The organism is Streptomyces sp. NPDC002602, assembly GCF_042889445.1.
GTDB lineage: Bacteria > Actinomycetota > Actinomycetes > Streptomycetales > Streptomycetaceae > Streptomyces.
Genome location: NZ_JBIAQX010000003.1, coordinates 204,012 through 261,682, shown reverse-complemented (window position 1 = coordinate 261,682; position 57,671 = coordinate 204,012). Strand labels below are relative to the sequence as shown.

General features: G+C 72.6%; 49 protein-coding genes, 2 tRNA genes and 1 pseudogene (2 of these 52 cut by a window edge). 36 read left to right on the top strand and 16 right to left on the bottom strand.

Features of this window, described 5'->3' with window-relative positions; all coding sequences use genetic code 11:
• The 4 genes from ACFYW3_RS10480 to ACFYW3_RS10465 form a co-directional block, all read right to left on the bottom strand.
• Positions 1–38, bottom strand: the start of a protein-coding gene (locus ACFYW3_RS10480) for a hypothetical protein (RefSeq protein WP_199826568.1). 265 nt of this gene lie to the left of the window's left edge; the window shows 38 of its 303 coding nt (coding positions 1–38); its start codon is at positions 36–38; its stop codon lies off the left edge, out of view.
• Positions 39–177: 139 nt separating this feature from the next.
• Positions 178–405: a DUF3107 domain-containing protein gene (locus ACFYW3_RS10475; protein ID WP_053680445.1), complete on the bottom strand. Its 228-nt coding sequence runs from the start codon at positions 403–405 to the stop codon at positions 178–180.
• A 139-nt stretch (positions 406–544) separates the two neighbouring features.
• Positions 545–1,183, bottom strand: a complete 639-nt coding sequence (locus ACFYW3_RS10470) for a TetR/AcrR family transcriptional regulator (protein ID WP_053680443.1) — start codon at positions 1,181–1,183, stop codon at positions 545–547.
• A 146-nt stretch (positions 1,184–1,329) separates the two neighbouring features.
• Positions 1,330–1,545 carry a hypothetical protein gene (locus ACFYW3_RS10465; RefSeq protein ID WP_351762200.1) on the bottom strand — a complete coding sequence of 72 codons (216 nt, stop codon included), beginning with the start codon at positions 1,543–1,545 and terminating at the stop codon, positions 1,330–1,332.
• A 118-nt stretch (positions 1,546–1,663) separates the two neighbouring features.
• Between ACFYW3_RS10465 and ACFYW3_RS10460 the strand changes: the two genes are divergently transcribed.
• From ACFYW3_RS10460 to moeZ, 12 genes are all read left to right on the top strand, one after another.
• A complete protein-coding gene (locus tag ACFYW3_RS10460; protein WP_351762198.1) occupies positions 1,664–2,653 on the top strand; it encodes an alpha/beta hydrolase in 990 nt (329 codons plus the stop codon).
• A 5-nt stretch (positions 2,654–2,658) separates the two neighbouring features.
• A complete protein-coding gene (locus ACFYW3_RS10455) occupies positions 2,659–4,116 on the top strand; it encodes a DUF3152 domain-containing protein (protein WP_389386063.1) in 1,458 nt (485 codons plus the stop codon).
• Between the two features lie 46 nt (positions 4,117–4,162).
• On the top strand, positions 4,163–4,258 hold the full coding sequence (locus ACFYW3_RS10450; protein ID WP_323178900.1) for an Ms4533A family Cys-rich leader peptide: 96 nt from the start codon (positions 4,163–4,165) through the stop codon (positions 4,256–4,258).
• 215 nt (positions 4,259–4,473) lie between these two features.
• Positions 4,474–6,213: an ABC transporter substrate-binding protein gene (locus ACFYW3_RS10445; protein ID WP_389386062.1), complete on the top strand. Its 1,740-nt coding sequence runs from the start codon at positions 4,474–4,476 to the stop codon at positions 6,211–6,213.
• Positions 6,210–7,226: an ABC transporter permease gene (locus tag ACFYW3_RS10440; RefSeq protein ID WP_389386061.1), complete on the top strand. Its 1,017-nt coding sequence runs from the start codon at positions 6,210–6,212 to the stop codon at positions 7,224–7,226. Before ACFYW3_RS10445 ends, ACFYW3_RS10440 begins: the two co-directional genes overlap by 4 nt.
• On the top strand, positions 7,223–8,215 hold the full coding sequence (locus ACFYW3_RS10435) for an ABC transporter permease (protein ID WP_351749018.1): 993 nt from the start codon (positions 7,223–7,225) through the stop codon (positions 8,213–8,215). The genes ACFYW3_RS10440 and ACFYW3_RS10435 overlap by 4 nt, the downstream gene beginning before the upstream one ends.
• Entirely contained in the window at positions 8,212–9,867 is a 1,656-nt protein-coding gene (locus ACFYW3_RS10430) for a dipeptide ABC transporter ATP-binding protein (RefSeq protein ID WP_389386060.1), read from the top strand. The genes ACFYW3_RS10435 and ACFYW3_RS10430 overlap by 4 nt, the downstream gene beginning before the upstream one ends.
• Before the next feature lie 243 nt (positions 9,868–10,110).
• On the top strand, positions 10,111–11,760 hold the full coding sequence (locus tag ACFYW3_RS10425) for a DUF3492 domain-containing protein (protein ID WP_389386059.1): 1,650 nt from the start codon (positions 10,111–10,113) through the stop codon (positions 11,758–11,760).
• The gene (locus tag ACFYW3_RS10420) at positions 11,757–12,647 is read left to right on the top strand and encodes a hypothetical protein (protein WP_389386058.1); all 891 of its coding nucleotides are present in this window, start codon (positions 11,757–11,759) and stop codon (positions 12,645–12,647) included. Before ACFYW3_RS10425 ends, ACFYW3_RS10420 begins: the two co-directional genes overlap by 4 nt.
• A gap of 101 nt (positions 12,648–12,748) precedes the next feature.
• Positions 12,749–13,744, top strand: coding sequence for an NAD-dependent epimerase/dehydratase family protein (locus ACFYW3_RS10415; protein ID WP_053680430.1), 996 nt, complete (start codon positions 12,749–12,751; stop codon positions 13,742–13,744).
• On the top strand, positions 13,732–14,481 hold the full coding sequence (locus ACFYW3_RS10410) for a spherulation-specific family 4 protein (RefSeq protein ID WP_351749028.1): 750 nt from the start codon (positions 13,732–13,734) through the stop codon (positions 14,479–14,481). Before ACFYW3_RS10415 ends, ACFYW3_RS10410 begins: the two co-directional genes overlap by 13 nt.
• A 78-nt stretch (positions 14,482–14,559) precedes the next feature.
• Positions 14,560–15,738: an adenylyltransferase/sulfurtransferase MoeZ gene (gene moeZ, locus ACFYW3_RS10405; RefSeq protein WP_389386057.1), complete on the top strand. Its 1,179-nt coding sequence runs from the start codon at positions 14,560–14,562 to the stop codon at positions 15,736–15,738.
• A 97-nt stretch (positions 15,739–15,835) separates the two neighbouring features.
• Here moeZ and ACFYW3_RS10400 read toward each other — a convergent pair whose 3' ends face one another.
• The 4 genes and pseudogenes from ACFYW3_RS10400 to ACFYW3_RS10385 form a co-directional block, all read right to left on the bottom strand.
• Positions 15,836–17,434 carry an alpha/beta hydrolase gene (locus ACFYW3_RS10400; RefSeq protein ID WP_351749032.1) on the bottom strand — a complete coding sequence of 533 codons (1,599 nt, stop codon included), beginning with the start codon at positions 17,432–17,434 and terminating at the stop codon, positions 15,836–15,838.
• 151 nt (positions 17,435–17,585) lie between these two features.
• The gene (locus tag ACFYW3_RS10395; RefSeq protein WP_389386277.1) at positions 17,586–17,774 is read right to left on the bottom strand and encodes a hypothetical protein; all 189 of its coding nucleotides are present in this window, start codon (positions 17,772–17,774) and stop codon (positions 17,586–17,588) included.
• A 34-nt stretch (positions 17,775–17,808) separates the two neighbouring features.
• Positions 17,809–17,910 (bottom strand): annotated as a pseudogene (locus ACFYW3_RS10390) (NAD(P)-binding protein); the annotation flags it as partial.
• A 187-nt stretch (positions 17,911–18,097) separates the two neighbouring features.
• Positions 18,098–21,052, bottom strand: a complete 2,955-nt coding sequence (locus tag ACFYW3_RS10385; RefSeq protein WP_389386056.1) for a lysylphosphatidylglycerol synthase domain-containing protein — start codon at positions 21,050–21,052, stop codon at positions 18,098–18,100.
• A 119-nt stretch (positions 21,053–21,171) separates the two neighbouring features.
• On the opposite strand from ACFYW3_RS10385, the gene ACFYW3_RS10380 reads away from it, so the two are divergent.
• From ACFYW3_RS10380 to nudC, 5 genes are all read left to right on the top strand, one after another.
• Positions 21,172–21,519 (top strand): MGMT family protein, encoded by a 348-nt coding sequence (locus ACFYW3_RS10380; RefSeq protein WP_351749038.1) that lies wholly within the window; start codon positions 21,172–21,174, stop codon positions 21,517–21,519.
• Positions 21,520–21,810: 291 nt separating this feature from the next.
• Complete coding sequence (locus ACFYW3_RS10375; protein ID WP_389386255.1) at positions 21,811–25,320, top strand: ATP-dependent helicase; 3,510 nt, start codon at positions 21,811–21,813, stop codon at positions 25,318–25,320.
• Positions 25,321–25,387: 67 nt separating this feature from the next.
• On the top strand, positions 25,388–29,140 hold the full coding sequence (locus ACFYW3_RS10370) for a UvrD-helicase domain-containing protein (protein ID WP_389386055.1): 3,753 nt from the start codon (positions 25,388–25,390) through the stop codon (positions 29,138–29,140).
• 10 nt (positions 29,141–29,150) lie between these two features.
• On the top strand, positions 29,151–30,554 hold the full coding sequence (locus ACFYW3_RS10365; protein WP_389386054.1) for a dipeptidase: 1,404 nt from the start codon (positions 29,151–29,153) through the stop codon (positions 30,552–30,554).
• 63 nt (positions 30,555–30,617) lie between these two features.
• Positions 30,618–31,553 carry an NAD(+) diphosphatase gene (gene nudC, locus ACFYW3_RS10360; protein ID WP_389386053.1) on the top strand — a complete coding sequence of 312 codons (936 nt, stop codon included), beginning with the start codon at positions 30,618–30,620 and terminating at the stop codon, positions 31,551–31,553.
• Positions 31,554–31,724: 171 nt separating this feature from the next.
• On the opposite strand, the gene ACFYW3_RS10355 is transcribed toward nudC, so the two are convergent.
• Positions 31,725–31,985, bottom strand: a complete 261-nt coding sequence (locus tag ACFYW3_RS10355) for a mycoredoxin (RefSeq protein ID WP_351749049.1) — start codon at positions 31,983–31,985, stop codon at positions 31,725–31,727.
• 98 nt (positions 31,986–32,083) lie between these two features.
• Between ACFYW3_RS10355 and ACFYW3_RS10350 the strand changes: the two genes are divergently transcribed.
• From ACFYW3_RS10350 to ACFYW3_RS10330, 5 genes are all read left to right on the top strand, one after another.
• Positions 32,084–34,330 (top strand): ATP-dependent DNA helicase UvrD2, encoded by a 2,247-nt coding sequence (locus ACFYW3_RS10350; protein ID WP_389386254.1) that lies wholly within the window; start codon positions 32,084–32,086, stop codon positions 34,328–34,330.
• A 167-nt stretch (positions 34,331–34,497) separates the two neighbouring features.
• Positions 34,498–34,836 carry a hypothetical protein gene (locus ACFYW3_RS10345; protein ID WP_351749054.1) on the top strand — a complete coding sequence of 113 codons (339 nt, stop codon included), beginning with the start codon at positions 34,498–34,500 and terminating at the stop codon, positions 34,834–34,836.
• Positions 34,837–35,020: 184 nt separating this feature from the next.
• A complete protein-coding gene (locus ACFYW3_RS10340; RefSeq protein WP_053676354.1) occupies positions 35,021–35,392 on the top strand; it encodes a WhiB family transcriptional regulator in 372 nt (123 codons plus the stop codon).
• The gene (locus tag ACFYW3_RS10335; protein ID WP_053676353.1) at positions 35,389–35,721 is read left to right on the top strand and encodes a hypothetical protein; all 333 of its coding nucleotides are present in this window, start codon (positions 35,389–35,391) and stop codon (positions 35,719–35,721) included. Before ACFYW3_RS10340 ends, ACFYW3_RS10335 begins: the two co-directional genes overlap by 4 nt.
• A gap of 99 nt (positions 35,722–35,820) precedes the next feature.
• The gene (locus ACFYW3_RS10330; RefSeq protein ID WP_389386052.1) at positions 35,821–36,027 is read left to right on the top strand and encodes a hypothetical protein; all 207 of its coding nucleotides are present in this window, start codon (positions 35,821–35,823) and stop codon (positions 36,025–36,027) included.
• A gap of 308 nt (positions 36,028–36,335) precedes the next feature.
• On the opposite strand, the gene ACFYW3_RS10325 is transcribed toward ACFYW3_RS10330, so the two are convergent.
• Both ACFYW3_RS10325 and ACFYW3_RS10320 read right to left on the bottom strand, forming a co-directional pair.
• Entirely contained in the window at positions 36,336–37,721 is a 1,386-nt protein-coding gene (locus ACFYW3_RS10325; protein WP_389386051.1) for an ABC1 kinase family protein, read from the bottom strand.
• 102 nt (positions 37,722–37,823) lie between these two features.
• On the bottom strand, positions 37,824–38,984 hold the full coding sequence (locus ACFYW3_RS10320) for a ThiF family adenylyltransferase (RefSeq protein ID WP_389386050.1): 1,161 nt from the start codon (positions 38,982–38,984) through the stop codon (positions 37,824–37,826).
• A 209-nt stretch (positions 38,985–39,193) separates the two neighbouring features.
• On the opposite strand from ACFYW3_RS10320, the gene ACFYW3_RS10315 reads away from it, so the two are divergent.
• From ACFYW3_RS10315 to ACFYW3_RS10300, 4 genes are all read left to right on the top strand, one after another.
• Complete coding sequence (locus ACFYW3_RS10315) at positions 39,194–39,826, top strand: M48 family metallopeptidase (protein ID WP_351749065.1); 633 nt, start codon at positions 39,194–39,196, stop codon at positions 39,824–39,826.
• A gap of 134 nt (positions 39,827–39,960) precedes the next feature.
• Entirely contained in the window at positions 39,961–41,628 is a 1,668-nt protein-coding gene (locus ACFYW3_RS10310) for a TerD family protein (RefSeq protein WP_351749068.1), read from the top strand.
• Positions 41,629–41,648: 20 nt separating this feature from the next.
• Positions 41,649–42,329, top strand: a complete 681-nt coding sequence (locus ACFYW3_RS10305; protein WP_351749321.1) for an AIM24 family protein — start codon at positions 41,649–41,651, stop codon at positions 42,327–42,329.
• 17 nt (positions 42,330–42,346) lie between these two features.
• A complete protein-coding gene (locus ACFYW3_RS10300) occupies positions 42,347–43,102 on the top strand; it encodes an AIM24 family protein (protein WP_351749070.1) in 756 nt (251 codons plus the stop codon).
• A 193-nt stretch (positions 43,103–43,295) separates the two neighbouring features.
• On the opposite strand, the gene ACFYW3_RS10295 is transcribed toward ACFYW3_RS10300, so the two are convergent.
• Positions 43,296–43,832, bottom strand: coding sequence for an NUDIX hydrolase (locus ACFYW3_RS10295; RefSeq protein ID WP_389386049.1), 537 nt, complete (start codon positions 43,830–43,832; stop codon positions 43,296–43,298).
• Positions 43,829–45,265 carry a zinc-dependent metalloprotease gene (locus tag ACFYW3_RS10290; RefSeq protein ID WP_389386048.1) on the bottom strand — a complete coding sequence of 479 codons (1,437 nt, stop codon included), beginning with the start codon at positions 45,263–45,265 and terminating at the stop codon, positions 43,829–43,831. The genes ACFYW3_RS10295 and ACFYW3_RS10290 overlap by 4 nt, the downstream gene beginning before the upstream one ends.
• A gap of 192 nt (positions 45,266–45,457) precedes the next feature.
• Here ACFYW3_RS10290 and ACFYW3_RS10285 point away from each other — a divergent pair, with 192 nt between their 5' ends.
• From ACFYW3_RS10285 to ACFYW3_RS10270, 4 genes are all read left to right on the top strand, one after another.
• Positions 45,458–46,639: an SDR family oxidoreductase gene (locus ACFYW3_RS10285; RefSeq protein WP_351749077.1), complete on the top strand. Its 1,182-nt coding sequence runs from the start codon at positions 45,458–45,460 to the stop codon at positions 46,637–46,639.
• A 173-nt stretch (positions 46,640–46,812) separates the two neighbouring features.
• Positions 46,813–47,274 (top strand): molybdenum cofactor biosynthesis protein MoaE, encoded by a 462-nt coding sequence (locus ACFYW3_RS10280; protein WP_053676397.1) that lies wholly within the window; start codon positions 46,813–46,815, stop codon positions 47,272–47,274.
• A 201-nt stretch (positions 47,275–47,475) separates the two neighbouring features.
• On the top strand, positions 47,476–47,673 hold the full coding sequence (locus ACFYW3_RS10275; protein WP_351749080.1) for a hypothetical protein: 198 nt from the start codon (positions 47,476–47,478) through the stop codon (positions 47,671–47,673).
• A gap of 104 nt (positions 47,674–47,777) precedes the next feature.
• The gene (locus ACFYW3_RS10270; RefSeq protein ID WP_389386047.1) at positions 47,778–48,866 is read left to right on the top strand and encodes a PDZ domain-containing protein; all 1,089 of its coding nucleotides are present in this window, start codon (positions 47,778–47,780) and stop codon (positions 48,864–48,866) included.
• 46 nt (positions 48,867–48,912) lie between these two features.
• Here the strand turns inward: ACFYW3_RS10270 and ACFYW3_RS10265 are convergent, their stop codons facing one another.
• Positions 48,913–49,485 carry a PPA1309 family protein gene (locus ACFYW3_RS10265; RefSeq protein WP_199826455.1) on the bottom strand — a complete coding sequence of 191 codons (573 nt, stop codon included), beginning with the start codon at positions 49,483–49,485 and terminating at the stop codon, positions 48,913–48,915.
• 132 nt (positions 49,486–49,617) lie between these two features.
• On the opposite strand from ACFYW3_RS10265, the gene ACFYW3_RS10260 reads away from it, so the two are divergent.
• The 3 genes from ACFYW3_RS10260 (at position 49,618) to ACFYW3_RS10250 (ending at position 54,707) form a co-directional block, all read left to right on the top strand.
• Positions 49,618–52,497 (top strand): UPF0182 family protein, encoded by a 2,880-nt coding sequence (locus ACFYW3_RS10260; RefSeq protein ID WP_389386253.1) that lies wholly within the window; start codon positions 49,618–49,620, stop codon positions 52,495–52,497.
• Between the two features lie 52 nt (positions 52,498–52,549).
• A tRNA-Met gene (locus tag ACFYW3_RS10255) sits at positions 52,550–52,623 on the top strand.
• Positions 52,624–52,850: 227 nt separating this feature from the next.
• Positions 52,851–54,707: a sel1 repeat family protein gene (locus ACFYW3_RS10250; protein WP_389386046.1), complete on the top strand. Its 1,857-nt coding sequence runs from the start codon at positions 52,851–52,853 to the stop codon at positions 54,705–54,707.
• A 30-nt stretch (positions 54,708–54,737) separates the two neighbouring features.
• On the opposite strand, the gene ACFYW3_RS10245 is transcribed toward ACFYW3_RS10250, so the two are convergent.
• Positions 54,738–55,814 carry an FAD-dependent monooxygenase gene (locus ACFYW3_RS10245; protein ID WP_389386045.1) on the bottom strand — a complete coding sequence of 359 codons (1,077 nt, stop codon included), beginning with the start codon at positions 55,812–55,814 and terminating at the stop codon, positions 54,738–54,740.
• Positions 55,815–55,921: 107 nt separating this feature from the next.
• Here ACFYW3_RS10245 and ACFYW3_RS10240 point away from each other — a divergent pair, with 107 nt between their 5' ends.
• Together ACFYW3_RS10240 and ACFYW3_RS10235 are read left to right on the top strand one after the other, a co-directional pair.
• Positions 55,922–56,518, top strand: coding sequence for a TetR/AcrR family transcriptional regulator (locus ACFYW3_RS10240; protein ID WP_389386044.1), 597 nt, complete (start codon positions 55,922–55,924; stop codon positions 56,516–56,518).
• 47 nt (positions 56,519–56,565) lie between these two features.
• A tRNA-Met gene (locus tag ACFYW3_RS10235) sits at positions 56,566–56,639 on the top strand.
• Positions 56,640–56,774: 135 nt separating this feature from the next.
• Here ACFYW3_RS10235 and ACFYW3_RS10230 read toward each other — a convergent pair.
• Complete coding sequence (locus ACFYW3_RS10230; protein WP_351749094.1) at positions 56,775–57,191, bottom strand: Fur family transcriptional regulator; 417 nt, start codon at positions 57,189–57,191, stop codon at positions 56,775–56,777.
• A 142-nt stretch (positions 57,192–57,333) separates the two neighbouring features.
• Between ACFYW3_RS10230 and ACFYW3_RS10225 the strand changes: the two genes are divergently transcribed.
• Positions 57,334–57,671: the 5' end (the start) of a catalase gene (locus tag ACFYW3_RS10225; RefSeq protein ID WP_351749096.1), read on the top strand. Its footprint extends 1,132 nt past the window's final position; the window shows 338 of its 1,470 coding nt (coding positions 1–338); it begins with the start codon at positions 57,334–57,336; its stop codon lies off the right edge, out of view.

The window sequence follows — 57,671 nt, the reverse complement described above, 5'->3', positions numbered from 1 at the left end:
CCCAACAGAGCGGAGCCGAGCGCTTCCATCAGCAGCATGAGGTCCCTTTCCGTACGTCAGGGCGTATTCGGGTTGCAGTACAGCGCTCCTACCCGAAGCGGAACAAAGAGAAACGACCCGGCGAAATCAACCGCCGGGTCGTTTTCCTCCTTTGAGGGAGGTTCAGCTCTCCGTGCCTCAGAGCGCTCCGAAGCCCACCTTGCGCGCACTCGGCTCACCCAGGTCCACGTACGCCAGGCGGTCGGACGGCACCAGGACCTTGCGGCCCTTGATGTCGGTGAGGCTCAGCAGCGGCGCAGTGCCGGACAGGGCGGCGGCCACGACGCCCTCCAGCTCCTCCGCGCTCAGGTCGCTCTCCAGCACGATCTCCCGGGGTGCGTGCTGCACGCCGATCTTGACCTCCACGGCTTTGTCCCTCCGACGATCCGGTTCGCGCGATCAGCCGCGCCGTACCCGGTCCACATTAGCCCGGAGAGGGGACGCGATCGGCCCGTGGCGGACACGCTCGCAGCGAACAGCGGCGCACCGCCGCGGCGGTGCCGGGTCAGCCCTCCGTACCGTGCAGCGGGAAGCCCGCGATGCCGCGCCAGGCGAGCGAGGTCAGCAGGCCGACCGCGGTGTCACGGGCGACCGGGCTCTCGCTCGACAGCCAGTACCGGGCCACGACCTGCGAGACGCCGCCGAGGCCCACGGCCAGCAGCATGGACTCGTCCTTGGACAGGCCGGTGTCCTCCGCGATGACCTCCGAGATGGCCTCCGCGCACTGGAGCGACACACGGTCGACGCGCTCGCGCACGGCGGGCTCGTTCGTCAGGTCCGACTCGAAGACCAGGCGGAAGGCGCCGCCCTCGTCCTGGACGTACGCGAAGTACGCGTCCATCGTCGCGGCCACGCGCAGCTTGTTGTCCGTGGTCGAGGCGAGCGCCGTGCGGACCGCCGACAGCAGGGACTCGCAGTGCTGGTCCAGCAGCGCCAGGTAGAGGTCGAGCTTGCCGGGAAAGTGCTGGTAGAGCACCGGCTTGCTGACCCCGGCGCGCTCCGCGATGTCGTCCATCGCCGCGGCGTGGTAACCCTGCGCGACGAAGACCTCCTGGGCCGCGCCCAGGAGCTGGTTGCGCCGGGCTCGGCGCGGCAGTCGCGTGCCCCGGGGACGCGCTGCCTCCGTCTGCTCGATGGCTGTCACGCCGCCTCCCACTTTCTCTAAGAACACAGTGCGCTCTGCGCCGCGCCGCCATCGTACTTTTCGGTAACCGGATCTGGTGGGTTCAAGCCGAGTTTTCTCGCGGTACGGACCGCCCTGACCCGCTGGTCAGCGCCTTTCCGCGGCGGTCAGCGGTAGTCGTCCTCGTCGAGGGGGACCACGCGGGCCTGCTCGGCGGCGTCCCCGTCGGTCGCCTCGTCGAGGTCGGCCCCCGTGAGCGGGTCGTCTTCGAGGGGCTGGAGTTCGATGTGCTGCTCCGCGGCATCCGCCTCGGGCGTCTCCGGGTCGAGGTCCTCCCGGAGCCGCTCCCGGAAGGTGTCCGGTTCGGCTGGGTCGACAGTCATCGCGCTCCCCTCGCCTTCGCTCGTACTACGAGCCTAGGAGGATCGCGACCGCGACGCCAGGTGGTCCTGTGACCGCCGACACAAGAGGTCGAGCGTGATCGTCTCGTAACATTGCCCCATGTCTTCGACCGAGCTGCCGGGTGTGCGGTCCACCGCCGAGGCGTCCTCCCAGGTGGGGGGCGTCCGGGTGGCCGAGGGAGAGCGTCTGCGCACGGAGCGGCTCCCCGGCCTGGAGCTGAACGTGCGATTCCGGCCCTCCTCGAAGGAGGGCTTGCCGCCCGCGCTGTTCGTGCACGGGCTCGGCGGATCCTCGCAGAACTGGTCGGCGCTGATGGAGCGTCTGGCCGACGAGGTGGACGGCGAGGCCGTCGACCTGCCCGGCTTCGGCTGGTCCCCGCCCCCCGCGAACCGGGACTACTCGATCACCGGTTTCGCCCGCGCGGTCATCCGGCACCTCGACGCGGCCGGCCGCGGCCCGGTGCACCTGTTCGGCAACTCGCTCGGCGGGGCCGTCTCCACCCGGGTCGCGGCCGCCCGCCCCGACCTGGTGCGCAGTCTGACGCTCGTCTCGCCCGCGCTCCCCGAACTGCGCGTGCAGCGCTCGGCGGTGCCGACCGCGCTGCTGGCCATGCCGGGCATGGCGCCCCTGTTGCTGCGCCTCACCAAGGGGTTGAGCGCGGAACAGCGCACCCGGGGGGTGACGGGCCTCTGTTACGGCGACCCCACACGGGTGACACCGGAGGGTTTCGAGGCGGCCGTCGAGGAGATGGCGCGCCGCATGGCGCTCCCGTACTTCTGGGAGGCGATGACCCGTTCGTCGCGCGGGATCGTCGACGCCTACACCCTCGGTGGGCAGCACGGGTTGTGGCGTCAGGCCCAACGGGTGCTCGCGCCTACCCTGTTGGTCTACGGTGGCCGGGACCAGTTGGTCTCGTACCGAATGGCGCGCAAGGCCGCCGCCGCTTTCCGGGGCTCGCGGCTGGTGTGTCTGCCGGAGGCCGGTCACGTGGCGATGATGGAGTACCCCGAGGTGGTCGCGGCCGCTTTCCGGGAGTTGTTGCAAGACGCACAAGAACCGACACACACCGAAGAAGATGGTAGAGGCTGAGGCGCGTGGGACGACATAGTCGCAAGGACTCCGTCCCGGAGCGGCTCGCGCCGCCCGCGGAGCCCACGCCCTTCGAGGCGTTTGATCCGCCCGGCGTCTTCGGGGACTCGGGATCTCGGATCGCCGAGACCCCGGCGCTCCTCGACGAGCCGGGGGTCTTCGGGGAGTACGAGGCGCCCGCGCCCCGCCGGGCGGCGCCGCCGTACGTCCCGCCACCCGGCACCGGCCCGGCCGGCGGCCGGGTACCCGAACCCACGGTCGCGCACCGGGGATTCGCGTCCCCCGCCCCGCAGGCGCCGCCGGCGCGGCCCGCCGGGCATCCCGAGCAGCGCGAGCCCGGTGGCGCGTGGGGCGCGAGCGCCCTCACCGACACCGGCTCCTTGTTCGTGGACCGACCCGGCGTCCCGCGGGCCCGGGCGGCCGCTCCGCCGGCCCGCAACACCGACACCCCGGCCTTCGGCACCCCCGCCGCCGGTTTCCCGAAGGTCACCCTCGCGCCGGCCGCCGCGACGCCGGCCGCCGATCCCGGCGAGGCCCGCGTCGCCACCGGCGCACAGGGGCTGATCCCCGGGCCCCGGACGCCCGAGCCCGCCCCCGAAACGGGCGGCGACACCCCCGAGAAGCCGGTCGCCGGTCGCGCCAGGAAGATCCGTGCCTACACCGGGGTGGCCGCGGCGGCCGTCACGGCCGTGCTGGCCGTCGTGGTGGCCACGCAGGTGATCACCGAGGGTGAAGCGGGCAACGGGACGATGCAGGCGGGCCCCGAGGACAGCCAGGGCCGCGCCGTTCCCGGGCAGTCGCCGGCCTCCCGTTCGGACGACCGCCTCAAGCCCGACGCCCCGGCGCCGGCTCCGGTGGAGCTGACGTACGACCAGAAGATGGCGTTGCAACTGCCGATCGACGCGAAGCTGGCCGGCCCGGGCGTCTTCGACACCGTGCCGGGCGTGGCCAAGGCGCCCGGCAAGGGCAAGCTCGTGCGCTACCGGGTGGACGTGGAGCAGAAGCTGGGGCTGGACGCCCAGCTCTTCGCGGAGGCGGTGCACCGCACGCTCAACGATCCGCGGAGCTGGGGCCACAACGGTGCGATGACGTTCGAGCGGGTGCCGGGTGGCGAGGCCGACTTCGTGATCACCCTGGCCAGTCCGGGCACCACCGGCGTGTGGTGTGCGAAGTCGGGTCTGGACACCACGGTCGACAACGTGTCCTGCGACTCCGCCTCCACCGAGCGCGTGATGATCAACGCCTTCCGCTGGGCGCAGGGCTCGCCCACCTACGGCGCCGGCCAGATGTTCGCGTACCGGCAGATGCTCATCAACCACGAGGTCGGGCACCGGCTCGGTCACGGGCACGTGAACTGCCGCACGCCGGGCGAGCTGGCGCCGATCATGCAGCAGCAGACCAAGTCGCTCAACATCGACAACATCCAGTGCAAGCCCAACCCGTGGGTGTTTCCCGGGAGTTGAGATCCGGCGTTGACAAGCTGTCCGATGGTCGGTAATTGTTCTCCGCATGTCGCACCGCCACACCACCGCCGCGAGCGCCGCCATAGAGCTGGCGCTCCTCGGTGTGGCCGCGCACAGCGTGGCCGACATCTTCTGTCGCTGACGCCTGCCTGAGCGCGCGACGCCCTTCACCGTTCTTCGCCGCGCCCGGGTGCATCCGCCCGCAGGCGCGGCCCCTCTTTCGGCATGACCCCGGACCGGCGCGATCACTCGCGCCGGGACCTCCCGCTCTCGGGACGTCCCCGGTGTGATCTCGGCGGCTGCCCCTCGCGTGGCATTCCTCCCCGTTTCGCATCACGCCGAGAGGTCCCTTCTCCCATGCTCCGTCAGTCCCACACATCGCGCCGCGTGGCCGCGGTCGCCGTCAGCCTCGTACTGGCCGGGGGCGCCGCCGCCTGCGGGCCCAAGGACGCGGCGGACCAGGCCGGATCCGGCGACAAGGCCGGCGCCTCCGGGAGCGCCCCCGCCAAGGGCGGCACCCTCTCCGTCCTCAACGCCGACCCCCAGAGCGACTTCGATCCGGCGCGGCTCTACACCTCCGGCGGCGGAAACGTTCCTTCGCTGGTGTTCCGGACCCTCACCACCCGCAACCGCGAGGACGGCGCGGCCGGCGCCAAGGTCGTGCCCGACCTGGCCACCGACCTCGGCAAGCCGAACGCGGACGCCACCGAGTGGACGTACACCCTCAAGGACGGGCTGAAGTACGAGGACGGCACCCCGATCACCACCGCCGACATCAAGTACGGCATCGAGCGGTCCTTCGCCGCCGAGCTGTCGGGCGGCGCCCCCTACCTGAGAGACTGGCTCGTCGGCGGCGAGGCGTACCAGGGCCCCTACAAGGACGGCGGCAAGGGCCTCGACTCCATCGTCGTGCCCGACGCGAAGACGATCACCTTCAAGCTGCGCAAGCCCGAGGGGGAGTTCCCCTTCCTCGCCACCCAGACCCAGTTCGCGCCGGTGCCCAAGGCCAAGGACACCGGGGCCGCGTACGAGCAGCACCCGATCTCCTCCGGCCCGTACAAGGTCGTCAAGAACGACAACGACGGCGAACACCTCGTCCTGGACCGCAACCCGCACTGGGACGAGAAGACCGACGAGGAGCGCAAGGCCTACCCGGACAAGATCGACGTCCGCTCAGGCCTCGACGCCGCCGTCATCAACCAGCGCCTGACCACCAGCTCCGGCGCCGACGCCACCGCCGTCACCACCGACACCAACCTCGGGCCCGCCGAACTCGCCCAGATCGGCGACAACAAGGAACTCGCCGCCCGCGTCGGCACCGGCCACTTCGGCTACATCAACTACCTGGCCTTCAACCCCAAGGTGGCCCCCTTCGACAACCCGAAGGTCCGCCAGGCCATCTCGTACGCGATCAACCGCACCAGCGTGATCAACGCGGCGGGCGGCTCCGCGCTCGCCGAGCCGGCGACCACCTTCCTCCCCGAGCAGAAGGCCTTCGGCTTCACCAAGTACGACCACTTCCCCGCGGGCAAGACCGGCGACCCGACCAAGGCCAGGGAACTGCTGAAGGAGGCCGGCTTCCCCGACGGCGTCGACGTCACGCTGACCCACTCCACTCAGCAGAACCGGCAGACCAGCCCCGAGGTCGCCACCGCCGTGCAGCAGGCGCTCGCCGCCGCCGGGATCAGGGTCAAGCTGGAGGGCCTGGAGAACAACGCCTTCAACGAGAAGCGCTGGGACGCCGAGAACACCCCCGGCTTCTTCATCTCCCGCTGGGGCGCCGACTGGCCCTCCGGCGCCCCCTTCCTCGCGCCGATCTTCGACGGCCGGCAGATCGTCACCAACGGCTCCAACTACAACCACGCCCAGCTGAACGACCCCGCAGTGAACACCGAGATCGACGAGATCGCCAAACTCACCGACCTGGAGGCCGCCGGCAAGCGCTGGGGCGCCCTCGACCGGAAGATCGGCGAGCAGGCCCTGGACGTGCCGCTCTTCCACCCCGTCTACAAGCGGCTCGTCGGCAAGAACGTCAAGAACGTCGTCATCAGCGACTGGACCGGCGTCCTCGACATCTCGCAGGTATCGGTCAAGTGACGCTCCTCGCCGACCGATCGGCGCCCGCGCCCGGGGCACTCGCCCCGGGCGCGGGCGCCGCGCGGCAGGTCTGGCGGCGACTGCGCACACGGCCCTCGGCCGTCGCGTCCGCCGCCGTCCTCGCCGCCCTCGTCCTGCTCGCCCTCGCCGCACCCCTGCTCGCACAGCTCGCCGGCCAGGACCCCAACGCCTACCACGACGACCTCGTCGACTCGGCGCGCGGCGGAGTCCCCCTCGGTTCCCTCGGCGGGATCTCCGCCGACCACTGGCTCGGAGTCGAACCGGGCACCGGCCGGGACCTGTTCACCCGGCTCCTGCACGGAGCCCGGATCTCGCTGCTCGTCGCCCTCGGGGCCACCGCCGTCCAGGTCACCGTCGGCATCGCGGCCGGACTGACCGCCGCCCTCGGCAACCGCGTCGTCGCCACCCTGATCGGCCGGACCACCGACGTCATGATCGCCCTGCCCATGCTGGTGCTCGGCGTCGCGCTGACCGCCGTCGTCCCGCCGGACTTCCCCCGGCCCCTGCTGCTGATCCTCGTCATCGGACTGCTCGGCTGGGGCGGCACCGCCCGGATGGTGCGCGCCCAGACCCTGGCCCTGCGCGAGCTGGACTTCGTCGCCGCCGCCCGCCTGTCCGGCAACGGCACCCTGCGGATCGCCCGCCGCGAACTGCTGCCCTCCCTGGCCGCGCCCGTGATCACCCTCGCCGCGATCAACGTGCCGACCAACATGGTGGTCGAGGCCTCGCTGTCCTTCCTCGGCGTCGGCGTGAAGCCGCCCACCCCGTCCTGGGGACAGATGCTCTCCAGTGCCCAGACCTGGTTCCGCGCCGACCCGACATACGTCCTGCTGCCCGCCGGGATGCTGTTCGTCACCGTGCTCGCCTTCACCGTCCTCGGTGACGCCGTCCGCACGGCCCTCGACCCCCGCGAGGCCTCACGGCTGCGGATCGGCACCCGCGCCGGGGCCCGCACCGGCACCCGCGCCGGCCGAAAGGAGCGGAAGGCATGACCCGCTTCGTCCTCCAACGGACCGGCGGCGCACTCCTCGTGCTGCTCACCCTGTCCATCGCCGTCTACCTCCTCTTCTACGTCGCACCCGGCGACCCCGCCCGCCTCGCCTGCGGGGAACGCTGCGACCCGACGCAGATCGCCCAGGTCCGCGCTCAGCTCGGGCTGAACGACTCCGTCGTCGTGCAGTACGTGCACTTCCTCCAGGGCCTCGTGGCCGGCCGGGACTACTCCGGCGGCGCCGGACTGACCCCGCACTGCGACGCGCCCTGCCTCGGCTTCTCGTACCAGAACGACCGGCAGGTCACCGAACTGCTGCTGGACCGGCTCCCCGCCACCGCGTCGCTGGCGCTCGGCGCGCTGGTGATCTGGCTCGTCATCGGCGTCGGCACCGGCCTGCTGTCCGCCCTGCGGCGCGGCGGGATCACCGAGCGGGTGCTCACCGTCCTCACGCTCGCCGGCACCGGGACGCCCGTCTTCATCCTCGGGCTGCTGGTGCTCATGGTGGTCTGCGCGTACCTGCGCTGGCTGCCGTTCCCGACCTACGTGCCCTTCGGCGAGGACCCCGAGCAGTGGGCCTGGAACCTGCTGCTGCCCTGGGTCACCCTCGGCTTCTTCGAGAGCGCCAAGTACGCCAGGGTGACACGCAGCGCCACCCTGGAGACGCTCGCCGAGGACCACATCCGCACCTTCCGCGCCTACGGCGTGGGCGAACGGAAGATCGTCACCCGGCACGCCCTGCGCGGCGCGGTCGCGCCGGTGATCGCGCTGAGCGCCGTGGACTTCGGGACGATGATCGGCGGCGCGGTGCTGACCGAGTCGCTGTTCGGCATCCCCGGACTCGGCAAGACGCTGATCGACGGGGTCCGGGTCGTGGACCTGCCCGTGGTCGTGGGCGTCACCCTGGCCATCGGCACCGCCGTCGTGGTCGCGGGCGCCGTCGCCGACCTGCTGTACGCCGTCGCGGACCGAAGGGTGGCCCTGACATGAGCGAACCACTGGTGGAGGTACGCGACCTCGTGGTCGACTTCCCGGTCGGCGCACCGGGGGAGTGGGTACGGGCCGTGGACGGGGTCTCGCTGACCCTGGAGGCGGGCGGCGCCCTCGGCATCGTCGGCGAGTCCGGCAGCGGCAAGTCCACCGTGGCCGCCGCCCTGTTGGGCCTGCACCACGGGACGGGAACCCGACTGACCGGCACCGTACGGGTGGCCGGCACCGACCTGGCCGGCGCCGACCTGGCCGGCGCCGGCGCGCCGCAGTTGCGCGCCCTGCGCGGGGGCACGGCCGCCATGGTCTTCCAGGACCCGCTGAGCTCCCTCGACCCGTACTACGCCATCGGCGACCAGATCGCCGAGGTCCACCGGGTCCACACCGACGCCTCCCGGCGCGCGGCCCGGGCCCGGGCCGTCGAGGTGCTCGACCGGGTCGGCATCCCCGACGCCGCCCGCCGCTCCCGCGCCCGACCGCACGAGTTCAGCGGCGGCATGCGCCAGCGCGCCCTCATCGCCATGGCCCTGGCCTGCGAGCCGAGGCTGCTGATCGCCGACGAACCGACCACCGCCCTCGACGTCACCGTCCAGGCGCAGATCCTCGACCTGCTCCACGGACTGCGCGAGGAACGGGGCCTGGGACTGCTGCTCGTCACCCACGACGTGGGCGTGGCCGCCGAGAACATCGACGAGCTGCTCGTCATGCGCGACGGCCGGGCCGTGGAACGCGGGCCCGTCGGCCGGGTGCTGGCCGCACCCGCGGACCCGTACACCCGTGATCTCCTCGACGCCGTCCCCCGGCTCGACGCGCCGCGCCCGTCGCGGCTGCGGCCCGCCCCCGACGCGCCGGCCCCCGTCGTCGAGGCCTTCGCCCTGCGCAGGGAGTTCGGCCGGGGCAAGCGCGCCGTCACCGCCGTCGACGGCGTCTCGCTGGCCGTGCGCGCCGGGGAGACGCTGGGCATCGTCGGGGAGAGCGGCAGCGGCAAGAGCACCCTCGGCCGGATGCTCGTCGGGCTTCTGGAACCGAGCGCCGGAGAGGTCCGGCACACCGGCGAGGCGGCCGGCGGGGCCGCGCGCGACGGCATCCCGCACGGCGTCCAGATGGTCTTCCAGGACCCGGTGTCCTCGCTCAACCCCCGCCGCTCGATCGGCGAGTCCATCGCGGACCCGCTGCGCGCGGCCGGCGAGCGCGACGAGGACGCGATCCGGGCCCGCGTCGCGGAACTGCTGGAACGCGTCGGGCTGGAGGCCGCCCACCACGACCGCTACCCGCACGAGTTCAGCGGCGGCCAACGCCAGCGCGTCGGCATCGCCCGCGCCCTCGCCCCCCGGCCCCGCCTGATCGTCTGCGACGAACCCGTCTCCGCCCTCGACGTCACCACCCAGGCACAGGTCACCGCCCTGCTGGCGGAACTCCAACGGGAACTCGGCGTCGCGCTCGTCTTCATCGCCCACGACCTGGCGGTGGTCCGGCAGGTGAGCGACCGGGTGGCCGTGATGCGGGCCGGGCGGATCGTCGAGGAGGGCCCCGTCGACGAGGTCTACGACCGCCCGCGCGACCCGTACACCCGCCGGCTGCTCGCGGCCGTCCCGGCCCTGGACCCGGAGCGGGCCGGGGACCGGCGCTCCTCGCGACAGGAGGCCTACGCCTAGGCAGACTCCCGCGCCCCGAGCCCCATGCGGCGCACTCCGCCCGCGGCCTGCGGCAAAAGGGCCGCAGGCCCTTTTTAGCGTGCTCGAACGCGACCCGTACGGGAAAGTTACGACTCTTCACCCCTTCCGGTGGCGCGACGGACAACCGTCCGTCGCGCCATCCGCATATCCGCTTGAGTTCTTCCGCAGCGGGTCCCCGGACCGACGGAGGCCGCTCGCGACGGGAGAACGGGGGTGCCACTCGTGCGGATCGGACTGCTCACGGAAGGTGGTTATCCGTATGCGACGGGAGAGGCCAGGCTGTGGTGCGACCGGCTCGTGCGCGGGCTTCCGCAGCACGAGTTCGAGCTGTACGCGCTGAGTCGCAGCGCCGAGCAGGAGGAGCGCGGCAAGGTCCCCCTCCCGCGCCAGGTCACGCGGGTACGGACCGCCCCGCTGTGGGCCCCCGGAGACGACGGGCGCACGCACTCCCGGCGTGAGCGGCGACGGTTCGCCGCCTGCTTCAAGGACCTGGTCCGCGGCATCTGCGCCGGCGAGGCCGAGCCCTTCGCCGCCGGCCTGTACGGGCTCGCCGAACTCGCCGGGGAGCAGGGCGGGATGTACGCGGCCCTGCGGTCCGAGACCGCGGTGCGGGCGGTGGAGTCCGCCTGCCGGGCCCCCGGCGCGAGCCGTACCGTGCGGAGCGCCCAGGTACGGGACCTGCTGGAGTTCGTGGACGAACTGGAGCGCGCGCTGCGGCCGTTGTCCCTCGACTGGTACGAGGACCTCGGACAGGTCGACGTCTGCCACGCGACGGCCGGCGGGGTGGCGGCGATCCCCGGACTGCTGGCCAAACGCTTCTTCGGGGTGCCGCTCCTGGTCACCGAGTACGCGGTCCGGCTCCGGGCGCACTACCTCGACCACTCCGAGGAGGAACGCCCCGCCGTACGGGCCCTCCTGGCCGCCTTCCACACCCGGCTCGCCGCCGAGATCTACGCCCGGGCCGACCTCCTGACCCCCGGCAACGCCCACGCCCGGCGCTGGCAGGAGCGCTGCGGGGCCGTCCGGGAGCGGATGCGCACCGTCTATCCCGGGATGGAGGCGGACCGATTCGCCACCGTCGGGGAGGACCCGGAGTGCGGGGACCCGGACACGCTGGTGTGGGTCGGCCGGATAGAGCCAGCCAAGGACCTCATCGCCCTGCTGCACGCCTTCGCCGAGGTACGCAGGGTCGCACCGGGGACCCGGCTGCGGATCTTCGCCACGGCCGTGGCCCCGGACTACCTCGCCGACTGCCGCTCGCTCGCCGCGCAGCTCTTCCCCGACGAGGCGGCCGACGCCCACGCGGTCGGCGAGAACCCCGTCACCTTCGAGGAGATCGGCGGACCCGACGCCCCCTCCTCGGCCGAGGCGTACGGCACCGGTCGGGTCGTCGTGCTGTCCTCCGTCATCGAGGGCTTCCCCATCACCCTCGCCGAGGCGATGTTCTGCGGCCGGGCCACCGTCTCCACCGACGTCGGCGCCGTCTGCGAGGTCATCGGCGGAACCGGCCTCGTCGTACCGCCCCGCAACCCGCGCGCCCTCGCCGACGCCTGCCTGTCGCTGCTGCGGGACCCCGAGCGGGCCCAGCGGCTCGGTTCCGCCGCCCGGGCCCGCGCCCTGGAGCTGTTCACCGTCGAACAGAACGTCGAGGCCTTCCGGGAGAGCTACCTGCGGCTCCTCGCCCGGGGCTCCGCCCGGCCCGACGGGGAGGTGCCGTTCGCCCGACCGGCCGAGGCGCGCGTCCCCGGGCACTGGACCACACCCACCTGGGCGTCGGTACCCGAGCCGGCCGCGGGGCCCGCGGCCGGCCCCGGGCCCGGCCTGCCGAACGCGGGGTCGGCTCCCGTTCCGAACACGGAGGCAGCGGTATGACCGGCACCAGCGTCGAGCACGTCACCCCGGTCGCGCCGCGGCGCAGACCCGCCGGCGATCCGGTGAAAGCACTGCTGCACCGGCACCGCGCCCTGTGCGAACGCGCCGTCGACCCGCTGGAGATCGCCGCCGGGCTGGAGGCCCACGGCATCACCGACCGCACCGCCGCCCGCTTCCGCCACCGGGACGTCTTCTCGCTCGCCGAGGAGCTGTACGCGCGGACCCCGCGCGGGGACGCCCCGCCCACCCCGCCCGACGCCGTCGACACCTCCCCGGTCGTGCTGCGCGGCTTCGGGTACTCCTTACTCCCCGGGGCCCTGGCGCTCGCCGCGACCGCCGCCGGGGTCCCCTGCGCCGGACCGCTCTCGGCGGTGGCCGCCGTCGCCGTGCTGGTGTGGCCCGGGCGGACCGCCGGGGGGCGGTTCCCCGGCCTGATCCACCTGCTCGCGGCCGCCGCCGTCGGCTGGGCCGTCCACCGGCACGGCCCGGCCCTCGGCGTCGCCCTCGCGGTCGCCGCCGCGCCCGGCCACCTGATCGGGACCGGCTTCGCCGCACGGGCCCGACGCAGGCTCGCCGGGAGCCGGGCGCTGGAGGACTTCGCCGACGGCGTCCGGCCCCTGCTGGCCGCGGCCGTCACCGGCTTCGTCGCGGCCGCCGCGGGGGCGGCCGCGCTCGCCGGCACCCCGCTCGCGGCGGCCCTGCCGCTCGCGGCGCTGCTGTTCCTCACCCGGCTGCTGCTCGGGCACGGCGCCCACCGCGTGCCCGTGGCGGGGGCCCTCGCCCTCGCCCTCGTCCCGATCCCGGCGGTGCAGTGCGCCGCCGCGGCGGGACTCCTCGTCCACGCCTTCCGCGCGCTGACCCGTGCGTCCGCACACGCGCGCCCCTGAGCCCTTCGGAGCCGACGCCGAAGCGTTGTACCCCCATGTCGACCCCACCACCCAAGGAGAAACAGGATGACCGGCCAGCCGAACAACCAAGGGGCCGCGCGATGAGGGTGCTGCTGATCGGAGCCAACGGATACCTCGGCCGCTACGTCGCGGACCGACTGCTCGCCGACCCCGCCGTACAGCTCACCGCGCTCGGCCGCGGAGACGACGCGGACGTCCGCTTCGACCTCGCCACCGGCAGCCCCGGAGCGCTCACCCGCTTCCTCGACGCCGTCCACCCGGGCGTCGTCATCAACTGCGCGGGCGCCACCCGCGGCGGGGCCCGGGAACTCACCCGGCACAACACCGTCGCCGTCGCCACCATCTGCGAGTCCCTGCGCCGCAGCGGCTGCGGGGCCCGACTCGTCCAGCTCGGCTGCGCCGCCGAGTACGGGCCCAGCCAGCCCGGATCGTCCACGGCCGAGGACGCCGTCCCGAGACCCGGCGGACCGTACGGCGTCAGCAAGCTGGCCGCGACCGAGCTGGTGCTCGGCTCCGGGCTGGACGCCGTCGTGCTGCGGATCTTCTCGCCCGTCGGACCCGGCACCCCCGCCGGTTCCCCGCTCGGCCGGCTCGCCGAGGCCATGCGGCGCGCCATGCAGTCCGGCGACGGCGAACTCAAGCTCAGCGGACTCGGGGTGCAGCGGGACTTCGTGGACGTACGCGACGTCGCGCGCGCCGTCCACGCGGCCTCGCTGTCCGCCGCGCAGGGCGTCGTCAACATCGGCACCGGTCGCGCGGTCCGCCTGCGCGAGGCGGCCGGCGTGCTCGCCCGGGTCGCGGGCTACGGAGGCGCCCTCCACGAACTCGACCTGCCGCAACAGCCGCACGCCCACCCGGGCCGGCCGCCGGGCCTCGCGGCCATCGGCTCGCCGCGCTCCGAGGCCACGGCCGAGCAACTGGCCGCGTCCGCCCCCCAGGCCCCGTACCCGGACGGCTGCGGCGCCTGGCAGCAGGCCGACGTGCGCACGGCCCGCGACCGGCTCGGCTGGCGCCCCCGGATCAACCTGGAGGAGTCCCTGGCCGACATCTGGATGGAGGCGGCGTGCCGCATCTGACCACGTCGGAGGCGACCTCCGCGGCCACCGGCGCCGGGCGGATGGGCCTGGGCATCCCCGGGTACGCGCACCCGCTGCTCGCCCCGGTGGAATGGGCCGAGCTGACCCGGCCCGGCACCCCCCTGCACTGGGCCGTCCTCAACGTCTCGGACGGCCCGGGCGGGCGCCCCGACCCGCACTGCACGGAGGCCACCGCGAAGCTCCGCGGCGCGGGCGGCACCGTCGTCGGTCATCTCGCGATGCGAGACGGAACGCGCGCGTTCGGGGAGCTGATCTCCGACGCCCACCGCTTCCGGGACTGGTACGGCGTGGGCGGTTTCTACCTCGCCGACACCCCCTGCGACAAGGCGGACCTGGAGGGCGTCCGCCGGGTCGTGGACACCCTGCGCGGGCTCGGCGACGGACTGCGCGTGGTGCTCGGGCACGGCACGCACCCGTACGCGGGCTACGCGGAAGCCGCTGATCAGCTGGTCACCTTCTCCGGAACCTGGGCCGACTACCGCTGGTCGCAGGTGGCGGAGTGGACGGCCGAGTACCCGCCGGAACTCTTCTGCCACCTGGTGCACGGGGTTCCGCGCACCCACCTGGACGAGGCCGTGCGCATCGCCCGTTGGCAGGGCGCCGGCACGGTCTGGTTCACGGATCGGCGCAGCACTCCGGCGCGGGACCCCTGGGCCTCGATGCCCGGGTACTGGGACGAAATCGTCTCGCGGATCGGGACGAGTGTCTCGGAATGAAGTGGGGCGTGGCAGTGTTACGGAACAGAACAAACCTTTGATGCTCCCCGCGGCTGCGGGGATGACCCTGGAGTCCCCGTGTCGCTGCCACCCCTGGTTGAGCCGGCTGCCGAGCTCACCGTTGACGAGGTCCGTCGGTACTCCCGCCACCTGATCATCCCGGACGTCGGGATGGACGGGCAGAAGCGCCTGAAGAACGCCAAGGTGCTCGCGGTGGGCGCCGGCGGCCTCGGCTCTCCCGCCCTCATGTACCTGGCCGCGGCCGGCGTGGGCACCCTGGGCATCGTGGAGTTCGACGAGGTCGACGAGTCGAACCTCCAGCGCCAGATCATCCACAGTCAGGCGGACATCGGCCGGTCCAAGGCCGAGTCGGCCCGCGACAGCGTGCTGGGCATCAACCCGTACGTCAACGTGGTCCTTCACGAAGAGCGGCTCGAAGCCGAGAACGTGATGGAGATCTTCAGCCAGTACGACCTCATCGTCGACGGCACGGACAACTTCGCCACCCGTTACCTGGTCAACGACGCCTGCGTGCTGCTGAACAAGCCGTACGTGTGGGGTTCGATCTACCGCTTCGACGGCCAGGCCTCGGTCTTCTGGTCCGAGCACGGGCCGTGCTACCGCTGCCTGTACCCGGAGCCGCCGCCGCCGGGCATGGTCCCGAGCTGCGCCGAGGGCGGCGTGCTCGGCGTGCTGTGCGCGTCGATCGGGTCCATCCAGGTCACCGAGGCCATCAAGGTCCTCACGGGCGTCGGCGAGTCGCTGGTCGGCCGCCTGATGATCTATGACGCCCTGGAGATGCAGTACCGGCAGGTCAAGGTCCGCAAGGACCCCGACTGCGCGGTCTGCGGTCCCAACGCGACCGTCAAGGAACTCATCGACTACGAGGCCTTCTGCGGCGTCGTCTCGGAGGAGGCCCAGGAGGCCGCCGCGGGTTCGACGATCACTCCCAAGCAGCTCAAGGAGTGGATCGACGCCGACGAGCCCATCGAGATCATCGACGTCCGCGAGGTCAACGAGTACGAGATCGTCTCGATCCCGGGCGCGAAGCTGATCCCCAAGGGCGAGTTCCTGATGGGCACCGCCCTCCAGGACCTGCCGCAGGACAAGCGCATCGTCTTGCACTGCAAGACGGGTGTCCGCAGTGCGGAAGTCCTCGCGGTCCTGAAGTCGGCGGGCTTCTCCGACGCGGTCCACGTCGGCGGCGGCGTCATCGGCTGGGTGCACCAGATCGAGCCCGACAAGCCGGTCTACTAGGTCACCCCGAACGGACAACGCCACAGGGCCCCCACCGCGAGCGCGGTGGGGGCCCTGTGGCGTACCGGCGTACCGGACTCAGACCGGCGTACCGGACTCAGGTGCCCTCGGGCTCCACCGGCTGCTGCGGCGTCGGCGTGGCCGACTCGCTCCGGGTGCAGACGGTGCCACTGGCCGGCACCTTCCCGTCCAGCAGGTAGGTGTCCACCGCCTTCTGCACGCAGGGGTCGCCGCTGTTGTACGCGCCGTGGCCCTGCCCCTTGTACGTCAGCTCCACGCCGACGCCCGGGCCGAGCCGCTCGACCATCTTGCGCGCGCCCTCGTACGGGGTGGCCGGGTCGCCGGTGTTGCCGATCACCACGATCGGCGCGGCCCCGGGGGCGGAGACGTCCGGGGTGTCCCAGGCGCCGGCCACCGGCCAGCCGGTGCAGCTCATCAGGGCCCAGCCGAGGAAGTCCCCGAAGACGGGCGAGGCCGCGCGGAACTCGCCGAGCTTGGCCTTGGTCTGCGCGAGCGAGTAACGCTCCTTGGAGTCGGCGCAGTTGATCGCCGTGTTCGCGGCGCCGATGTTGCTGTACCGGCCCTGTTGGTCCCGGCCGTTGAGCGCGTCGGACAGCGCCATCAGCAGTTGTCCCTGGCCGCCCTCGGCCTCGTCCAGGCCCTGTTCGAGCAGCGGCCACAGTTCCGTCGAGTACAGGGCCTGGGCGATGCCGTTGGTCGCGGCGGACTCGGTGAGCTCGCGGTCGCCGATGCCGGGGATGGGCTTGGCCGCCAACCGCTTCTGCAGCTTGACGATGTTGTCCTCGATCTCCTTGACGCTGCTGCCCTGGAGCCGGCAGGCGTCGCCCCGGTCCACGCAGTCCTGGGCCCAGTTGTCGAGGGCGAGTTGGAAGCCCTTCGCCTGGCCCAGCGAGCCTTCCTCGGAGGTCTTGGTCGGGTCGACCACGGCGTCGAAGACGGCTCGGCCGACGTTCTTCGGGAAGAGGTGGGCGTAGACCCCGCCGAGTTCGGTGCCGTAGGAGATGCCGAAGTAGTTCAGCTTCTCGTCGCCGAGGGCCTGGCGGATGCGGTCGAGGTCGCGGGCGGCGTTCTCGGTGCCGACGTGGGGGAGCAGCTTGCCGGACTTGGTCGAGCAGGCCTGCTGGTACTTCTTGATGTTGTCCACGAAGACCTTCTCCTGCCCCGGCGTGGTCGGGCTGGAGTCGGAGGCGTAGTACGCGTCCAACTGCTTGTCGTTCTCGCAGCGGACGGGCGCGCTGCGGCCCACCCCGCGCGGGTCGAAGCTGACCAGGTCGTACCGCTGCCGCAGGCCGTCGTACTCCTTGGCGGCGCCGGGGAGGGTGGTGATGCCCGATCCGCCGGGACCGCCGAAGTTGAAGACGAGGGAACCGATCCGCTTGTCCTGATCGCGGGCCTTGGCCCGGATCAGCGCAAGAGGAATCGTTTCTCCTTCAGGCTTGGCGTAGTCGAGGGGCACTTCGAGCGTGGCGCACTGCCAGTCCTTGCCCGGAGCCTGTCCGCCGCCCTCGGCGGCGGTGGGGGGATCGCAATCACCCCACTTCAAGGACGTGGCGCCCGAGGCACTGCCGCCCCCGGTCTTCTTGTCCTTGCTCCCGTCGTCGGAACAGGCGCTGGTGCTGACCAGCGCGGCGGCGAGGGCGGCGGCAGCGGTGACCCGCAGGGCGTTTCTCGGCATGCACCCCATCCTGTGCGCGAACGGGCCGGTCCGCGCGTGCGATGAGCCATCCGAGTGGGGCGCCGGTCTGCGCCTCTTCCCGCCGTCCGGTCGGCGCCGCTTCCCGCAGCCGGGTGTCCGCCGACGGCGGCCCGGGGCCGCCCGGGCGCGGTCACGCGCCGCCCAGGAGCCGCTTCGCCGCCGCGCGACCCGTGGCCGCGCAGGCCGCGACACCCACGCCCTCGTACGCCGCCCCGCACAGGGCCGGCCCCGGCAGCTTGCCGGCGGCCTCGCGGATCCGGACGACGCGCTCGCGGTGGCCCACGCCGTACCGGGGCAGCCCCCGGTCCCAGCGGGTCACCCGGGCTGCCAGGGGCCCACCCGTCGCCGCCGACCTTCGGGCCGGCTCCCAGCACGGTGACGTCGGCCCCTTCGCGCAACTGCCACGCCGCCGCCAGACCACTGATGCCGCGACCGCGGGCCCCCGCACACCACACCGTCCTGACTCGCGTGCCCCGCGGCCGGTGCTGTGGCCGGAAAGGTTTGCCGTGTCACGGCGCCCGGCACGGCACCTGGGCCGTCTCTGTCGGACCGCTCAGGTGCGTCCGGTACAAGAGGCGGTCCTCCGCCTTGCGATGCACCGCACCGGACACCGCGACCCGGCAAACCCTTCCGGCCAAGGCACTAGATGGCTTCCTTGCGGGTGAGGAAGTTGAACGAGATCCACCCCGGCAGCACCGGCAGCCAGAACGTCACCAGCCGGAACAGCAGCACCGACGGGACGGCGATCTCGCGATCCAGTCCCGCCGCGATCAGACCCAGCGTCAGGGTGGTCTCCACCGCGCCGATGCCGCCCGGGGTGGGCGCCGCCGAGCCCAGCGCGTTGCCCGCGAGGAACACGACCGCGATGCTGGCGTAGCTGATGGCCTGGCCGCCGCCGAACGCCCGGATCGAGGCGTCCAGGCACATCACGAAGCAGCCCGTCAGCAGCAGCATGCCGCCGATGCCCGTCACCAGCTTCTTCGGCCGCTGGAGCACGTCCAGCATGCGCGGCACCACGCCCGCGAACAGCGCCCGCAGCCGGGTGGCCACGAACTTCCGCATGAACGGGACCGCCGTCACCACCAGCACCAGCACCGCCACCGTCAGCAGACCCGCGATGACCGTCCGGGACGGGGTCATCTCCGTGGTCTTCTCGGTCCCGGTCAGGTAGCCGAAGGACAGCAGCAGCAGGACGTGGCTCGCGAGCCCGAACAACTGGGACGCGCCCACGCTCGCCACCGCGAGTCCGGGCCGGATGCCCGACCGCTGGAGGAACCGGCTGTTCAGCGCGACACCGCCCACCGCCGCCGGGGCGACGAGCTTCACGAAGGAACCGGCGACCTGCGCCAGCACCGTCCGCAGGAAGGAGACCCGCTCGGGCACGAAGCCCAACAGGCTCATCGCCGCCGCGAGGTAACTGAGGGCGGAGAAGGCCAGCGCCGCCCCCACCCAGCCCCACTGGGCCTCCGCGATCATCGTCCCGAAGTTGACGTGGGCCACCTGCGTCTGCGTCAGCAGGAAGTACGCGCCGAAGGCACCCGCGATGAACGACACGAGGGTGCGCGGCCTGATCCGCTCCAGGCGGGCGGGCTCCACCGGCGCCTGGGGGCGCAGCAGCAGCACCTGCCGGCGGATCTGACTCAGCAGATCCTCCTCGCGCGCCTCGTCGAGAGCGTCGTCCAAGGCCCGCTTCTCGGCCTTGCGGTCGGCGGCCGTGGCCTCGGCGGGGGCCGAGGTGTTCGCCTCGCGCGCCGCCTTCGCGGCCCGCGAGGACTCCAGTACGGCCTCCCGTTCCCGGTCGGCCCGCTCCCGGGCCAGCTTGCGCAGCGTCGCCCGGGTGGAGCGGCTCAGCGCGATCGGCTGGAGCAGCGGCAGACAGTCCGCGACCACGTCGGGACCGAGCACGGACACCGCCGAGGCCACCGACCGCTCGGCGCCGACCCGCAGGCCCAGGGTCGCCAGCAACTGGGCGACGTCCATCCGCAGCACCAGGTCACCGGCCGCGATCTCGCCGCCGCGCAGGTCGGTGAGGATGACCTTGCCGGAACGATCCACCACGAGGGCGTCACCGGTGAGCCGCCGGTGCGCGATCCGCCGCGACTGGAGGGCCTTCACCTGCTCCCACGCGTTGCGCGACAGCTCGTCGGTGATCTCCCCGTCGGGCAGGGAGTCGAGGGTGCGACCGCCCAGGTGCTCGTACACGAGCATCACGGCGTCCGGACCGAGCTCGGAGGTCGCGATCAGTTTGGGCGCGTTCGCCCCGGCCGCGATGGCGGCGTACGCGAGGAGGGCCTCCTGCTCCAGTGCCTGACGCAGCGACTGGAGGCTGCGCCGGGTGGTGATGCCGCGCAGCGTGAGCCGGCGCCAGACCCGGTAGAAGAAGCCCTGCGCCTGCTGCTCGCGGTCCACGACCGTGACGTCGAGGGGCGGCCCCTTCTCCAGCGTCACGTGGTACCGACGGCCCCGGTCGCTCACCTCGGAGGCCTCCGGGCCGTCCGGCGCCTCGGTGCGCATCGCGCTGACCGGCTGGAAGCCGACCCGGCGCAGACCGGCGAGGAGGTTCTGCCCGGTGGGGCGGACGTTCGGGGAGCCGACGGCGTACAGGGTCCCGTAGGCGACGGTCCAGCCGATGAGGACGGTCAGGATGATCGAGAGGGGAGTGGTGTACCCGCTGACCAGCATGGTGAAGGCGTCGAGCAGCAGCACCACCCACAGGGCGACCCGCCAGCGCGGTCGGCGCGTCATGCCGACGGCCGTCATGTAGGCGATGACCGGCGCGAGGTAGCCGTGCACCGGGTCGGTCAGGGCGCCGGCGGTACCCGTCGGCAGGGTCAGGGAGTCCTGGATGGTGGCGGAGGCGGCCTGGGAGACCCACAGGTCGGTGGCGAGCGTGACGCCGTGTGCGAGGACGGCCGCGAGGACGCCGTCGGCGATGCGCAGGCCGTCGCGTTTGATGAGCCGCTCGATCGCGAAGGCGACGGGCACCAGCAGCACGGCGATGCTCGACACCAGACCCGCGACCTTGATCAGCAGGTCGGGTGCCTGGCCGGTGCCGTTGCTGATGTCCTCTTCGAGGCCCGCGGTGGTGCCGTGGGCGAAGGCGGCGATGGCGAGGACCACGGCGATGCCGAGGATGCCGACCAGGAGGCGCACCAGGTCGGACGGGCGGTGCACGCGGGCCGCGAGCAGCGGTTCGTCCACCTCGACCTGGTCGGCGGCGGTGGGGGCGTGACCGTGCGGGCGCTCCGGGTTGTCGAAGTCGTCCACCCGCCCGTGGTCTGGGTCGAGGCCGTGGTGGCCGCCGCGGCGACCCGCGCCCGACTCGCCGCGGCGACCCTCGTCCGGGTGGTCGTCCGCGTGGTCGCGGGAGGGATCACCGGGCCCGTCGTCGGGCCGGTCCCCAGCCCTGTCCCCAGTCACGTCGTCGGCCCTGTCGTCGGCCCTGTCGTTCGGCACGTCGGACGTGTCGTCGGGCATCTCGCGGGGCGCGTCCGGGTGCGCGTCAGGGCGCGCGCCGTCATCCGCCGTCGCGCCGTCCGGAGGGCTCACACCCTGCTCCTTCGCCGTCACATCCGTCTCTTCTTGATCACGTATCACCAGTCACCGCCCGCAAGATGGTGGCACGGACCGGCTGCCGTGCGGGGCAGCAGGGTGCGCGCCGGTGCGGAAGGAAACCTTCCGTCGTGGTGTCGGTGACGTGCGGCACCATGTTCCGAATGAGCGAAGAGCTTCCCGAGTACGCGGAGCGGGTGCTGGAGGCGGCCGAGCGGATTCCGCCCGGCCGGGTGATGACGTACGGCGACGTCGCGGAGTGGATCGGCACCGGCGGACCACGCCAAGTCGGGCGTGTCATGGCCCTGTACGGGGGAGCCGTGCCCTGGTGGCGCGTGGTCAGGGCGGACGGCCGACCCCTGCCCGGGAGCGAGCACCGGGCCCTGGAGCACTACCGCGCCGAGGGCACTCCCCTGCGCGACACGGCCGGCGGCGAGCCCCGGCTGGCGATGCGCCGGGCACGCTGGGACGGGCGGCAGGGACCGGCCGAAGGCGACGAGGGTCACATCTGACAGCTTCCGGCACGCGGAGCCGGCGCGGGCGGTCGAAGGCTCGTACGGGGGACGACACGAGGACCCCCCGGGGCGACGCCGGGAGCCGCCCCGGGAGACTGCGGGAGCCGGCGCGGGTGGCGTAGCGTGGCCCCTTCGGCCGTCGCCGCCGCCCTCGCCGTCCTCGCCGCAGTCGCCACCGACGCGACGCTCGGCACGACGGTTGGGAACGCGGTCGGCGAGGCCGCCGAGGCAACCGCAGGCGTCGCAGCAACCGCAGTGACGGAAGACCCACCAGGACCGGCACACCACGTGATCACCTCTCCTTCCGACCGCTCGGAGCGGCGTACGCGGACTCCTGACGCGTACCGCCTGGTGCGCACCGGGCCGGAACGGGTGGCTCCCCCTGTCTTGGACGCAGCGCAACGGTCGGTGGTTGACCACACCACCGGACCACTGCTGGTCCTGGCCGGACCCGGCACCGGGAAGACCACCACCCTGATCGAGGCGGCCGCCGCCCGGGTCGAGGCCGGCACGGACCCCTCCCGCATCCTGATCCTCACCTTCAGCCGCAAGGCCGCCGTCGAACTCCGCGACCGGGCCGCCCTGCGCCTGGGCGGCGCGCGGGCACCGCAGGCCACCACCTTCCACTCCTACTGCTACGGCCTGGTCCGCGCCCACCAGGACACCGACCTGTTCGCCGACCCGCTGCGGCTGCTGTCCGGGCCGGAGCAGGACGTCATGGTCCGCACCCTGCTGGAGGGCCAGCGCCGGCTCCGCTCCATCCGCTGGCCCGACGACCTGCGCGCCGCCCTGACCACGCGCGGGTTCGCCGACGAGGTCCGCGCCGTCCTGGCCCGCGCCCGCGAACTGGGCCTGGGCCCCGGCGCCCTGTCCGACTTCGCCGACCGCATCGGCCGCCCGGACTGGAAGGCGGCCGCCGCGTTCCTCTCCGAGTACCTGGACGTCCTCGACATGCAGGGCACCCTCGACTACGCGGAACTGCTCCACCGCGCCGTCCTGCTGGCCGAACGCACCCCGTCCCTGGCCTCGTCCCACGACGTGATCCTCGTCGACGAGTACCAGGACACGGACGCCTCCCAGCTGCGCCTGCTGCGCGCCCTGTCCGGCCCCGGCGGCACACTGATCGCCTTCGGCGACCCGGACCAGTCGATCTACGCGTTCCGCGGCGCCGACATCAACAACATCCTGGACTTCGAGACCTCCTTCCCCGGCGCCCGGGTCCGGGCCCTCACGGTCGGCCGCCGCTCCTCCTCGGCACTCCTCGCCGCGACCCGCCTCCTCACCACCCGCATGCCCGTCCCGAGACTGCCCTCGGCGGCGGTACGCGCCCACCGCGACCTGCGCGCCACGCGGGAGGGCGGCCGGGTGGAGGTGTACACGTACCCCACCGCCGGGGCGGAGCTGGACAACATCGCGGACATCCTGCGCCGGGCCCACCTGGAGGACGGCGTGCCGTGGCAGGACATGGCCGTCCTGGTCCGCGCGGGCGGCCGTACCCTCCCCGCGATGCGCCGCGCCCTCGTCTCGGCCGGCGTGCCCGCCGAGACGGACGGCACCGACACCCCCCTGCGCCACGAACCCGCCGTGGCCCCCCTGCTCACAGCCCTGCGCATCACCGCCACGGCCGCCGCCCGTCCGCCCGCGCCGGCGGACCCCGAGGACCCCGCGGATCCGGGCGGCGCGGACCCCGCGGACCCCGCGGACCTCGCGGACCTCGCGGACCCCGCGGACCCGGGCGGCGAGCGCCCTGAGGGACCGTTCGAAGCCGAAGCCGAAGCCGAAGCCGAAGCCGAAGCCGAAGCCGAAGCCGGCGCCGGCGCCGACGCGGGTGTCGCCGCGCCGGACGACCCCGCATCGGACGACGCCCCCGCATCCGCGCCCCCCGGCGACCGGGCCCGGGACGAGGCCGACACCGCCGACCACGGATGGGTCGGGGTGGAGGCCGCCATCGCCCTGCTCGGCTCCCCGCTCGGCGGGATGGACGCCGCCGACCTGCGCCGCCTCGGCCGGGCCCTGCGCGACGAGGAACGGGCCGCGGGCGTCAAGGTGCCCGCGCCCTCCGACGTCCTGCTGGCCCGCGCCCTCGCCGAACCCGAGCGGCTCGTCGCCCACGACCCCGCCCACGCCCGCGGCGCGCAGCGCCTCGGCCTGCTCCTGCGCAAGACGCGGGAGCTGCTCCAGGGCGGCGGCACCGCCGAAGAGGCCCTGTGGACCCTGTGGGACGGCACCCCCTGGCCGCAGCGCCTGGAACGCGGCGCCCGCCGCGGCGGCGCCGGCGGTCGCAACGCCGACCGGGACCTCGACGCCGTCTGCGCGCTCTTCGACACCGCCGCCCGCGCCGAGGACCGCACCGGCGGCCGCGGCGCCCTCAACTTCCTCGAACAGCTCGAAGCCGAGGACATCGCCGCCGACACCCTCACCACCCGCGCGACCCGCCGCGACGCCGTCCGACTGATGACCGCCCACCGTTCGAAGGGCCTCGAATGGGGCCTCGTCGTCGTCGCCGGCGTCCAGGAGGGGCTCTGGCCCGACCTGCGCCGGCGCGGCTCCCTCCTGGAAGCCGACCGGATCGGCCGCGACGGCCTCGCGGAACCCCTCACCCCCGGCGCCCTCCTCGCCGAGGAACGCCGGCTGTTCTACGTGGCCGCCACCCGCGCCCGCGACCGCCTCGTCGTCACCGCCGTCAAGGCTCCCGCCGAGGACGGCGATCAGCCCTCCCGCCTCCTCACCGAACTCGGCGTCCCCCCGAAGGACGTCACCGGCCGCCCCCGCCGCCCCCTGGCGGTCCCGGCGCTCGTCGCGGAACTGCGCGCCACCACCGTCGACCCCGAGGCGTCCGAGGCCCTGCGCGACGCCGCGGCCCGCCGCCTCGCCCGCCTCGCCGTGCTCACCGACGACGAGGACCGCCCCCTGGTCCCCGCCGCGCATCCGCAGCGCTGGTGGGGGCTGTACGAACCGACCCGCAGCAGCGTCCCGCTCCGCGACCGGGACCGCCCCGTGGCCCTGTCCGGATCCGCCCTGGACCAGCTCGCCAACACCTGCTCCCTCCAGTGGTTCCTGGGCCGCGAGGTCAAGGCCGACGCCCCCTCCACCGCCGCCCAGGGCTTCGGCAACGTCGTCCACGTCCTCGCCGACGAGGTCGCCTCGGGCCGCACGCCCGCCGACCTCGCCGTCCTCATGGAGCGTCTCGACTCCGTCTGGGACGCCCTCGCCTTCGACGCCCCCTGGAAGTCCCGCCAGGAGAAGGAGAACGCCCGCGCCGCCCTGGAACGCTTCCTGCGCTGGCACACCACCGACCGGGGCGGCCGGGAGGCCGTGGCCACCGAGCACGACTTCGACGTCACGCTGGAGGCGGGCGAGTTCGCCGTACGCATCCGCGGCTCCATGGACCGGGTCGAGGCCGACCCGCAGGGACGCGCCTACGTCGTGGACTTCAAGACCGGCAAGGCCGCCCCCACCAGGGACGAGGTCGCCCGCCACCCCCAGCTCGCCGTCTACCAGCTCGCCGTGCGCGAGGGCGCCGTCGACGAGGCCTTCGACGGCGTGCGCCCCGCCCCCGGCGGCGCCGAACTCGTCCAGCTCCGCCAGGGCGCGCCCAAGAAGGACGGCGGCGACGAGGTCCCCAAGGTGCAGGCGCAGCAGCCCCTCGAAGGCGAGTGGGTGGGCGACCTGCTGGCCGACGCCGCCGGCCGGGTACTGGACGAGCGGTTCACGCCCGCCGCCGGCGAGCACTGCAAACGCTGCTCCTTCCGCAGCTCCTGCACCGCCCTCCCCGAGGGCCGCCAGACCGTGGAATGAGCCGCGCCCGGCCCCACCCGTCGAGACGGCGGTGGGGAGTGTCGGTGCCGGCGGCTAGCCTTTTCACGTGTCCGCGCGCCCGACCGTCCCGGCGGTGATCAGCGATCCCGAGCAGCTCAAGGAGCTCCTCGGGATCCCCTTCACGCCCGAACAGATGGCCTGCGTCACCGCCCCGCCCGCGCCCCAGGTCATCGTCGCCGGCGCCGGCTCCGGCAAGACCACCGTCATGGCGGCCCGCGTCGTCTGGCTGGTGGGCACCGGCGCCGTCGCCCCCCAGGAGGTCCTCGGCCTGACCTTCACCAACAAGGCCGCCGGCGAGCTCGCCGAGCGCGTGCGCAAGGCCCTCGCGCGGGCCGGCATCAGCGACCCGGACCCCTCCCCGGCCGACCCCGACGCGCTCGCGGGCGAGCCGCGCATCTCCACGTACCACGCCTTCGCCGGGCAGCTCCTCAAGGACCACGGCCTGCGCATCGGGCTGGAGCCCAGTGCCCGACTGCTCGCCGACGCCACCCGCTTCCAGCTCGCCGCACGCGTGCTGCGCGAGGCGCCCGGCCCGTACCCGTCGCTGACGAAGTCCATCCCCGACCTGGTCAGCGACCTGCTCGCGCTCGACGCGGAGCTCTCCGAACACCTCGTGACCCCCGAGGAACTCCGCGCGTACGACACCGCGCTGCTCGACGTGCTCGCCGACACCCGGCTCACCAACGACGACCTGCGCAAGGTCCCCGAGGCCGGTCGCGGCCGGCTGGAACTGCTGGAGCTCGTCGCCCGCTACCGCGTCGCCAAACGCTCCCGCGACCTGATCGACTTCAGCGACCAGATCGCGCTCTGCGCGCGGCTCGCCACCACCCGACCCGAGGTGGGGGCGCTGCTGCGCGAGGAGTTCAAGGTCGTCCTGCTCGACGAGTACCAGGACACCTCCGTCGCGCAGCGGCTGCTGCTGTCCGGGCTGTTCGGCGGCGGCACCGGCCACGCCGTCACCGCCGTCGGCGACCCCTGCCAGGCGATCTACGGTTGGCGCGGCGCCTCCGTGGCCAACCTCGACGACTTCCCCGAGCACTTCCCGCACGCCGACGGCCGCCCCGCCACCCGCTTCTCGCTCGGCGAGAACCGCCGCAGCGGCGGCCGCCTCCTCGACCTGGCCAACGAACTGGCCGCGCCGCTGCGCGCCATGCACGAGGGCGTCGAGGCGCTGCGCCCGGCGCCCGGCGCCGAACGGGACGGATCCGTCCGGTGCGCCCTGCTGCCCACCCACGCCGAGGAGCTGGAGTGGCTCGGGGACTCCGTCGCCCACCTGGTGCGGACGGGGACCGAGCCCGGCGAGATCGCCGTGCTGTGCCGCTCGGCCGGGGACTTCGCCCGGATCCAGGCGGTCCTGGTGGCCCGCGACGTCCCCGTCGAGGTGGTCGGCCTGTCCGGCCTGCTGCACCTGCCGGAGGTCGCCGACCTGGTCTCGGTCTGCGAGGTGCTTCAGGACCCGGGCGCCAACGCCGCCCTCGTCCGGCTGCTGATCGGCCCGCGCTGGCGCATCGGCGCCCGCGACCTGGCACTGCTCGGGCGCAGGGCACGGCAACTGATCGGACGGGCCCCCGCCGGCGCGGACGATCCGGACGGGCGGCTCGCGGCGGCCGTCGAGGGCGTCGACCCGGCGGAGGTCGTCTCGCTCGCCGACGCGCTGGAGACCTTCCTGGACGGGTCCGGGGCCCCCTCCGCCGACGACCTGCCCTTCTCGGCGGACGCCCGCGTCCGCTTCGCGCACCTCGCCCGGGAGCTGCGCGACCTGCGGCGCTCGCTCGCCGACCCGCTGATGGACGTCCTGCACCGGGTGCTGGCCGCGACCGGCCTCGACGTGGAACTCTCCGCCTCCCCGCACGCCCTCGCCGCCCGCCGGCGCGAGACCCTGTCGAACTTCATGGACGTGGCCGCCGGGTTCGCCGCCCTCGACGGGGAGGCCTCGCTGCTCGCCTTCCTGGCCTTCCTGCGGACCGCCGCCCAGTACGAGAAGGGCCTCGACCACGCGCTCCCCGGCGGGGAGAACACCGTCAAGGTGCTCACCGCCCACAAGTCCAAGGGCCTGGAGTGGGACGTGGTGGTGGTCCCCGACCTGTGCGCGGGGGCCTTCCCGAAGGAGAAGCCGCCGGAGGCCTGGACCTCGTACGCCAAGGTCCTGCCGTACGCCCTGCGCGGCGACGCCCCCACCCTGCCCGGGGACCCGGCGTGGACCTCGGCGGGGCTCAAGTCCTTCAAGGCCGCCCTGAAGGAACACAAGGCCGTCGAGGAACTCCGCCTCGGATACGTCACCTTCACCCGCCCCCGCTCCCTCCTGCTGGCCTCCGGCCACTGGTGGGGCCCGAGCCAGAAGAAGCCGCGCGGCCCTTCGGCGTTCCTCTCCGCGCTCCGGACCCACTGCGAGGCCGGGCACGGAGAGATCGAGGCCTGGGCACCCGAGCCCGAGCCCGGCGCCGAGAACCCGGCCCTGTCCGAGGCCGGCGCCCCGGACCACTCCTGGCCCCTGCCCCTGGACCCGACCTCGCTGCGCCTGCGCCGCCGCGCGGCCGCGCTGGTGGAAGCCCACCTCGCGGCGCCCACGACCCCCGCGCCGCACGTGGAGCCGGAAGAGCACGGGGAGTCCGGGGAGCCCGGGGAGCCCGGGGAGTCGTACCTGTGGCCACCCGACCGCGAGGACCCGGCGTACGACACGGAACCCTGGCCGGACCCGGACGCCCACCCGGGCCCCGAGTCGTGGCCGGAGGCCGACCCGGACGCGGACCCCTGGTCGGACACCGACCCCCGGCCCGGGCCGGCGGACGCGGCCCCCGGCGCCGCCGTGCGCCGGGCCCGCGTCCCCGCCCAGGACACCGAGCGGACCCCGACCCCCGCGCCCCCGCCCGAGGAGGAACTCTGGGCACCGGGCGAAGCCCTGCCCGGCCCCGCCGCGCCGGGTGCCGCCCCGTACGAGGCCCCGTACGAGGCCCCGTACGAGGCCCCGTACGAGGACCCGTGGGCGGCGCCCGGTGCCCGGGTCCCGGCCCAGTCCACCGCCGGCGCCCCCCGCCCCGCCGCACCCGCGCGCCAGGGCGGCGCAGGCTCCCTCACCCCCGAGGAGGCCCGCGCCATCGCCTCATGGGACCGCGACCTCGACGCCCTCGAAGGCGAGCTGCGCCGCTCCCGCGCCGCCGTGCGCGACGTCGTGCTGCCCTCCGCCCTGTCCGCCTCCGACCTGCTGCGCCTCGCCTCCGACGAGCAGGGCTTCGTCCGCGACCTCGCCCGCCCCATGCCCAAGCCCCCGCAGCCCGCCGCCCGGCAGGGCACCCGCTTCCACGCCTGGGTCGAGTCACGCTTCGACGAACTGCCCCTCCCGCTTCTCGACGTCCTCGACCCCGCCGGGGAACTGCCCGGTTCCGACCAGGACATCGCCGACGAGGCCGACCTCGACTCCCTCAAGGCCGCCTTCGAGCGCAGCGCCTACGCCGACCGGACGCCCCACCGCATGGAGGCCCCGGTCCAGCTCACCCTCGCCGGCCGGGTCGTCCGCGGCCGGATCGACGCCGTGTACCGCCACCACGAGGGCCCGTACGACTACGAGATCGTCGACTGGAAGACGGGCCGCACCACCGAGGCCGACCCCCTCCAGCTCGCCGTCTACCGACTGGCCTGGGCGGAGGCCACCGGCACCCCGCTCGAACGGGTCGACGCCGCCTTCCTGCACGTCCGCAGCGGCCGCGTGATCCGCCCCCGCGCCCTCCCCGACCGCGCCGGCATTGAGCGGATCCTCCAAGGCAAAACGGACGCGGAAAGTGACCATCACACGGACGGCTAGGCTCGTGGGCATGAGCGACCCCCAGGCGGACAGCGTCGTCCGCACGTACATCGACACCCACCGTGCGGCCTTCCTCGACGAACTCGCCGACTGGCTGCGCATCCCCTCCGTCTCGGCGCAGCCCGAGCACGCGGGTGACGTACGGCGCAGCGCCGAATGGCTCGCCGCGCAGCTCAAGGCCACCGGCTTCCCGGTCACCGAGATCCTGGAGACCGCCGGCGCCCCCGCCGTGTACGCAGAGTGGCCCGCCGCCGACCCGGCCGCCCCCACCGTCCTCGTCTACGGGCACCACGACGTACAGCCCGCCGCCCGCGCCGACGGCTGGCACACCGACCCGTTCGAGCCGGTGATCAAGGACGGCCGGATGTACGGGCGCGGCGCCGCCGACGACAAGGGGCAGGTCCTCTTCCACACCCTCGGCGTCCGGGCCCACCTCGCGGCCACCGGCGCCGACGCCCCCGCCGTCCACCTCAAGCTCCTCGTCGAGGGCGAGGAGGAGTCCGGCTCCCCGAACTTCCGCGCCCTCGTCGAGCGCGAGGCCGAACGCCTCGCCGCCGACGTCGTGATCGTCTCCGACACCGGCATGTGGTCCGAGACCACCCCCACCGTGTGCACCGGCATGCGCGGGGTCGCGGACTGCGAGATCGACCTCCACGGCCCTGACCAGGACATCCACTCCGGGGCCTTCGGCGGCGCGGTGCCCAACCCCGCCACCGTCGCCGCCCGCCTCGTGGCCGCCCTGCACGACGCCGACGAGCGGGTCACCATCCCGGGCTTCTACGACAACATCGTCGAACTCACCGACGCCGAGCGCGCACTGATCGCCGAACTGCCCTTCGACGAGGCCGAGTGGCTGCGCACGGCCAGGTCGTACGCCGCCGCGGGGGAGAAGGGCCACACCACCCTGGAGCGCGTCTGGGCCCGCCCGACCGCCGAGGTCAACGGCATCGGCGGCGGGTACCAGGGCCCCGGCGGCAAGACGATCGTGCCGTCCTCCGCGCACCTGAAGCTGTCGTTCCGACTGGTCTCCGGGCAGGACCCGTACGAGGTCGAGGAAGCCGTCAAGACCTGGGTCGCCGAGCGGATCCCGGCCGGGATCCGGCACTCCATCGTCTTCGGAGCCCCCACCCGGCCCTGCCTCACCCCGCTCGACCACCCGGCGCTGCAATCCGTCGTGCGCGCCATGGGCCGCGCCTTCGGCCAGAAGATCCGCTTCACCCGCGAGGGCGGGTCCGGGCCGGCCGCCGACCTCCAGGACGTCCTCGACGCACCCGTCCTGTTCCTCGGCATCTCGGTCCCCTCCGACGGCTGGCACTCGCCGAACGAGAAGGTCGAACTCGACCTGCTCCTCAAGGGCGTCGAGACCGCCGCGTACCTGTGGGGCGACCTGGCCGCCCACTGGAAGCCCGCCTGACGCACCCACCCGCCGTCCCAGCCTGCCTGCCTGTCCCACCACCGGGGGAGTTGGAAGTACCTGATGAGCACCCATACCGAGCCCGAGCGCCCCATCACGCTCGCCGCGGCCGGCGGGATCGACCGCGCCGCGCACCACCGCCTCGACGAGGCCTGGCTCGCCGCCGCCTGGAGTCACCCGACGACCCGCGTCTTCGTCGTCTCCGGCGGCCAGGTCCTGATCGACGACACCCCCGACGGCGGCACCGGCATCGTGATGACCCCGGCCTTCGAGGCCCCGGTCACCGAGACCCACCGCTACTTCCTGGGCTCGGACGAGGACGGCGTACGGTACTTCGCGCTGCAGAAGGACTCCCTGCCGGGCCGCATGGACCAGTCGGCCCGCCCGGCCGGCCTCCGCGAGGCGGGCCTGCTGCTGAACCCGCGCGACGCCGGGCTGATGGTGCACGCGGTGGCGCTGGAGAACTGGCAGCGCATGCACCGCTTCTGCTCCCGCTGTGGCGAGCGCACGGTCGTCGCCGCCGCCGGACACATCCGCCGCTGCCCGGGCTGCGGCGCCGAGCACTACCCGCGCACCGACCCGGCCGTGATCATGCTCGTCACCGACGAGCACGACCGCGCGCTGCTGGGCCGGCAGGTGCACTGGCCCGAGGGCCGCTTCTCGACGCTCGCCGGGTTCGTGGAGCCGGGCGAGTCCATCGAGCAGTCGGTGATCCGCGAGGTCTGGGAGGAGGCAGGCGTCAAGGTCGGCGAGGTCGACTACGTCGCCAGCCAGCCCTGGCCGTTCCCGTACAGCCTGATGCTCGGCTTCACCGCCCGCGCCGTCACCTCGGAGATCACGGTGGACGGCGAGGAGATCCAGGAGGCCCGCTGGTTCTCCCGCGAGGACCTGCGCGAGGCGATCGAGGCCGGCGAGGTGCTCCCGCCGGCCGGGGTCTCCATCGCGGCCCGCCTGGTCGAACTCTGGTACGGGAAGCCGCTGCCGCGCCCCGCGGCGTGAGCCCGGTCACGGGCGCGACGCCCGTGACGTCCGTCACGACAGAAGGCCCCCGCCTCGGCGGGGGCCTCTCTGTACGCGTGTGACGTTCGCTACGTCGGTCCGTCCGGCGCGGTTCGTCCGGCGCCGGCCCACCCGGTCCGGTCGTCCGCGCGTCGGGCGGCGCCGCGACGGTCAGACGGCGAGGGCCTGCTTGACCTGGGCGAGGCTCGGGTTCGTCATCACGGACTCGTTGCCGGCGGCGGACGTCACGAGGACGGTGGGAACCGTCTGGTTGCCGCCGTTCGCCTTCTCCACGAACGCTGCGGACGCGGGGTCGTGCTCGATGTTGATCTCGTCGTACGCGATGCCTTCGCGGTCCAGCTGCTTCTTCAGCCGGGTGCAGTAGCCGCACCAGGTCGTGCTGTACATCGTGACGGTGCCCGTGTCCTGCATGCTGCTGTCTCCTTCGTGGGGTCTCGGTGGTCCGAGTACTCGAACGCCCGACACCGCCCCGCCATTCCCGCGGAGCCCTCCCGGCACAAGGCGGGGCCCTGCCGGCACAAGTACGACCGGAGCGGGCGGCCTGTGGACAAGTTTCCCGTCCGCCCCTGGAGACCTGGCAGCATGGCGGGGTGACAGCAGCAACGCACTCCTCATCCTTCCCGGCCGAAGCCGACTCGGCCGACGCGGTGCTCCAGGGCCTCGACCCGGAGCAGCGCGAGGTCGCGACGACCCTCCGCGGACCGGTGTGCGTGCTGGCGGGAGCGGGCACGGGCAAGACCCGCGCGATCACCCACCGGATCGCCTACGGGGTCCGGTCCGGCCAACTGATGCCCGCCAGCGTGCTCGCCGTCACCTTCACCAACCGCGCCGCCGGCGAGATGCGGGGCCGGCTGCGGACCCTCGGGGCGGGCGGGGTCCAGGCCCGGACCTTCCACTCCGCCGCGCTGCGCCAGCTCCAGTACTTCTGGCCGAAGGCCGTCGGCGGGGACGTTCCCCGACTGCTGGAACGCAAGATCCAGTTCGTGGCCGAGGCCGGCTCCCGCTGTCGCGTCCGCCTCGACCGGGGCGAGCTGCGCGACGTCACGGGCGAGATCGAGTGGGCCAAGGTCACCCAGACCGTGCCCGCCGACTACCCGGCGGCCGTCCTGAAGGCGGGCCGCGAGGCCCCCCGGGACACGGCCGAGATCGCCCAGATCTACGGGACGTACGAACAACTCAAGCGCGACCGGAACATGATCGACTTCGAGGACGTGCTGCTCCTCACCGTCGGGATCCTCCAGGACCGACACGACATCGCGGAGCAGATCCGCACCCAGTACCAGCACTTCGTGGTCGACGAGTACCAGGACGTCAGCCCGCTCCAGCAGCGCCTGCTCGACCTCTGGCTCGGCGATCGCGACAGCCTGTGCGTGGTCGGCGACGCCAGCCAGACGATCTACTCCTTCACCGGCGCCACCCCCGACCACCTGCTGAACTTCCGCACCAAGTACCCGCAGGCCACCCTGGTCAAGTTGATCCGCGACTACCGCTCCACCCCCCAGGTGGTGCACCTCGCCAACGGCCTGCTGAACCAGGCCAAGGGCCGCGCCGCCGAACACCGGCTGGAACTGATCTCCCAGCGAGAGGTCGGCCCCGACCCGGTCTACGCCGAGTACCCGGACGAGCCCGCCGAGGCCGAGGGCGTCGCCGGGCGGGTCCGGGACCTCATCGCGGCGGGCGTCCCGGCGGGCGAGATCGCCGTGCTCTACCGGATCAACGCCCAGTCCGAGGTCTACGAACAGGCCCTCGCCGACGCCGGGGTGCCCTACCAGTTGCGCGGAGCCGAGCGGTTCTTCGAGCGCGCCGAGGTCCAGAAGGCGATCCTCGCCCTGCGCGGGGCCGCCCGCTCCGGCGGCAACGACCCCCTCTTGGACGACGTCGTCGAGCTCGGGTCCCAGGTCCGGGCCGTGCTCAGCTCCACCGGCTGGACGGCCGAGCCGCCCGCCGGCTCCGGTGCCGTGCGCGACCAGTGGGAATCGGTGGCCGCGCTCGTCCGGCTCGCCGAGGACTTCGCCCGCTCCCGCCCGGGCGCCGGCCTGTCCGAACTCACGGTGGAACTGGACGAACGCAAGGCCGCCCAGCACGCCCCCACCGTCCAGGGCGTCACCCTCGCCTCGCTGCACGCCGCCAAGGGCCTGGAGTGGGACGCGGTGTTCCTCGTGGGGCTCACCGACGGCATGATGCCGATCACCTATGCGAAGACCGACGAACAGGTGGAGGAGGAGCGCCGGCTGCTCTATGTCGGCGTCACCCGGGCGCGGCTGCACCTGACCCTCTCCTGGGCGCTCTCCCGGGCTCCGGGCGGCAGGGCCTCCCGACGCCCCAGTCGCTTCCTGAACGGCCTGCGGCCGGGCTCCGCCGTCCCGGGAAGCAGGAACGGCGCCGCGGCCGAGCGCGCCCCCCGCAAGCGCGGCCCCCGCGGTCCGGTGCTGTGCCGGGTCTGCGGGAAGACCCTGACCGAGGCCGGTGAACTCAAACTGATGCGCTGCGAGGACTGCCCGTCGGACATGGACGAGGGGCTGTACGAGCGGCTGCGCGAGTGGCGCGCCATCCAGTCGAAGCAGCAGGGCCTGCCCGGTTACTGCGTCTTCACGGACAAGACCCTGATGGCGATCGCGGAGGCCGCGCCGTCCGAGGCGGGAGAGCTCTCGATGATCTCCGGCGTGGGTGGCCGCAAGCTCGAGCGGTACGGAGTCGACGTCCTGGCCATCTGCGCGGGTCAGGAGCCCGGCGCCGGAGATCCTGACGACGCGTAGAAACTCGTCGGAAAAATAGTTTGCACATGCCCGGCGCATCCCCATAGGTTCTTAGCAACGGAAACGTTGGCTTCTTCGAAGCCCCGGTTCCGTGCTGTACTTATCCGAATACGCATGGGACAGGCCCCCGGGCCCCGTCCCCGAGACGCCGAGAGGAGGCGAGACCAGTGACCAGCTTCATGACCACCACCAAAATGACCGATCGCTCGGTCGCCGCTTCCTGCCCGCTCGGTGTCTCCTCGCTCGTCCCGATTCTCGCCGCAGGCGTCTCCCCGATTTCCTCGGAGACCCCTGCCCTGCTCGCGGCCTCCGCGCTGCGGCCGAGTGTTCGTAATGAGCGACCGACCCTGGCACCGGTGGGAGTAATGGCTGAGGAAGCCCAGGCGCATGGCGCCTATGGCTTTGCAGCCGCGGCCGGTGCCGGAGTCAAGACGAAGCAGACGAAGCAGCAGCACCACCTGATGTGGGCCTTCCGTGGGCTCGAACCCTGGAGTGATCCAGTCTGATCGACGATCAGACCGGCGCCTTCAGGGCCGCGGAACCCCACCCGGGATCCGCGGCCCTTCTGTTTGTCCCCGAACGGGGACTACGGAGCGAAGGGGCCTCGGGACTGGCAAGAACAGGTACCAGCCGACCCCCGGCCGACCCCGGCCGGACCGACTAGTCAACCAAGACGAGGAAGAAACCACCGTGCAACTCGAAGCGCACGCCCCGTCCGTACCGCAGACCCAAACGATCTCCCCGCCCGCAGTCCCGGAGGACTCCACCTTGACTCCCCTCACCGCGCTGACCGCGCTCGACGACGCCATCGAGAACCTCGGCGTACCCGTTCCCTGCCGCACCTTCGACCCCGAGGTCTTCTTCGCCGAGTCCCCGGCCGACGTCGAGTACGCCAAGTCGCTCTGCGGCACCTGCCCGCTGGTCGAGGCCTGCCTCGCCGGCGCGAAGGAGCGCCGCGAGCCCTGGGGTGTCTGGGGAGGCGAGCTCTTCGTCCAGGGCGTCGTCGTCGCCCGGAAGCGGCCCCGCGGTCGCCCGCGCAAGAACCCGGTTGTCGCGGCATGACCGCCATCGGCACCATCGACCGCCCCCTGACGCGCGACCCCTTGAAGCAGGCCCTCATGTCCACCCACACCACCACGAGCGAGCAGCCGCACGGCTCCGCCACCGCAGACTTCATCACCGCAGGCGCGATCACCTCGCGTCAGAACAGGACCCGCGAAATGCAACTCATCCCAGAAGCCATGGCTCGTGCCCATATGGACGACCGCATGCGTGAGGCGGACGCCGAGCGTCACGCCCTGCGCCTGGTCGCCGCCCGGCGCATGCAGCGCCGAGCCGAGCGCGTTTCGATGCGCGCCCGGCGGGCCCTCGCCATGGCCGTCATGAACTGAGCACCGAAGGAGCAGCACCCGGGGGGACCGGTCCGAAAGGACCGGTCCCCCCGGGGCGTTGCGGAGCGACTCCACCCCCGGCGGAGATATCGTCTGCGGGTGGACCAGCCGAATCCCCGCCCCACCCCGCCGGGCCCCGAGGCCCAGCCCGTCACCTGCGCGGGGTGCGGTGCCGACGCCCCGAACGGCACCCCGCCCACCTGGACCTGCTCCGTGGAGAACGGGACCAGGCAGTACTTCTGCGTCGAATGCGCCCGCGCCAACCTCCGGGCGATCGAAGGCCGGCTCGACTCCTCCTGGTGGTGACCGCCGACCCCGCCCCGCCCGACCCCGCCCCGCCCCGAAGCCGCCCCGCCTGAAGCCGGGCCGCATGAAGCCCCGGCCGTCCGGAGCCGGGCCGCCCGACGCCCCCGCCACCTGAAGCCCCGGCCGCCCGGGCCGAGTCGCCCCAAGCCGGGCCGCCCCAAGCCGGGCAGCCTGGAGCCGGGCCGGGTGAAGTCCCGGCCGCCCGACGCCTCGTCCGCGCCGGCCCCGGCCATCCGAGCGCACGTCCTCGCCGTTCCCGCCCGAGCCCGCTCACCGAGCCGGGTCTGCACCGCCGGGGTAGGGGCGTACTACTCGCCCCGCTCGCCGACCTTTTCTTGATCCTTCTTGTGCACCGGGTCGTGTTCCCCGTCCTCGGGCAGGAACCCCGGCAGCCAGGACTCCAGTTCCTCGCGGAGCCGCACCGTCGCACCCAACTGGCACAGCACACCGAGGGTGCTCAGCGTGACCCGGTGGATCAGCAGGTACGACGGCGGCAGATTGATCTGTCGTCCCAACTGGTGCGCGGGGGAGCGGGGGTCGGCGATCCGTGCCGCCTGGCCGCGCAGCCAGGGGCGGGTGAAGGTGAACTCGTCCGCCTCGACCGGTTCGAGGAGGGGCTCCAGATAGTCGAGCACGGCCTCCGGGTCCAACTCGATGGACTCCTTCACGAACCCCTCGGCGCACAGGTGCTCGTAGACCCCCTCGGCGTCACCGCCCAGCGTCAGCCGCAGCGACCGGCCGATGGGCTTGGGCCAGCCGCCCGGAAGGCGATCGACCGTCCCGAAGTCCAGTACGCCCAACCGCATCAACCCGTCCTCGCCCGGTATCAGTCGGAAGTTCCCGGGATGCGGATCCGCGTGCAACAGCCCGGTGCGCGCCGGTCCGGAGAAGAGGAACCGGGCCAGCAACTGCCCCGCACGGTCCCGCTCCTCCTGCGTGCCGTCCGCTATCACCTCCGACAGCGGGGTCCCGTCCATCCACTCGGTCACCAGCACCTCGTCGCCCTGGTGCACGACGTCCGGCACGACCACGTCCTCGTCGCCGTCGAACGCGTCCGCGTGCGTCCGCTGCGCCTCGGCTTCCAGCTCGTAGTCCAACTCCTCCGCGACCCGGTCACGCAGTTCGGTGATCAGCGGCTTGATGTCCATGCCCGGGATCAGCGGCCCCAACAGCCCGGCGAACCGGCTCAGTTGCCTGAGGTCCGACAGCAAGGCCTCGCCCGCACCCGGGTACTGCACCTTCACCGCCACCTGCCGGCCGTCGTGCCACACCGCCCGGTGCACCTGACCGATCGAGGCGGCCGCCGCGGGCGTGTCCTCGAACTCCCGGAACAAGTCTCGCCAGTCCTCGCCGAGCCGCTCCGCGAGCACCTGGTGCACCCGCGCCGCCGGCAGCGGCGGAGCCGCCTCCTGGAGCTTGGTCAGCGCCGCCCGATACGGGCCGGCGATCTCCTCGGGCAGGGCCGACTCGAAGACGGACAGGGCCTGACCGAACTTCATGGCCCCGCCCTTCAGCTCGCCGAGCGTACGGAACAGCTGATCGGCGGTGCGCTGCTGGAGCTCCCGCGCGACGATCTCCGCCGACTTGCCTCCGATCCGCTTTCCCAGCCCCCAGGTGGCCCGACCGGCGAAGCCCAGCGGCAGCGCGGCCAGCTTGACGGTACGGGTGACCGCCTTCCGGGGAAGATCAGACATACGCCCCTCCAGTTCCCAGACAGCCGTGCCGCGAGCGGCGATTCAGGGGCGCGCCCCCTGAGGCAGACAAAACGCATCCTGTCATGGCCCTCGGCGGGCCCCTCAGCCCGATCCTCCCCTCCCCCTCCCCGACACGGTCCCACCGCCCCCGCCGGCGCCGGCCGGAACCGGCGTCGCGTCCGGAACCGCGGCGGCGGAGCACGGGCAGTCCCCATGGGGGCGAACCTCGGAGAGCTCCCAGCTCAGGCCCGGCAACGCGGCCTCCCACCGGGCTCCCGTCGAGGCGGGCAGTCGTCCGTCGAGGAACGACAGGGCGTGCCCCGCCGCCAATCCCGCCACCGCCGAGGCCAACCCCAGGTCGCAGGCAGCCGTGGCACGGCGGCGGTGTGCCGACCGCCACTGCACCAGCATCCTGGGCCAGGCGGGGTCCCGGTCGATCCGGTCGCGCTCCATGCAGCCCGCGCAGGCCGTGACGCCCGGCAGCACCAACGGCCCGACCAGCCCCGTGCCCTCCAGCACCCCCGCGTACAGATGCGGGGTGCCCGTGGCCACCCAGTCCGCGGCCGTTTCCGGATCGGGGGCCCACGCCTGGAGCCCGTCCCGGGGAGCGACGACCACCAGGGAGAGCCCCGGCTCCGGCCCCTCTCCCTCCCCGGCCCGGGGCGCGCGTCCCGGGGCGGCCTCCCGCACGAGCGCCCCCGCGGCCTCCGCCCGCAACCGACCCACGCTCCCCGGCCCCAACCCGCCAGGCGCCACATCGGCCGGCTGGACCCGACCTCCGTCGAGCACCTCGACCCGGCCCACCCCGGCTCCCGCGAGCACGGCCGCGATCACCGCGCCGACCCGCCCGCTCCCGCGTACCTGGACCCGTATCGCCCGCCGGGCCGCGACTCCCCGCAAGTCCCCACCCGGCTCCCGACGCACCAGCGAGAGCGAGGCGAGATCGGGCCCGAGCCGCTCCAGGCTCTCCGGCCGCCGGCGCACGGCCTGCGCCCGAGGCCCACCCACGGTGGCGTCATCCAGGAGCCCGGCCCCCGCCAACCGTCGGATCAACTCGTCCACCCGCCCCTCCGACAACCCCATCCCCGCGCCCTCCGCGCGCAGCGACTCGATCCCCCGTGTCCCGTCGATCCGGCCGATGAACGCCCCGGTGGCCGTGTCCACCGGGCCGAGCACCACCGCATGGGCGGGCGTCACCCCGAACTGCACCGTCTGCAGATCCCGCCAGGCCCTGGCCAGCGCCGGCTTCACCTTCGGATACATGGTCGTCCCCTCGATTCCGTCCCCGAGCCCCCGCAGGACCCGAGCCCCGCAGGACCCGAGCCCCCGCGATTCCCGAAAGCCCCCGCGATACCCGAAGGCCCCGAGGCGGTCTTCCGCCTCCGTCCGCAACATTGCCCGCCCTCGGGAATCGGTGTGCGAACTTGTCCACAGGCGGGGGGTATTAGGCATATGAGATGGAGAAAAGAGGCATGAAGGGCGTTTCTGATTTCGGCTGCGAATCGATCAAGTTCGAAGCGCGGACGAGCGGGACTTCCGTCACGACGAGCGGGTACCGTGCTGGCGTGTCCGCCGATCCCTCGCAGCGCGCCGTCGAAGTCCGCCGGAGCGCGCGCCGCCGCAGGACCGTTTCCGCCTACCGTGAGGGTGACCGGACGGTCGTCCTGATCCCTGCCCGGATGTCGGAGGCGGAGGAGCGGCGCTGGGTCGGCGTCATGCTCGACAAGCTCGCCGCCCAGGAAAGCAAACGCACCCTCGGCGACACGGAACTCACCGAACGCGCCGAGCGTTTGTCCGAGCAGTACTTCGACGGCCGTGCCCGCCCCCGCTCGGTCCGCTGGGTCACCAATCAGAACACCCGCTGGGGCTCCTGCACCCCGGCCGAGGGCAGCATCCGCCTCTCCCACCGCCTCCAGGGCATGCCCGAGTACGTCGTCGACTACGTGCTGCTGCACGAGCTGGCGCACCTCCTCGTCCCCGGTCACGGCCCGCGCTTCTGGCAACTGCTGGAGGCGTACCCGAAGACCGAACGGGCCCGCGGATACCTGGAGGGAGTGGTCGCGGCCGAGCGCCTTCCCGCGGTTCCCGGAGCGCGGGACGAATGATCATGGCGTGGTCGAGCGTGATGTGTACCGGGTCGGTACCGACTTGGCTCGATGTCGGCGGAAGCCGTTAGCCTGAGCGGCAGCCGTTAGCCTGCGGCACGCATTCACAGTCGGGATGGGGGACGGTCGGACGTATGGCCAGGGAATTCCAACGCGGCCACAAGGCCAAGATCAGCGATCTGACAGCGGGCACCGATCTGTACGTGGGTGTCCAGATCGCCGGGCCCGGGCTTGCCATCGACATCAGTTGCTTCGGCCTCGATGCGAACGAGCAGCTCTCGGACGATCGCTACTTCGTCTTCTACAACCAGCCGAAGTCGCCGGAAGAGTCCATTCAGCAGCTCGGCACACAGGCGGGCGACAGCGAATCCTTCCGGGTGACTCTCGACCGGATCCCGCAGAACATCCACAAGCTGTCCTTCGCCGCCTCCATCGACGGTCCCGGACAGATGTCGCAGATCGGCCCGGGCTACATCCGGATCGTGGCCGGCGGTGAGGAAGTCGTCCGGTACTCGTTCACGGGCGCCGAGTTCAGCACCGAACGCGCCCTGATGATCGGCGATTTCTACCTCAAGGACGTGTGGCGCTTCGCCGCCGTCGGGCAGGGCTTCGACGGCGGACTCGCCGCGCTGCTGAAGAACTTCGGCGGCGAGGTCGCCGAGGAGGAGGAGCCGCAGCAGCAGGCCCCGGCCCAGGCCGCGGGAGCGCCCGGCTTCGCCCCGCCGCCGCAGCAGGCCGCCCCGGCGCCCGCACCCGCCTTCGGCGCCCCTGCCCCGGCCCCCGCCCAGGCACCCGCGCCGCCTCCCGCCCCGGCACCCGCCCCCGCGCCGTCGTTCGGCGGACCGGCCGGCGCCCCGCACCAGCCGGTGCACTCGGCCCCGACGATGGTCGGGCCGCTCACGACGCAGCCCACCGCGCCGTACGGTCAACCGCCCCACCCCCCGCAGCAGCCCGGAACCCCTTCGTACGGTCAGGTCCCGGGGCAGCAGCCCGGCTACGGCGGTCAGGTACCGCCGCCGGCACCCGCCCCCGCGCCCTACGGGCAGCAGCCCTCGTACGGCCAGGTCCCCGGCCAGCAGGCACCCCCGTACGGCGGGCAGCCGCCCCAGTACGCGCAGCAACCCCAGCCGGCCGCCGCCGGGCACGGCCTCGCCGCCGCGCTCCAGCCGTACAAGGAAGCCCCCACCGGCACCCGCTGGACCCCGCAGAACCAGCAGCTCATGCGGGTGGACCTGTCCATGGGCGGCCAGGCCGTCCTCGCCCGCCAGGGCAGCATGGTGCTCTACCAGGGCAAGGTCGACTTCAGCTACAAGGGAGCCGGGTTCGCCGGCCGCATCGTCGGCAACGCCACCGGCCAGGAGATGCAGCTGATGCGCTGCACCGGTCGCGGACAGGTCTTCCTCGCCGAGAACGGCGCCCACCTGCACGCCATCGAGCTCCAGGGCGACGGCATCTGCGTCTCCGCGGAGAACGTCCTCGCCTTCGACGAGTCCCTCCAGCACGAGGTCCGTCGCATCGAGGGCCACGGCATCCCCGGCGGCGCCCTGTTCACGATGCAGTTCCAGGGCAGTGGCACGGTGATCGTCAAGACGCAGGGCGTCCCGGTCGTCCTGCCCGTCACCCCGACCACCTTCGCGGACAGCAACGCCATCGTCGCCTGGTCCGCCGCCTCGCAGGTGATCATCTCCAGCCAGGTCCGGCTGCGCCGCACCGCCTATCCGGGCCACAGCGGGGAGACCGTGAACCTCCAGTTCCGCGGCGCGCCCGGCAACTTCATCGTCGTCCAGCCGTACGAGGTCTGAGGGAGCCCGTCATGAACGCCATGAACCAGCAACTCGCGGGATACGCCCCGACCCCCGTCACGGCCCGCATGGAGAACCACGGCCGAGCCATGCTCAAGGTCGCCATGCAGAGCGGCCAGGACCTGTTCGCGCGCACCGGATCGATGGTCGCGTACGAGGGCTTCGTCCAGTACGAGCCCAACCCGCCCGCCGTCCGCCAGATGGCCTCGCAGTGGATCACCGGCGAGGGCGCCCCGCTGATGAAGTGCACCGGCGACGGCCTGCTCTACCTCGCGGACTACGGCGCGGACGTCGTCGTCATCAACCTCGACAACGACGCCCTGTCCGTCAACGGCAGCAGCCTGCTCGCCTTCGACGCCCACCTCCAGTGGGGCGTCGAGCGGGTCAAGGGCATGGCCAAGTTCGCCGGCCAGGGCCTGTTCAACGTGCAGGTCTCCGGCACCGGCTGGGTGGCCATCACCTCCCGCGGCACCCCGATCGTCGTCGACTGCGGTCGCGGCGACGACGAGACGTACGTCGACCCCGACGCGCTCGTCGCCTGGTCCCCGAACCTCAAGGTCAAGGGGAAGCGGAGCTTCAAGGCCTCGTCGATGATCGGCCGGGGCAGCGGTGAGGCCTACCAGATGGCCTTCTCCGGCCAGGGAATCGTCGTGGTACAGCCCAGCGAGGACAGCACCGACCGGCTCCGGACCCGGGGCTGAGGGGGAGCGGACACATCATGCAGAGCGCACTTTTCGCCCACGCCGAGGCGCAGTCCCAGGAGCGGTACACCGTGCAGAACCCGCAGTTGCTGCGGGTCTCCCTGAGCGGCACCGACGACGTCCTCGCCCGCAAGGGCGCGATGGTCGCCTACCAGGGGATCATCGACTTCGACGGCGAGTACCAGAGCACCACCCAGCGCACCGCCCGCGCCCGCACCGGCGAGGGCCTGGACCTGATGCGCTGCTCCGGGCAGGGCACGGTCTACCTGGCCAACCTGGCCCAGTACGTGCACGTCGTCGACGTGGACCAGGACGGTCTCACCGTCGACAGCAGCTACGTGCTGGCGCTGGACTCGACCCTGCACACCGAGGCCATCGCCGTGGACAGCCAGTACGGGATCTCCGGCTCCGGCAAGTACCAGCTCAACATCAGCGGTCGCGGCAAGGTCGCCCTGATGACCTCCGGTCAGCCGCTGATGATGCAGGTCACGCCCGACAAGTACGTCAACGCCGACGCCGACGCGATCGTCGCCTGGTCCACCTCGCTGCGGGTGCAGATGCAGGCCCAGACACACTCCGCCGGAGTCTGGCGGCGCCGCGGCAACACCGGCGAGGGCTGGGAGCTCAGCTTCCTCGGCACCGGCTTCGCCCTCGTGCAGCCCAGCGAGGCGCTGCCGCCGCAGAACGCCCAGATCGGTCAGGGCGCCGCCGCCCAGTTCGGCATGGGCCAGCACGGCGCCCACAGCCAGAACCAGAACAACGCCTGGAACTGATCCACGGCACGACACGGCACAACACGACACGGCACAACACGGCACGACACGGCACAACACGGCACGGCACGACACGGCACGGCACGGCACGGCACGGTGCGGTACGGCACCCAACGGCGTGGCACGCCACGCTTGACGCCGGAAGGGGCGGGTCCCGACGGACCCGCCCCTTCCGCATGTCCTCCCGGACGTCTCAAAGACGCGCCAGGCTCGCTTCCATCAGCCGCACGACCGAGGCGTCGGCCACCGCCGCCACCTCCGCGTACGGGAACCAGCGCAGGTCCAGCGACTCCTCGCTGATCTCCGCCACCGCGTCGGCCGGGGCCAGCGCCGCGTACTGCACGTCCAGGTGCCAGTTGCACGGCTCGGGGATCGCATGCCGGTCCAGCCTCACGGGGCCGCCCGGCAGCAGGGTCAGCCCGCCGGCGATCCCCGACTCCTCGACGGCCTCGCGCAGCGCCACGTCCGCGAGGGTGGCGTCACCGGGCTCGCAGTGACCGCCCATCTGGAGCCACATGCCCAGCTTCTTGTGCAGGGTGAGCAGCACGCGCCCCCGCACCGGGTCGATCACCAGCGCGCTGCCGGTGACGTGCCCGGCCCGGCAGGGCTTGTAGACCCCGTCGGGATGGGCGGCGAGGTGCTCCAGGTAGACGTCCCGCAGCCCGCTCTGCTGCTCGTCCGTCGCCGCGAGATCCTTCAGGACCGCGACCGCGTCGTCGTACAGGCTCACTTCTTCTCTTCACCCTCGCCGTCGGCACCCTGATCGCCCTGATGGCCCTGATCGCGCTTCTCGGCGGCCTCGCCGAGCATCTTGTCGATCTCCGAGAAGTCCAACTGCTCGCGGTGTACGAATCCGTCCGGGTCGTCCAGGTCGGAGGCCGTCGGCAGCATGTCCGGGTGCTCCCACAGCCCGTCGCGACCGTCCACGCCCCGAGCGTCCGTGAGCGAGGCCCACAGCCGCGAGGCGTCGCGCAGTCGACGCGGACGCAGCTCCAGCCCGATCAGCGTGGCGAACGTCTGCTCGGCCGGACCGCCGGAGGCGCGCCGCCGGCGCATGGTCTCGCGCATGGCGTCCGCCGAGGTCAGACGGGGCTTCGCGGCCTCGTGCACCACCGCGTCGACCCAGCCCTCGACCAGGGCGAGCGCCGTCTCCAGGCGCGCCAGGGCCGCCTTCTGCTCCGGGGTGTCCTGCGGCTGGAACATGCCGCCCGCGAGGGCCTCCTGCAACTGCTCCGGATTCGACGGGTCGAGCTGACCGACCACGTCCTCCAGCTTCGAGGTGTCGACCTTGATGCCGCGGGCGTAGCCCTCGACGGCGCCGAACAGGTGCGAGCGCAGCCACGGCACGTGCGCGAACAGGCGCGCGTGCGCCGCCTCGCGCAGCGCCAGGTACAGCCGGACCTCGTCGGCCGGCACGCCCAGGTCCTTGCCGAAGCCCTCGATGTTCAACGGCAGCAGGGCGGCCTTGCCCGTCGGGCCCAGCGGGAGCCCGATGTCGGTCGAGCCGACGACCTCGCCCGCGAGCACACCCACCGCCTGGCCGATCTGCTGACCGAACATGGCGCCGCCCATGGAACGCATCATGCCGAGCAGCGGGCCCGCCATGGCCTGCATCTCCTCGGGCAGCACCCCGCCCATGGCCGCCCCGACACGCTCGGCGACCGGGTCCACGAGCTCCTTCCACACCGGGAGGGTCGCCTCGACCCACTCGGCGCGGCTCCACGCCACCGCCGTGTTCGCACCCGACGGCAGCGAGGTCACCCCGTCCAGCCACAGGTCGGCCAGGCGTACGGCCTCCTGGACCGCCGACTTCTCGGCGACGCCGACGCTGGTGTCCTTCACACCGTCGCCGGTGCCCTGCGCGACGGTCTGGCGGGCGATGTCCTTGGCCATGTCCCAGTTCACGGGACCGCCCTCGTAGCTCAGCATCTGGCCGAGCTGCTGGAAGGCCGCGCCGAGGTCGTTCGGATTCATGGCACCGAACATCGAGGCGAACGGGTTGTCCGCACCGCCCGGGCCGCCGGCACCCGGCAGGCCCATGCCGGAGAACCCGAACGGATTCGCCGGGCCGCCCTGACCGCCCTCATTGCCCTTCTTCTTGCCCTCGTCGCCGTTCTCCGGCTCCTCCGGCGGAAGGCCGAATCCGAATGGGGTGTCGCTCACGGGGTTTCCTCGGCTCGTAGGGCCGCCGGCGGGAGCCGACGGCAATGGTCCGACAACACCACCCAGCGTAGACACCCCGCCCGCTTCCGGGCTCGGTGCTCCGCCGGCTCCTGGGCTGCGGCAGGATGGACGTCACCTGGTAGGTACGCGTCACGGCGCGTCCCTACTGAAGACAACCGCTGGAGACGCCTGGTGAGTTCCCCGGATCCGCAGCTTTCGGACAAGCACAGCCGCGCGCCGCAGGACGCCGAAGACAGCCCTGAGCACGGTGACAGCGCCCCTGGCGTTCGCCAGACGCGAAACGAGAACGGCCTCCGCCGGCACAACCCGGTGATCGCCGTGACCGGGGCCGCGTCGGGCGTCGGCGCCGCTCTGGTGGCCCGCCTCGTCGAATCCGACGAGGTCAAGCAGGTCGTCGCGATCGACGAGCGACGCGGTGACTGCGCGGCCGCGCAGTGGCACGTCCTGGACGTACGGGACCCCGCGATCGCCGAGAAGCTGCGCGGTGCGGACGTCGTCGTCCACCTCGCGCTCGACCTCGACCTCGAAACGGACCCGGCGGCCCGTACGGCGTACAACGTGCGCGGGACCCAGACCGTCCTGACGGCCGCCGCCGCGGCCGGGGTGCACCGGGTCGTGCTGTGCACCTCCGCCATGGTCTACGGGGCGCTCCCGGACAACGACATCCCGCTGACCGAGGACTCCGAGCTGCGCGCCACCGCCGAGGCCACCGGCGTCGGAGACCTCCTGGAGATCGAGCGGCTCGGCCGCCGGGCACCCCGCGCGCACCCCGGGCTGAACGTCACCGTGGTGCGGCCCGCCGTCCTGGTCGGAGGCACCGACACGGCGCTGACCCGGTACTTCGAGTCGCCGCGCCTGCTCGTGGTCGCGGGATCGCGGCCCACCTGGCAGTTCTGCCACGTCGAGGACCTGGTCAGCGCCCTGGAGTACGCGGCGCTGGAGAAGGTCGAGGGCGAGTTGGCGGTCGGCTGCGAGGGCTGGCTGGAGCAGGAGGAGGTCGAGGAGCTGAGCGGCATCCGCCGCATGGAGCTCCCCTCCGCGGTCGCCCTGGGCGCTGCGGCCCGACTGCACCGGATCGGCCTGACGCCGTCCCCGGCCGGCGACCTCGCCTACACGATGCACCCGTGGGTGGTCAGCGTCAGCGGACTGCACGCGGCCGGCTGGCGGCCCCGCTGGACCAACGAGGAAGTGCTCGCCGAGCTGCTCCAGGAGGTCGCGGGCCGGCACACCGTCGCGGGCCGTCGCCTGGGCCGCAAGGACGCCGCCACGGCCGCCGGCGCCGCCGGTGCCACCGTCGCCCTCCTCGGGGCGGCCGCCGCGGTCCGTCGCGCCCGCAAGCGCCGGGGGATCTGAGACGCCGGGCCGATGCCCGCCCCCGGGCCCGCGACGGCCCGGGGCGGGGCGCTCGGGGCCGGGTCGAGAGCGGGCCGGGGCCGAGGTCCTGTAGGAGGCTCCATACGGTCGGGTCGCACAGCCGGTCGAATCGGCCATACCGCGATCCGAAGGCCGTGGTGCACGATGGCTCCATGGCTCCGCACTTCGACCACCCCGGCGAGCAGGCCGCTCCGGACCCGATCCGCCTGCTCGAAATCCGTGAGACCCCGCTCTCGATCGACGAGGTCTTCCAGGCCGTCGGCGACGACGCGACGGGCGGTACGACCCTCTTCGTCGGCACCGTGCGCAACCACGACAGCGGGGCGGACGTGGACTCCCTCGGCTACTCCTGCCACCCGACGGCGGAGGCCGAGATGCGCCGCGTCGCCGAGCGCGTCGTGGCCAAGTTCCCGGTCCGCGCCCTCGCCGCCGTCCACCGCGTCGGCGACCTGTCGGTGGGCGACCTCGCGGTGGTCGTCGCCGTGTCCTGCCCGCACCGCGGCGAGGCCTTCGAGGCCTGCCGGATGCTGATCGACGACCTCAAGCACGAGGTGCCGATCTGGAAGCACCAGACGTTCGCGGACGGCACCGAGGAGTGGGTCGGCGCCTGCTGAACCCCTCCCGAGGCGACCCCACACCCCCGCTACACCCCCGGACACCCCCCGGTACACCCCCGGTCGCGGAACCGCCCCCGCAAGGGGGTAACCTCGCACCCGTTCGGCTCCGCAACACGCCCCCGATTTGCGTAACCCCTTTCCGGGCACGAGCGTTGAAGCCACCAACGACACGTACTTTCGGGGCAGGGAGGCACGTCCATGGCGTCATTGGCGTGGTTGCTGATTCCGCTGTTCGCCGCCATCGGAGCGGCGATATGGGGCAGCTGGGCTGCTCGCGACCGGACATCCGGCGACATATCCGAGCTGGCCGGCTACGCGAGGTTCCGCGAGGTCATGGACAAGACCGACCACACCAGGACGAAGGTGGAGGCGCACTCCGGTTCCGACGCCGTCTGAGGCGTCCCGCGAGTCCCTGAGAATCGCCTGAGAGTTCACGCGCACGACCCCGTACGGCCCGGCCCCACGGGCCGCCCGCCAGGGGCGTCCCGTACTGTCGATCCATGCCACGCCGCACCGCGACGATGCTCGCTTCCACCCTCGTCCTGTTCGCGCTGCTCTGCGCAGGGGTGTTCCTGAAGGTCCCGTACTCCGAGATGAGCCCGGGCCCCACGGTGAACACGCTCGGGGACTCGCGCGGCGAGCCGGTCCTCAGCATCTCGGGGCACAAGACCTACCCCACCAGCGGGCACCTCAACATGACGACCGTCCGGGTCACCGGCGCGGACTACGACATGAACCTGCTGGAAGCGGCGTACGGGTGGCTGTCCGGCGACAACATCGTCGTACCGCACGAGAACCTCTACCCGAACGGGAAGACGGAGAAGCAGTCCACGCAGGAGAACGCCGAGGAGTTCAGCCAGTCCCAGGAGAGCGCCAAGGTCGCGGCGCTCAAGCAGCTGAAGATCCCGGTCACCCCGCACGTCATCGTGTCCTCCGTGGTCAAGGGCGGCCCCGCCGAGGGCAGCCTGCACGCCGGCGACGTGATCAAGTCCGTGGACGGCACCCCCGTGGCCGAGGCCGCCGACGTGGCCAGGCTGGTCACCAAGCACAAGGTCGGGGAGCCCGTCGAGTTCGTCGTCGTCCCCGCGAAGGAGATGGCGGAGGCGGAGAAGGCCAACCGCGAGCCCGGCGCCACCGCCAGGATCAAGGTCACCACGGGCAAGGCGGAGGACGACGGTCACGCCATCGTCGGGATCCGGGCCGGGATCGACCACACCTTCCCGTTCCCGATCGGCATCAACCTCGCCGATGTCGGCGGCCCGAGCGCCGGTCTCATGTTCGCGCTCGGCATCGTCGACAAGCTGACCCCCGAGAACCTGACCGGCGGGAAGTTCGTCGCCGGCACCGGCACCATCGACGACGACGGCAAGGTCGGACCGATCGGCGGCATCCAGATGAAGACCATCGGCGCCCGTCAGGCCGGCGCCGAGTACTTCCTGACCCCGGCCGACAACTGCGCCGCCGCCTCCGCCCACGTGCCGGACGGCCTCACGCTGGTGAAGGTGTCCACCATCGACGACGCCACCAAGGCGCTGGAGAAGATCTCCAAGGGGGAGACGGCAGGGCTGCCGCAGTGCGGCAAGCCCTGACCGGCCCCCACGGATGCTCGCGGGCGAACGGGTCGGACGGCTCCGGTCAGTCCAGGAAGGTCGCGGCCAGCGCCTCGGCCAGCCCCGGCACCAGGGTCGCGCCCGTCAGCACCTCGGTCGACGAGTCCTTCTCGCGCAGCCGCACGGCCGACTCCCGCGACCCGTCCCGCAGGACACCCACGGTCAGCCGCACCTCCTGCCGGTCCGGATGCCCGGCGACCCACTTGGCCAGTTGCTTGTCGCCGAGCCCCTCGGGGACGGAGGCCTCCGCCGACGGCGGCAGCATCAGGCGCTCCACGGTCAGCGCGCAGCCGACGATCGCGGCGGGCCAGGCGATGGTGCCCAGGAACTTGTCCAGCGGGGTCCCCGCGGGCACCTCGTCCTGTTCGATCGGGGTGAGCTGGCTCTTGCCCGCGTCGTCCTGGTCGAGGCCCAGCTGACGGGCGAGGCCCGGCTCCTGCTTGCGCAGTTTGGCGGTGTCGACCAGGGCGAACAGCCGGGCCGGCTTGTCCCAGCCGAGGGTGGAGGCGTACTCGTCGATCTCAAGGACGGCGCGCGTCAGCGGGGAGGCGGCCATCGGGGTGCCGGCGGAAGGAGAAAGGTTGGACATGGACAACATCCTGCCTCCTTTCCACCCGATACCGGGAACTGACTAAAGCCTCAGTAAGTTGCATGAGTGGGCTCTACGATCGGGGGCCCCGTTGATGACCAGACCCAGCGACTTTCAGAGGTGCGCACCTTGGCTTTCCAGATGCCGGACCGCGGCGGAGGCCCTTCCGGGCCACGGATGAGAGTCGGCCGCCCGTCCCGGCGTGCCCGGACTCTATTGATGACCTTGGGCGTCCTGGCCGTCCTGGCCATGCTGTTCATCATGTTCGCGGGCTTCTGGACCGACTGGCTCTGGTTCCGATCCGTCGAGTACTCCTCGGTCTTCACCACCACCCTGTGGACCAAGGTCGGGCTCTTCGCCGTCTTCGGCCTGCTGATGGCGGGTGCGGTCGGGTTCAACATCTGGCTGGCGCACCGGCTGCGGCCGCCGCTCAGCGCGATGTCGATGGAGCAGCAGAGCCTCGATCGCTACCGCATGAGCGTCGCGCCGTACAAGAAGTGGCTGCTCCTGGGCATCGCCGCGATCGTCGGCCTGATCGCGGGCGCCTCGGCGGCCGGCCAGTGGAAGACCTGGCTGATGTACGTGAACGGGGTGCCCTTCGGGCAGAAGGACCCCCAGTTCGGCCTGGACGTGTCGTTCTACACCTTCGACCTGCCCTGGTACCGCTTCCTGCTCGGCTTCGGCTTCGCCGCGATCGTCCTGTCGGTGATCGCCGCCGCCGTCGTGCACTACCTCTACGGCGGACTGCGCGTCACCAGCCCGGGCGCCCGGGCCACCGCCGCGGCCACCGGGCACCTGTCGGTGCTGCTCGGCCTCTTCGTGACGTTCAAGGCGATCGCGTACTGGCTCGACCGGTACGGCCTCGCCGTGAAGTCCAGCGACTTCAAGGCCGCCGACAACTGGACCGGCCTGCGCTACGTCGACGCCAACGCCTACCTGCCGGCCAAGACGATCCTCGTCGCCATCGCCGCGATCTGCGCGGTCCTGTTCTTCGCCACGCTGTGGCGCCGTACCTGGCAGCTTCCGGTCATCGGCTTCGGCCTGATGGTTCTCTCGGCGATCCTGATCGGCGGGCTCTACCCGGCGATCGTGCAGAAGTTCCAGGTCCAGCCGAACGAGCAGGCCAAGGAATCGCCGTACGTCCAGAAGAACATCAAGGCGACGCGCGACGCCTACGGGATCGCCCAGTCCGAGGTCAAGGAATACCCGGGCGTACCGCAGACCGAGGACAAGACCAAGCTGCGCCAGGCCGCGGACACCACGGCCAGCGTCCGTCTCCTCGACCCGAACATCGTCTCGCCGGCCTTCCAGCAGCTCCAGCAGGTCAAGGGCTACTACGGGTTCCCGTCCACGCTCGCCGTGGACCGGTACAACGGCCAGGACACGGTCATCGGCCTGCGCGAGCTGAACATCGGCGGCATCCCGAAGAACAACTGGATCAACGACCACTTCAAGTACACCCACGGCTACGGCGTCGTCGCGGCCAAGGGCACCACCGTCGGTGACCAGGGCGCCCCCGACTTCACCCAGTCCGACCTGCCCTCCAAGGGCATGTTCGGCACGGACTTCGAGCAGCGCATCTACTACGGCGAGATGACGAAGCAGTACTCGATCGTCGGCGGACCGCAGAAGGAGCTCGACTACTCGGACGACAAGGGCGAGAAGGAGACGAGCTACAAGGGCGACTCCGGGGTCAATCTCGACAACGCGATCAACCGTGCGGCGTACGCGCTCTCCTTCAGCGAGCCGCAGATCCTGTACTCCGGGGCCATCGGCGAGGGCTCGCGGATCCTCTACCACCGCACGCCCAAGGAGCGCGTCGAGGCCGTCGCGCCGTGGCTGACCATCGACGGGGCGCCGTACCCGGCGGTCGTCGACGGCCGGATCAAGTGGATCGTCGACGCGTACACGACGACCAACGGCTACCCGTACGCCTCGCGCACCACGCTGGGCCAGAGCACCGCGGACTCGCTGACCAACAGCCAGCGCGCGGTGGTCGCCCAGGAGAACCAGGTCAACTACATCCGCAACTCGGTGAAGGCGACCGTCGACGCCTACGACGGCACGGTCGACCTGTACCAGTGGGACAAGGCGGACCCGGTCCTCAAGACCTGGATGAAGGCGTTCCCGGGCACGGTGAAGGCCAAGAGCGAGATCCCCAAGGCGCTCATGGACCACCTGCGCTACCCGCAGGACCTCTTCAAGGTCCAGCGCGAGCTGCTCACCCGCTACCACGTCACGGACCCGCAGACCTTCCTCAGCGGCAGTGAGGCCTGGGCCGTCCCGGACGACCCGACCGTCAAGGCGGGCACGGCGCTTCCGCCGTACTACCTGTCGATGAAGATGCCGAGCCAGCGGGAGAAGGACCAGGTCTTCTCGCTCACGACGACGTTCACGCCGAACGAGCGGGACAACCTGAGCGCCTACATGGCGGTCAACGCCGATCCGGGCACCCCGGACTACGGCAAGATCAGAATCCTGAAGCTGCCGACCAGCAAGCCGGTCGACGGCCCCAAGCAGGTACAGAGCAAGTTCCAGTCCGAACCGAAGATCGCGGAGTCGATCCGCCTGCTGCGCGGTGGAGACTCCGAGGTCGAGTACGGAAACCTGCTCGCGGTGCCGCTCGACGGCGGCATGCTCTACGTGGAGCCGGTGTACGTCCGCAGTTCCAATCTGAAGTACCCGCTGCTGCGCAAGGTGCTGGTGACCTACGGCGGCCAGACGGCCTTCGAGGACACGCTGGAGAAGGCACTGAACGTGGTCTTCGGGGCAGAGGCGCCGACCGTGCCCGTGACCCCGGAGAACCCGCCGGGCGAGGGCACCGTCACCCCGCCGACCGCCCAGGACCCCACGGTCAAGGCGGCGCTGTCGGACGCGCAGAAGGCCATCGAGGCGGCCGAGAAGGCCCGCCAGTCCGGTGACTGGACGGCGTTCGGCAAGGCGCAGGAGGACATCAAGTCGGCGCTTCAGCGGGCGATCGACGCCGAGGCGAAGCTCACGGCCCCCAAGTCCGGAGGCTGACGATCACTTGGTAATGGCTCCGTCCCGCGTCGTGCTACTGTGGTTTTACCGACGCGGGGTGGAGCAGCTCGGTAGCTCGCTGGGCTCATAACCCAGAGGTCGCAGGTTCAAATCCTGTCCCCGCTACTGAAAACGAAGGCCCGGATCCCATGGGATCCGGGCCTTCGTCATGTTCGCGAAGGGGCGCGGACGTGGGGCGTGACGAAGGCGTGACAGACACGGGGTCGCTGGGGCGGGTGAGTTGGGGCAGGAGCGTGTTTGACTTGTCTCTCTGTGGGCATGTCGACAAAACGCTGTAGTGACCTCACTGGCTGCGACATACCAGGTGTACGCGGGTAGCAGGTGATGCGACGATGGGATTTATGGGGGACAGGTCAACTCTGCTGGAGACAGGGCGGTTTGTGAGGGCGGAGGCCGAGCCGGGCACGGGAGCCGTTGAGGCGGCTCGCACCGTTGACGCGCAGACCGCACTGACCGACGCGGATTTCGCGGACGAAGTCTTCGGCGAAGCCGACGTGGCCAGTGACGCCGAGCTGGAGGCCCGGCACCGGGTGGCCGCCGACAAGGGCGACCCCGGCGCCATGAGCGTGCTCGGGGCGCTGCTGCTGCGCCGCGGCGACCTCGCCGGGGCCGAGCCGTACCTGCGCGGAGCCACCGGCGAGGGCGACCGGGCCGCCGCCAACAACCTCGGCGTGCTGCTGCACCAGCGGGGCTACCCCGAAGAGGCCGCCGGCTGGTGGCGCGTCGCCGCGGTGGCCGGATCCGCACCCGCCGCGCACGCCCTCGGCCGCTACTACCGGGAGCGGGGGGACGAGCCCGCCGCCGAGTACTGGCTGCGCCAGGCGGCGGAATCCGGTCACGCCCTGGGCGCGTACGGACTGGCCGACCTGCTGGAGCACCGCGGGGACCGGGGCGTCGAGCGCTGGTTCCGTGCGGCCGCCGAGCAGGGCCACCGGGAAGCCGCGTACCGACTGGCACGGCACCTGCGCAAGGGCGACCCCGCCGAGGCCGAGCAGTGGTACCGGCAGGCCGCCGCGCGCGGACACCGCCGGGCCGCCCTGCACCTGGGCGCGCTGCTGGAGGCGCGGGGGGAACTCAAGGAGGCCGGGCGCTGGTACCTGACGTCCGCCAAGCAGGGCGAGGCCCGGGCGGCCTGCGCCCTGGGGTTCCTGCTGCGCGACGCGGGCGACGAGGACAGCGCGGCCGCCTGGTGGCACCGCGCCGCCCAGGACGGGGACGGCAACGCCGCCAACGCGCTGGGCGCGCTGCACGCCGCGCGCGGGGAGACCCAGACGGCCGAGAAGTGGTACCGGGCCGCCATGGACGCGGGCGACCAGAACGGGGCGTACAACCTCGCCCTGCTGTGCGCCGCGCAGGAGCGGACCGCGCAGGCCGAGCAGTGGTACCGGCGCGCGGCGTACGCGGGCCACCGCGAGGCGGCCAACGCGCTGGCCATCCTGCTGCTGCAGGGCGGGGACACCGAGGGCGCCGAGCCGTGGTTCTCCAAGGCGGCGGAGGCGGGCAGCGTGGACGCCGCCTTCAACCTGGGCATCCTGTTCGCCGGTCGGGACGAGGACCGTACGGCGCTGAAGTGGTACGAGCGGGCCGCGTCGGCGGGGCACACCGACGCGGCGCTCCAGGTGGGCATCGCCCTTGTGCGGGACGGCGAGGAGCGGGCCGCCGAACGCCACCTGCGCTGCGCGGCGGGCGGCGGCAGCGCGGAGGCCGCCTTCCGGCTGGCCTCGCTGCTGGAGTCGCTGGCCCCGCCGCGGGAGCCGCCGGCGCTCGGCGAGTCGGCGGGCGGCGCCGCGCGCACCGAGAGCGAGGAGTGGTACGAGCGGGCCGCCGAGCTCGGCCACCGGCGGGCGCAGGTGCGCGTCGGGATGCTGGCCGCCGCGCGCGGTGACCTGGCGATGGCGGCGCGGTGGTACCGGGAGGCGGCCGAGGCCGGCTCCCGCAACGGGGCCTTCAACCTGGGGCTGTTGCTGGCACGGGAGGGCAACGAGCCGGAAGCGGCGCTGTGGTGGACACGGGCGGCCGTGTCCGGACACGGCCGGGCCGCGCTGCGGCTGGGGCTGCTGGCCGCGCGTCAGGGGGACCTGACGGAGGGGCAGAAGTGGTGCGTGCGGGCCATGGAGCTGGGGCCGGCGGAGGTCTCGGAACGGGCCGCCAGGCTGCGGGACGCGCTGGCCGAGGAACTCTCGGCCTGACCCTGAACGGCCGGCAGGCGCCGTTCGGGGTCAGCGGTAGAGCCATGACGTCGAGCGGGCGTACGCGTGGCGGAAGAACAGGGGCATCAGGGCGTCGTTGACGCGGCGTTGCAGGGTGCCCGGGGTCTTGGAGTCGCGGTTCGCGCCGGCCGACCTGCCCATGCGTGCCGTCCGGGGGCGCCGCAGGCGCGTGTAGGCGTCGAGCGCCGACCGGACCGTGGAGGCCGAGGCCACGCACCCGGCCAGGGCCACCGCGTCCTCGACGGCCATCGAGGCGCCCTGCCCGGCGCCCACCGGGTGCGCCGCGTCCCCGATCAGCACCGTGCGGCCGTCGTGCCAGACGGGGACCTCCGCCATCCGGTGCATCGGCATCGCGCGATCGACCCGTACCGCGGACGCGAGCACCTCCGACGGTCCGGCCTCCCCGGCGTACAGCTCCGCGAGCAGGGGCAGGGCCACCTCGGTGGTCTCCGGGGGTTCCGGCGAGGCCACCTGGGCCGACCACCACACCGCGCCGTCCGACGCCGGGACGTACAGGAACGCCCCGCGCCGCCCGAACACCATGTGGTAGGTGTCCGGGTCGAGGTCCGGGCCCCGCGAGACCCCGGACACGCTGTAGAGCCCCGCGTACTCCGGGACCGGGGCCGTCGCCGACAGGGCGGCGCGGGACGCGGACCAGATGCCGTCCGCCGCCACCACCAGGTCCCCGTCCACGTCCGCGGCGCCGACACGCTCGCCCGTGACGATCCGGGCGCCGGCGCTCACCGCCTCCGCCCGCAGGGCCTCCACCAGGCGTCCGCGCAGCAGGGTCGTGCTGTGCAGCGCGTCGGAGGCGAGCCGGCCCCGGGGAACCTCGCCGAGGAGCTTCCCGGAGGCCGACCACATCCGCTGGCGCGCCACCTGGAAACCGGCCGCGCGGACCGCGGGGAGGCAGCCCAGGGTCTCCAGGGCGCGCTGCCCGTTGACGGCCAGACTGAGGAACGAGCCCACGTGGCCGGCCGGGTCCTCGTAGGCCTCGTACACGGTGACCTCGGCGCCGGTGCGCCGGCGCAGGGCGATCGCGCTCGCCGATCCGGCCACTCCGCCACCGATGACTGAGATGCGCATGACTGTGCCCTTCTCGCTGAATCTTCATTCACTGAATAGCGATTCGGTGAAACTCGATTCAGTATGATGACGGCACAACGACGGCGTCAAGCGGCAAGGGGATCCCGGTGGGAGTGCGCAAGGAGCGGGCGGCCGGCACGGAGGCGGCGCTCAAGGAAGCCGCCCGGGGGCTGTTCCTGGAGCGGGGGTACGCGCAAACGAAGATCACCGACATCACCGGGGCGGCGGGGCGCTCCACCGGCGCGTTCTACGAGCACTTCGCCGGCAAGGAGGAGCTGCTCCAGGCGCTGCTCGCGGACATGGGGGCCCAGGTCGACACGGCCGTGGGGGCCGAGGACCACCCTCGGGAGCACGACCTCGCCGATCCCGCGCAGCTCCGCACGCACGTCGCCGCGAGCTGGGGGGTCTTCCGGGACCACCTGCCCGTCGTGGTGGCCCTCTTCCAGAAGTCCATGACCGAGCCCCCGGGCGCCGGGCAGGCCTGGGAGCGGCTGACGCGGGAGACGGAGCCGCTGCGCCGGCACCTGGAGTACATGCGTGAGCAGGGTCGGCCGCTGCCCGGCGATCCCGGGCTGGTGGCGGCGGCCATGGGGTCGATGATCTCGATGCTCGGCTACGCGGCGATGACCGCCGGGGTCCCGCTCGACGACGACGAGGTGGTCGACACCCTCACCGCTCTCCTGCTGCGAGGACTGGCCGGTTAACCGATTTGCATCTGCCGCGACGCCTCCCGTACAGTCGGGTTTACCGACGCGGGGTGGAGCAGCTCGGTAGCTCGCTGGGCTCATAACCCAGAGGTCGCAGGTTCAAATCCTGTCCCCGCTACTGAAGGCCGAAGGCCCGGATCCCATGGATCCGGGCCTTCGGTCGTTTCCGGATCGTTCCCGGATGGAAAGCGCGTCACGAACGAGAAGGGCCCGGAAGCGTGCTTCCGGGCCCTTCGTGTCGTTCGGGGTGGGGTCAGGCGACCGCGCAGTTCGGGCAGACCCCTCGGTACGTCACCTCGACCGCGGAGACCACGAAGCCGAAGCGTTCGCCGTCGGGCAGGTCTGCCAGCGGGTCGCCGGCCGGGTGGACGTCGCGGATCGCGCCGCAGCGGGCGCACACCAGGTGATGGTGCGGCTGGTGCGCGTTCGGGTCGTACCGCTTGGCGCGGCGATCCGTGGACACCTCCAGGACCTCGCCGAGGGACACGAGCTCGCCCAAGGTGTTGTAGACGGTCGCCCGGGAGATCTCCGGCAGCCTGGTCACGGCGCGCGCGTGCACCTCGTCCGCCGTCAGGTGAACGTGGTCACCGTCGAGCACCTCGGCCACGACGCGCCGCTGTGCGGTCATGCGCCATCCGCGTCCGCGGAGTCGTTGCAGCAGGTCACTCATGGACGCCAGCCTAACAGTGTGGGGACTCCGTGTAACTCCCGAACGAGTTCGAGATTGGATGCTCACTTGACTTGGACAAAGTCCATCATAGGATCGAGCACGGCGCGGCCCGAGGTCGGGCCGAGGACAGGACGAGGCAGGAATGACGCAGGAGGCGCACGTGACGCAGGGACCGCTCACCACGGAGGCCGGGGCTCCGGTCGCGGACAACCAGAACAGCGAGACCGCCGGCATCGGCGGCCCCGTCCTGATCCAGGACCAGCTCCTGCTGGAGAAGCTCGCGCACTTCAACCGCGAGCGGATCCCGGAGCGCGTGGTGCACGCCCGCGGCGCCGGCGCCTACGGCACCTTCACGCTCACCCGCGACGTCTCGCAGTGGACCCGGGCGAAGTTCCTGTCCGAGGTCGGCAAGGAGACCGAGACGTTCCTGCGCTTCTCCACCGTCGCGGGCAACCTCGGCAGCGCCGACGCGGTGCGCGA

Coding starts and splice junctions, on each gene's coding strand:
- ACFYW3_RS10265 (WP_199826455.1), bottom strand. CDS start 49,485: ATGTTGTCCATGTCCAACCTTTCTCCTTCCGCCGGCACCCCGATGGCC.
- ACFYW3_RS10320 (WP_389386050.1), bottom strand. CDS start 38,984: ATGTATCCGAAGGTGAAGCCGGCGCTGGCCAGGGCCTGGCGGGATCTG.
- ACFYW3_RS10400 (WP_351749032.1), bottom strand. CDS start 17,434: ATGCCGAGAAACGCCCTGCGGGTCACCGCTGCCGCCGCCCTCGCCGCC.
- ACFYW3_RS10415 (WP_053680430.1), top strand. CDS start 12,749: ATGAGGGTGCTGCTGATCGGAGCCAACGGATACCTCGGCCGCTACGTC.
- ACFYW3_RS10325 (WP_389386051.1), bottom strand. CDS start 37,721: ATGTCTGATCTTCCCCGGAAGGCGGTCACCCGTACCGTCAAGCTGGCC.
- ACFYW3_RS10450 (WP_323178900.1), top strand. CDS start 4,163: ATGTCGCACCGCCACACCACCGCCGCGAGCGCCGCCATAGAGCTGGCG.
- ACFYW3_RS10380 (WP_351749038.1), top strand. CDS start 21,172: ATGAGCGAAGAGCTTCCCGAGTACGCGGAGCGGGTGCTGGAGGCGGCC.
- ACFYW3_RS10300 (WP_351749070.1), top strand. CDS start 42,347: ATGCAGAGCGCACTTTTCGCCCACGCCGAGGCGCAGTCCCAGGAGCGG.
- ACFYW3_RS10250 (WP_389386046.1), top strand. CDS start 52,851: ATGGGATTTATGGGGGACAGGTCAACTCTGCTGGAGACAGGGCGGTTT.
- nudC (WP_389386053.1), top strand. CDS start 30,618: ATGAGCACCCATACCGAGCCCGAGCGCCCCATCACGCTCGCCGCGGCC.
- ACFYW3_RS10365 (WP_389386054.1), top strand. CDS start 29,151: ATGAGCGACCCCCAGGCGGACAGCGTCGTCCGCACGTACATCGACACC.
- ACFYW3_RS10445 (WP_389386062.1), top strand. CDS start 4,474: ATGCTCCGTCAGTCCCACACATCGCGCCGCGTGGCCGCGGTCGCCGTC.
- ACFYW3_RS10260 (WP_389386253.1), top strand. CDS start 49,618: ATGCCGGACCGCGGCGGAGGCCCTTCCGGGCCACGGATGAGAGTCGGC.
- ACFYW3_RS10315 (WP_351749065.1), top strand. CDS start 39,194: ATGAAGGGCGTTTCTGATTTCGGCTGCGAATCGATCAAGTTCGAAGCG.
- ACFYW3_RS10435 (WP_351749018.1), top strand. CDS start 7,223: ATGACCCGCTTCGTCCTCCAACGGACCGGCGGCGCACTCCTCGTGCTG.
- ACFYW3_RS10230 (WP_351749094.1), bottom strand. CDS start 57,191: ATGAGTGACCTGCTGCAACGACTCCGCGGACGCGGATGGCGCATGACC.
- ACFYW3_RS10305 (WP_351749321.1), top strand. CDS start 41,649: ATGAACCAGCAACTCGCGGGATACGCCCCGACCCCCGTCACGGCCCGC.
- ACFYW3_RS10280 (WP_053676397.1), top strand. CDS start 46,813: ATGGCTCCGCACTTCGACCACCCCGGCGAGCAGGCCGCTCCGGACCCG.
- ACFYW3_RS10430 (WP_389386060.1), top strand. CDS start 8,212: ATGAGCGAACCACTGGTGGAGGTACGCGACCTCGTGGTCGACTTCCCG.
- ACFYW3_RS10310 (WP_351749068.1), top strand. CDS start 39,961: ATGGCCAGGGAATTCCAACGCGGCCACAAGGCCAAGATCAGCGATCTG.
- ACFYW3_RS10245 (WP_389386045.1), bottom strand. CDS start 55,814: ATGCGCATCTCAGTCATCGGTGGCGGAGTGGCCGGATCGGCGAGCGCG.
- ACFYW3_RS10270 (WP_389386047.1), top strand. CDS start 47,778: ATGCCACGCCGCACCGCGACGATGCTCGCTTCCACCCTCGTCCTGTTC.
- ACFYW3_RS10355 (WP_351749049.1), bottom strand. CDS start 31,985: ATGCAGGACACGGGCACCGTCACGATGTACAGCACGACCTGGTGCGGC.
- ACFYW3_RS10460 (WP_351762198.1), top strand. CDS start 1,664: ATGTCTTCGACCGAGCTGCCGGGTGTGCGGTCCACCGCCGAGGCGTCC.
- ACFYW3_RS10420 (WP_389386058.1), top strand. CDS start 11,757: ATGACCGGCACCAGCGTCGAGCACGTCACCCCGGTCGCGCCGCGGCGC.
- ACFYW3_RS10465 (WP_351762200.1), bottom strand. CDS start 1,545: ATGACTGTCGACCCAGCCGAACCGGACACCTTCCGGGAGCGGCTCCGG.
- ACFYW3_RS10275 (WP_351749080.1), top strand. CDS start 47,476: ATGGCGTCATTGGCGTGGTTGCTGATTCCGCTGTTCGCCGCCATCGGA.
- ACFYW3_RS10335 (WP_053676353.1), top strand. CDS start 35,389: ATGACCGCCATCGGCACCATCGACCGCCCCCTGACGCGCGACCCCTTG.